The sequence below is a fragment of the Kocuria sp. KH4 genome (genome assembly GCF_053711175.1).
The window spans coordinates 1-55811 of the sequence record NZ_JBSJYX010000004.1; the positions used below are offsets into that span (position 1 = coordinate 1).

A 55811-nucleotide genomic window follows, 5' to 3' on the forward strand; every position below is an offset into this window, starting at 1 on the left:
CGCCCACCCCGTCCACCACCTGCCCGAGCACATCTGGCACTGGTCGTCCTGGCGACGAACATGCCAAGCCCGTACCCGCGCCAGCCACTACAAACGCAGAGGTCACGATCTGTCGTTGCAGTACTAACAGCAGCTCCCCAATGGGCCATGAGCTTCAACGCAGCCTTCGAGCCGCTCAGGATGCCTCTCATGGTCTTCCTATCCGGGCTCCTCATCCCCAGATCTCTGTCCAAAGGAGCCCGGAGCTATGTGTCCGGGAAGCTGAAGAACGTGCTGCATCCCTACTTCGTGTGGTCGGCCATATTCGTGGTCATCATGTTCGGGACCAGGTACATGCAAGGGCGAAACTTCGATGAAACCATGGTCGGACGAGTCTTTTACGAGCCGCTCGTGCACATGTGGTTCCTCGCCTACCTATTTATCTACTACCTCGTCGCGCTACTGACTCGTCAGGTGCATCCGCTGATTCTGGCCTGCGCTGCCATCCTCGTCTCTTCCATGACTGATGACGGGTTTTGGGAGAAGTTCTGGTTCTTGCTTGGCTTTTTCATGATCGGTGTCGGTTTGTCTCGAGAACGCCAGCGGTGGTCGCGAGTGGTCGAGCATCGCACATGGTTGTGGGCCGGTGCGGCGTCCTTCGGTGTTCTTTTCTGGCTCACCTGGAATCTCGGCGGGGTGCGGTACGAGGCAGCCACAGCACCGCTGGTACTTGCCTGCATTTTGGGCGCCTGCCTAGCTATCCAGTCGATTAACTCACCGAAGATGCTGAAGGCCGTGAGGTTCTTGGGCAAGGAGTCGCTGATCTACTACGTCGTGCACTACGCCGGGATCATGGTGTTCTTGGGCGTGCTACGGCAGGTATTCGTGGACATCCCCGAGATGGTGCAGTTCCCGGTGGCCGCCATCGCTGCATTGGTTGGCAGCACCCTCCTGGTTTACCTAACCCGTCTCGTGCCCGGGGTCTCTTGGCTCTTCCGGTTTGGCCAAGTCCATCGTCAACGCCACCCTGTGGGCGGCTAACTCTCCGCCACCAACACAGCAGCGCCTGCACCCCATTGGGTGGGGCGCTGCTGTTCATCCACAAGTTGTCGTCATCAACCAAGAGCCACCCTGCGGGGTGGCTCTTCACATTGGAGGCCCTATGTCGCCCCATCGGAAGCTCGCCCGCTACCTCGGCATCAGGGGGTGGTTGCTGCTGCTGTGCGCGGCGATCTGGGGGCACATCGGGCTGGGCGTGATCCTCGAGCCCAACGGCCGGCCCCCGGTGCTCTTCTACGAGCACTTCCCCGTGTGGGTCCGGGTCGGCGGGTGGTGGTGCACCGCCGTACTCGCCGGATGGGCCGCGGCCCGGAAGACCCATGTCGCGGCCGCCGTGGTTGGGCTGATGCTCATGCCTCTGGAGCGCCTCGGCGCCTATATCCTCGGGGCCTTCACCTATGCCGTGCACGGGGAGCCCGCGGCGCTGGCCAGCGCCTGGTACTCAGCCGGGTTCTACGTCTTCCTCGTCGGCGTCGTGGCGATCACCGCTCACGTGAAGGAGCCAACGAGAGACCTCGGGAGGAGCTAGATGTACTGGGCTACCTACACCCCCCTCCTGTGGTCCCTCCAGACCGGACCGGACTGGCAAACCATCGCCTCCATGGTTGTCGGCGGGCTCAGCCTTGCCGGCTCTATCTACGTCGGGGCCCGATCCCGGAGGTCTTCCAAAGAAGCGAACGACACCGCGAAGGATTCCCAGGCGCTCGCCGAGGCGAAGACCGCCTGGGAGGAGATGCGGAAGATGCGCGAAGAGCATAAGGAAGACCGGAAGTGCTGGGAGCGGGAGCGCGAAGAGGACCGCCAGGAGCGCGAGCATGACCGCCGGGAAAACGAGGACCTGCGGAACAAGTTCGAGACCACCATTCGCCTGTTCACGATGTCCGTGGGCTACATCGAGCAGATCATCCGTCACATCCGATCCGGTGGTGGAGAGCCGCTGCCCGAACCATCCCGGGACCTCCGGGCTTACCTCGCCCACCTCTTCGATCACAAGGAAACTTGATATGGGCATCCGTCCGGTTCCGGAACAGTTCGGGATCACGCAGTTCTTTCGGCAGAACCTCACCAGCTACAACACCGGCGCCGGCCACGGGGCCCTGGACTACGCCACCCCGATCGGCACCGAGGCGGTCGCGATCGCCGACGGCACCGTGGTGTTCTCCGACTGGGTGTGGAACCTCCCCGCCAACTCATGGGAGGCCCGCTGGTATCTGATCCGCCCCGCCGTGGGAGTCCGCAGCGTCGGCGGCGGCATCGTGACCGTGGTCCGGCACGACGACGTGGACGTGGTCTACGCACACCTGTCGGACAACAACATGGTCAAGCCCGGCATGACCGTGAAGCAGGGCCAGGTCGTGGGCCTGACCGGGACCACGGGAAGCAGCACCGGCCCACACCTGCACCTGCAGACCATCCCGCGGCGGGCGAACTGGCTCAACGGCTACTACGGGTCCGTGGACCCCACGCCCTACACCCGGGGCAAGTACTTCAAGCTCAACCCGTTCACCGCCCCGGACTACTCGGGGGCGTCGATGAACGGCATCGACATCAGCAACTGGCAGGCCGGGATCGACCTGGCCGCGGTGCCGGCCGACTTTGTGATCGTGCTTGCCACCGACGGGGCCGGGTTCACCAACCCGCACCTGGCCGCGCAGGTCACCCAGGCGCTGAAGCTGGGCAAGCGGGTCGGGGTCTACCACTTTGCCCGCGTCACCGGGTCCGCGAACTCCGACGTGGAGGCCAAGCACTTCCTCTCCAAGGTGAAGCGGTGGAAGGGCAAGGTGCTCCCGGTCCTGGACTGGGAGCCGCCCGAGCAGGCGCACCGCACGGACTACGCCGATGCGTGGATGCGCCGGGTCGAGGCGGAGTTCGGGCGTGAGTGCCTGATCTACATGAACCTGTCCACCTCCCGGCTCAGTAGCTGGTCGGCGTACGCGAAGTCGCACAGGCTCTGGCTCGCCTCCTACGCCCTCAACGAGCCCGACTTCCTCGGCTACGCCAGCACCTTCAGCACCCCGAGCACCCCGGGGTGGGAGTTGGCGATCTGGCAGTACACGCAGAAGGGCCGCCTGCCCGGCTACTCCGGGTACCTGGATCTCAATGTCGCCTACGGGGACCCGTGGGACCGGCCCACTGGCATCGGCGCAACCGCACAAACGAAGAAGGAGTGGTCAGACATGGCTACCGAGAAGGAAATCGAGGACGCCGCCTACCGCGGTTCTCTCCGGGCGCTGCAGCGCGAGCTCACCTACCCCAGGACCAAGCTCGGCGGCGCCGGCGGGAAGGTCTCCATCCAGGACCAGATCCTGTGGATGGCCGCTGACAACGCCACCGTGCACAAGAAGCTCGACGCCCTGGTGGCTGCGGCCACCGCTCAGCTCGAGCAGCCTGCCGTGGACCCGCAGCAGGTCTACGCAGAGATCGGCCGCCAGGTCGTGGCCGCGTTCAAGGAGGAAGCATGAGCAAGTACACCGCCGCCACCGCCGAGGCAGAGCTCTCCCCGAAGGTGAAGTCCGCCGCGGTATGGTCGGCCGTGATCGTCGTCGTAGGAGGGGCACTGGCCTCCGCCATCGCGGCCATCCCCGACTCCGCCTGGGAATCCCTAGGTGTGTGGGCCGGCCCCGTCGGCGTCTTTGTGGGCGGTCTCGGCGTCGGCCTTGGAGCCGTCGTCGCGGGCTACCAGAAGCGGGACCCGCTACGGGAGGTCGGCGGATCCGCCGTCGCGGCCGGCGGAGTCGTACCCGCCTTCCCTACCACCGGTGTCGGCGCGGGGGAAGCCGTGGGTGAGGAAGCCCAGCCAGTAGCGGATGACGCGCACGTCGAGGCGCTGACCCCGGAAGCCGATGCCCTTGCCGCCCGTGCCGCGCAGCTGCGCCGCACCGGATCCACAGCCGGAAGTGTCTCGTGAAGCGCTAGGCCCTGTACCTCATCCGTGTAGCCGGCCGCATCAGGGCCTGGGTTCGCGGCTGATCCTGCCTCAAGGCATTGTCAGAGGTGGCTGTCAAGTTCCATGAGCCCCCCGGCACAGAAGCGCCCCCTCTCCTGCAACACGGCAGGAGAGGGGGCGTTTTCTGTGTGTGAGGCGTAGCGAGAGCGCCCGCACTCAGGAGGATGAGGGGGGCGCTCTCTACGGCAGCCGGCTCTGATAGCGGCAGGTTCGATGTCCCCCCAGGGATGATGTGCCATCGAACCACTGTGTGCCGCCTCGGCCGCCGCACATTAGACGGTACGGACACGCCTCAACGAAGTCGTGCTGAATCCGTGGTTACTAGTGGGGACGTTCCATCAGTCGATAAGGGTCTCGCGGGCGTGCGCGATGAGCTCGCCCACCATGTCGACCAGCACTTGGCGCTGCAGGTGGGTGAGCGGCTCGGCGCCCTCCGCGACCGCGGTCTGCAACAGGCCATGGAATCGGGCGATGTCCTCGAGTCGGTCAGTGCTGATCACCCGCAGCAGAGTAGTCGCTATGGCCGTCCGCCAAGGAAGAGGAGTGCGCGAACCGGACGTCCCCTCTCTGGGTCGGTGCCTGCTAAGCGGCCACGCCTTCATGCCCTAGCTGTCGTCCAGCCGTAGTTCCCAGCTGTACGGGATCTGGCAGCCCAGCATGGTGTTGGCGGTGAAGACCAGCAGGTCACGTTGTTTGGGTTCCAGATGTACTGCATGGTGGAGGAAGGCGTCGATCTCGAACTCGTCTAAGTGCACGGCGCTTTCAGGGACGTTCCGCCACAGGTCCCCGACACTAAAGCCGGCCTCGCCCAGGAACTCGCGGATCATTCGTGCTTGTGCCCGGGCAATCGTTCGGTCGTCCACGCCACACCCCCCAGGCTTACCTCAGGCTACCTCTGCTTCTCGACGTCGGGCCGGCCGAAGCCAAGACCTCAGCGGGTTCTCCGGAGCGGAGGTCCATGCATGTGAAGAGGAATGTATAACGCTAAATTACCGCCTGGTAGTTTGCTTCTGGCACCGGCCCACACACCGGTGCAGCAACCCCTTCGTGCCGTTCCCCGGCGGCCTGGGGTTGTGCCATGCGCTCCGGCGCAGCGAAGCGCCCCCCACCCTCTCCCGGGCGGGGGCGCTTTGTCATGCCTAACCCCTTACGGCTGCACCGTGGCCGGCGTGGACCTGCTCGCCGCGTTGCTCATGGTCGATTCGAACACCGGGATGAGCACCTGCATGAGCACGTTGTACATCACCACGCAGAACACGGCTATCAGGAGGAGCCGGAGGGTAATCGAGATGAGCCACCGGACGAGTCGTTGGCCGAACGGGCGCTTGGTGCGGGGCGACATGGCGGCCTTTCGATGGAGGAGCTACCTCATCGTAACGAATGCAAATAGCGCGTCCGTGGATGCTGGTATCACTGTCTCCGTGTGGGAAGACCTGGACTATGTGGACGAGGAGACGAACGCCAGCATCCGGCGGGTGTCCGGTTCGCACTGCTACTCCGGCGGCCCGGAGCTCACCGAGGAGATCGCCGCCGCGGTTCGCGGCGTGGGCGCCCCGAGCATGACCCCGGGTGGAGGCGCCCGCCGCTTCCCCTATCGGCAAGAGCCCTACGGCCGGGCCTGGATCCCCACCGACCTCGGCGAGCTTGTCATCGACGGCAAGGTCAACATGACCGAGGAACGCGGCCCGCTGCTGAACTTGTGGCGTCAGTACGCCGGCGGCCGCGTGCTCGACGTCTTCATCCCCCAGGCCTGGGTACGGCCGCTCCCCCGGGACGAGTCCGCGTGGATCGACGTCTACGACATCCTGGACGAATGACAGCGCCCCGCCCTCCACGAATGGAGGGCGGGGCGCTGTTGTGCGTTGCGGGTGCGCTCGCGGCTCAGCCGAAGAGCGGCTGGGAGCAGGAGGCGGAGCCGGCCGAGCCGGTGCCGGTGGCCTCGTCCTTGAGCTCGCCGTCGACGTAGAGCTTGCAGGTGACCTCGGAGTTTTCGTCCATGAAGTCGCCGGTGACCGACAGGGTGTACGTCTCGTTCCCGTCCTTGAGCGGGATCTCCTTGCTCCAGGTTCCGGTGAACTCTTCGGTGTTGCTGGAGCCGTCCAAGTCCATCCAGAGCGCGGTGCCGGTGGTGGATGCGGTCGCCTCTAGCGTCACGGTGCCGGCGTCAGTGACCTCTTCGGTCTGGACGGCCGACGGCTCAGCATCGTCGGCAGCATCGCCGGCGTCGTCGGTGGCGGCGTCGTCAGTGGTGGCGCCAGGGGTGGTGGTGCCTGACTGGCTGGCTGCGCCGATGCCCAGGGCAGCGCACCCGCCGAACAGGAGAATGGCCAGGAGGGTGAGGATGCCGCAGCCGATGGCCCACTTCTTCTTGCCGCTCTTCTTGGGGGGCTGGCCGTAGCCGGGAGGGTACTGGCCGGGCTGACCCTGGTACTGGCCAGGATGGCTCTGGTACTGGCCGGGCTGCCCCTGGTAGGGGCCGGGCTGCTGCCCGTAGTCAGGGCCCTGGTGGCCGGGGTCGCTGGGAGGCTGCGTCACGGGGGTGCTCCTTGGGGATCGTTGGTGCGTTCACTGTAGTAATTGCGATGCATTTGGATGGAACATGACGTGTCAGCAGCCGGACTCGTCCGAGTGGACTGTCCTGGGGGCAGGACAGATAGCGTTGAAACGTCCCGCCCCCCAGGGACACGTACCCGCTCCCCCGGCCGGGTACAGCGGCGCCCCCAACTTGCAGCCCTGTCTGCATGTTGGGGGCGTTCTCGCGGCCCTGCGGCCTGCGCATCCCGATCAGCGCGTCGGGTCGGTGCGCTCGAGTATGGCGTAGACCCTGGAGCGGGCCAGGCCCGTGCGTGCGCGGATCTGCGCGACGCTCTTCCCCGCGGCCACCGTGCGCACCATGAGGTGGTCCCGCACCTGGCTGGCCAGCGTGAGGCAGGCCGTCAGATGCGCAACAACAGCCTGGGCGCGGACGAGCTCCTCCAGCAGCCGGTCCCCCTCGCTGGCCATCTCACCCGTCCAGACCGTCCAGAGCATCGGCGGCCAGCCGGTCGGCGTCGTCGGTGAGGTGCCCGTAGGTGTCCGAGGTGACGGTGATGGACTCATGCCCCAGCCGCCGCTGAATCACCGGCAGCGGCACCCCGGCCTGGATGAGCCATGACGCGTGCGTGTGCCGCAGGTCGTGCACCCGCGGCCGCGCTGGTAGCTGGTCCGCGAGGTCTTTCAAGGTGGGGTTCCACACGTGGGCGAAGAACCAGTAGTTGGTCAACTGCCCGCCGCCGGGACGCTGGAACAGCAGCTCCCCCGGCGCCAGCCCGTCGACGTGCTCACGCACCAGCTTCGTCAGCGCCGGGCCGATGGTCACCGCGCGGCGTCCGCGCCTCGTCTTCGGCGCCCCGAGCACGTCTTGCCCACGGTCTCGCTTCCAGGCCTTGGTGATGGACACGACGCCGCGCTCGCCGATGAGGTCGACGTCGCGGACGTCGAGGGCGGTGACTTCTCCCCAGCGGGCGCCGGTGCCGGCGAGGAAGTGCACGAGCATGGAGTAGGCGTCCGGGACGGTGTCGGCGATGGTCTCGACCTGGGCGCGGGTGAGGAACACTGGCTCGCGTCGGGTCTCGCCGGAGGGCATCCGTATCCCCTTCGCCACGTTGCCGGGGACGACGCCGGCCTTCTCGGCTTCGGTGAGTGCCGCGGAGAGGATCGAGTGCACGTTGCGCTTGGTCTTGCCGGAGATCTCCAGTCCGTTCACCCAGCGGGAGACGTCGGCGCGCTCCAGGGTGTCCACGGGGTAGGCGCCCAGAACGGGCGTGATGTGCTTGGCGGCCATCCGCTGGTACTTGGACCGGGTGCCGGGCAGAACGCCCGTCAGGCCCTCGATGTGGCCCTCCACGATGGCCGCCACAGTCGGCGCCTGGGACCGCATCCTGGAGACGGCCTTGGCGGCCAGGGCGAAGGAGTTGCCGTTGGCGTCCAGGAAGTCCTTGAGCAGCCGCGCTTCGTGCTGGTCCTCGAAGGTGCGGGAGGTTTGTTTGCCGTCGCTGGCGTCGCGCCACAGCACGGCCCAGGTGGTGCTCCCGTCCTTGCGGGGGCGCTCTCGAATGCTTGCCATGAGCAAACAGTAAACCCCCGCTGTCAACAGGTTTTGCGCTCCTGTCAACGGCGGGGGTGCCGTGGCCCCTCTGACTAGGCCATTTGTCGTGCCCCAGGAGGGAGTCGAACCCCCGACCAAGAGATTAGAAGGCTCCTGCTCTATCCACTGAGCTACTGAGGCGGAGCGCCCGGGTCCGACCGGGCGCCGCGGACGAGTTTACCAACTCGCGGCCTCCCGCACGGATCCTCAGATGACGCCGCTCCGCATCGGGGGCTCGGTGCGGCCGCGCAGCCGGCGTCCGGTGGCGGGGTCGAGGAACCACAGGTACACCCCGTAGGACAGCGCCACGACGGCCGCGATGAGCCGGCCGGAGCTCAGGTCCAGGTCCAGGTAGGGGAAGACGTCGAGCTGGTCCGAGACCGCATAGACCATGAAGAAGACCGTGAGGAAGAACAGGACGTCCACCTGCCAGTCGCTGCGGATGCCCGTGACCGCGAAGAGCGGAATGAGCCAGACCACGTACCAGGCCTGGATCATCGGGGAGAACAGCACGATGGCCGCGAACGCCCAGGTCAGGCGTCGGACGATCCGCTCGTCCCGGCCCGTGAACATCAGCCACAGGATGACCGGCACGGCCAGGGCCTGCCCGATTGAGTGCACCGTGTCGCGCCACGGCGCGGCGTCGGCCCCCACCACCGCGGCCAGGCCCGAGGCCAGTCCGCCCAGGAGGCCCACGGGGGCGTACCAGATGGACACCGAGCCGGGGGTGGCCATCGCGGCGACCCAGCCGAAGCCGAATCCGTTGAGCAGGCCCATCAGCCCGAGCAGGGCGAGCGCGTACACGAGGGTGAGGAACCACACCACGAAGCGGCGTGTCCAGGAGGCGTTCTTCCCGGCCCAGAGCAGGCCGACGAAGGGCAGGACGACGAGCGTGATGGGCTTGACGGCCACGGAGAGGGTGACGAGCGCCGTGCCGGCCAGCCCGCCCTTCCAGTTCCGGTGCACCGCGGCCACGTAGATGCCGGCCAGGGCCAGGGCCATCATGATCGCGTCGTTGTGCACGGAGACGATGAAGTTGGTGAGGAACAGGGGGTTGGCCACGCTGAGCCACAGGGCCCGGGCGGGGTTGATCCCGTGCAGCCGTGCCAGCCGCGGGATCAACCACATGCAGGCGATCACGGCCAGCACGCACATCGCCCGGAACCACAGCACGGCCGCGTCCGGGTTCGCCCCGGTCACGGCCACCACGAGCTGCTCCAGCCACAGGAACAGGGGCCCGTAGGGCGGCGGGGACTCGGACCACATCTGGTCGGCGCCGAGCTGGAAGAAGTTGTCGATCGTGGAGACCCCGTGCTCGTAGGGGTTGAGCCCGCTGGCCATCACCCGTCCCTGGCCGATGTAGGAGTACACGTCCCGGCTGAACAGGGGGATCGTCACCAGCATGGGCGCCGACCAGGCGGCGATGGCGATGAGCACCCACCGCCCGCTGCCGGGACCCCACCGGCTGAGCTTCTGTCCCAGCCGCAGCCACTCCCGGACCAGCAGCATCCCGCCCACCGCCAGCAGGAGGATCGACACGATCGCGCCCGTGGTGGTGAAGCGCATGGCGATGATGAGGGGCACCTGGCGCAGCGGGGAGACGGAGGCGAGCCACCCGACGCCGAGGGAGCCGACGAAGAGCATGAGCGAGCCGGCGGCGCCCATGAGCACGGTGCGCCACAGGGAGCCGGAGACGGAGGGGGAGCCGCCGGGGCCCGCCAGCGGCTCGGCGCCCTCGCCCGGCGCCGGCGTCCTGGAAGTGGTCTGCACTGCTCTCCCGATGCGCCCGTCCGGTGGCTGCGGGCGGCCGCGGCTGGGCGCAGCGCGGACCCGTGGTCGCCCCCGATCCTATCGGCCCCGCCGGGGAGGCCTCCGGCGGGGCCGTGGGCGCGATGCGGCGTCGGGCCGGCACGGTAGATTGTCGGGGTGGCTACTTCCAACGGACGCATTGTGTGGATCGACTGCGAGATGACGGGGCTGTCCCTCCAGGAGGACGCCCTCATCGAGGTCGCGGCCCTCGTGACCGACGACGAGCTCAACGTCCTCGGCGAGGGCGTCGACGTGGTGATCCGCCCGAGTGACGAGGCCCTGGCGCAGATGGGCGACTTCGTGCGGAACATGCACACGGCGTCCAAGCTGCTCGACGAGCTGCCCTCCGGCCTGACCATGGAGGAGGCCCAGGAGCAGGTCCTCGCCTACATCCGGCAGTGGGTGCCGGAACCGGGCAAGGCCCCGCTGGGCGGCAACTCCGTCGGCACGGACCGCACCTTCCTGGTCCGGGACATGCCGCAGGTCGTGGAGCACCTGCACTACCGGGTGATCGACGTCTCCACCATCAAGGAGCTCTCCCGCCGCTGGTTCCCGCGCGCCTACTTCCAGGCGCCGCCGAAGACCGGCAACCACCGTGCGCTGGGCGACATCCGCGACTCCATCGACGAGCTGCGCTACTACCGCCGGGCCGTGTTCGCCCCCGAGCCCGGGCCCGACTCGGAGACCGCGCGGGCCATCGCCGCGGAGATCGCCGGGTCCCGCACCGGCGCCTGAGCGCCCGGCCCGGGGCCCGTCCCGCCGCGGCCGTGACGGACGTGGTCGGGCGCGGCCCGGGAATGCGGTACACTCGTATGCGTTGCCCAGCGGAAGCACGGTCTTCCGGCGGGCGTTCATGGTGGGCGTAGCTCAGTTCGGCAGAGCGCCTGGTTGTGGTCCAGGAGGTCGCGGGTTCAACCCCCGTCGCTCACCCACTGTGAAAGGCCGTCCCGAGGACTCGGGGCGGCCTTTCGTCGTTCCCGCCCCGGCCCGTGCCGGGGCGGACCCCCGGCAAGTCGAAGGAAGTGCGTCATGGCCATCCGCCCCGTGGTGATCACCGGCAACCCCGTCCTGCACCGCCCCGCCGCCAAGGTGACGGTGTTCGACGACGAGCTGCGCGCCCTCGTCGAGGACATGTACGAGACCATGGACGCCGCCCACGGCGTGGGGCTGGCCGCTCCGCAGATCGGCGTGGGCCTGCGGATCTTCACCTACGCGTTCCGCAACGACGACGGGGTCCCGCCGCGCGGGGTGCTCGTGAACCCCGTGCTGACCCTCGGCAAGGTCTCCCAGGACGCCCCGGACCCGGACGAGGAGTCCGAGGGCTGCCTCTCCGTGCCGGGCCACAGCTGGCCGCTCAAGCGGGCGGACTGGGTCCGGGTGGCCGGGGTCGACACCGCGGGAGAGCCGGTGGCCTTCGAGGCCAACGGCTGGTTCGCCCGGGTGATGCAGCACGAGTACGACCACCTGGACGGCAAGCTCTACGTGGACCGGCTCAACGACAAGTGGACTCGCAGGGCCCGCAAGGCGGTCAAGGCGGAGGGCTGGGGCCGGGACGGCCTCAGCTGGACGCCGGGGGTCGACGAGGACCCGTTCGGCCACTGAGCCGGCGGCGCCTCAGTCCCCCGGCAGCACCAGCACGAGCTCCCCGGCCGAGCGGGCCGTGGGCTCCCGCAGCTCCGCCCGCCACCGCTCCCCCGCCGCGGCGAGCAGCTCCCCCGGCGTCGTGAGGCGCTCGCCGCCGGCGGCCCGCTGCACCAGGTGGCGGGCGAGCAGCCCCCGGGTGTGCTTGGCCATGTGCGAGACGACCGTGCGCCTCCCGCCCTGCTCCCGGACGACCTTGACCCCGACCGTCCGCTCCCGGGGAGCATGCCACGCGGCCGCGTAGGCGGCCGAGCGGCAGTCCACCACGAGGCGGTCCTCCGCCGCGGGTCCCAGCGCGGCGGGCAGGTGCCGCTTCCAGTGGGCCGCGAGCCGGCCCAGCCGGGGCAGCTCGGCCCCCATGGACAGCCGGTACGCCGGGATCCGGTCCGTGGGCCGGACCGCGCCCCACAGGGCGGAGACGACGACGAGGGAGGCCGCCGCCGCCTCCCGCTGCGCGGGTGTGAGCCCGGCCGGGTCCAGGGCGTCGTAGAGCACCCCGGTGTAGACGTGCAGCGCCGGCGCCGCGGGCTCGGCGGCGAGGCGGGTGTTGCGCTCCACCTCCCCGCGCAGCCGCTCCCCCACGCCCAGCACCTCCAGAGCGTCCGCGCGGGCGCTCGCGCTGGCCAGCTCGGCGAGGACCTCCTCCCGGGCGGGCGTCAGCTCGGGGAACGCCAGGGTTCCGGTGTCGACGGGCTCGCCGGAGCCGGGGGCGGTCTTGGTCTCGGAGGGGGGCAGCAGGATCAGCACCCGCAGCAGTCTAGTGACCCGCGCGGCCGGGCAGTGTCCCGGGCGGGTAGGATGGGCGGCGGACAGGCCGGCCGGGTGACCGCGGGCCGCGGCCTCCGGGCCGGCGGCGCGAGGAAAGTCCGGGCTCCGCAGAGCAGGATGGTGGGCAACGCCCACTCGGGGGAACCCGCAGGAAAGTGCCACAGAAAACAGACCGCCCGCCCCGGTCCGTCCGGGCAGCGGGTGAGGGTGAAAAGGTGGTGTAAGAGACCACCAGCGCACCGGGTGACCGGTGCGGCTCGGTAAACCCCATCCGGAGCAAGGCCAGACAGGGTGCGCCCGAGGGCTGCTCGCCCGAGCACCCGGGTAGGCCGCTGGAGCCCGCCGGCAACGGCGGGCGTAGATGGATGGTCACCAGCACGGCCCGGGCGACCGGCCGTGTGCACAGAACCCGGCTTACAGGCCGGCCTGTCCCCCGTTCCGCCCCGGTCCGCCGGGGCTTCAGCCGCGGACCAGGATCACCCCGCACTCCGGGCAGGTGAGCACCTCGTCCGGGGCCGCCGCCCGGAACGTCGCGGCGTCCGTGGGGCTCAGCGCCGTCCCGCAGGACCCGCACACGGTGCCGCGCAGCTCCGCGGCGGCCGGGCGCTCCGTGCCGCGGCCGGTGCGGATCCTCTCGTACCGGGCGACCAGCGGCGGCGCCCCCACGGCCTGCGCCGCGTCCGCGCGGGCGGCCGCGAGCTGCTCGCGCTCCGCGGTGAGGGCCTGGCCCTCCTCGTCCCGGGCGGCCACCCGCCGCCGGGCGTCGGCGTCCGCCGCCCGGAGCCGCGGCGTGACCCGGGCCCGGTGCTCCGCGGCGTCGTCCAGCTCCTGCATGAGCTCCAGCTCCGCCTCCTCCGCCGCGGCCAGCTGGCGGGTGCGGGTATCGATCTCGTGCTGCAGCCCCATGAGGTCCTTCGCGGTCCCGCCCTGCTCCAGGCGGCGGCGGTCCTTCTCGATGGAGGCCTGGACGCGGGCCACCTTCTCCTCCGCCGCCGCCAGCCGCTGCCGGATCTCGTGCTCGCCGGCGTCGAGCTCCTTGGCCGCGGCGACCGCCCGGGCCCGCAGCTGCAGCGCGGCGGCGACCTCGGGGTCCGTCCTCAGCTCCGCGATCCGGGCCGCGATGCGGCGCAGCCGGGCGTCGACGCGCTCGAGCTCCAGGAGGGCTCGCTGCTGCTCGGGCGTGGCGGTGCTCATGCTGGTCCTCCTGCGGTCGGGGCGGGGCGGTCGTCGGCGGGGCGGCCCTCGGCGGCGCGGGCGGGCCGGCCGACCGGCCCGCGCTCGTGGGCACTCAGGTACTCGTGGTCGGGGTGGTCGACGCGGAAGTCCCACGGGTCGGAGCGCCGCACCGAGACCTCGACCGCCACCTCGTGCCCGCGCGCGGCGAGCGCCGCGCGCAGCGCCGCCGCGCCCACGGGCAGCCACAGCCACTCGCTGGCGAAGTGGGAGAGGTCCACGAGACAGGGCGTGCCGCCCCCGCCCGGTCCGAGGGCCGCCTCGCGGGCCTCGGAGGCGGGGTGGTGGCGCAGGTCCGCGGTGACGTAGACGTCGGCGCCGCTGGCCCGCACGGCGTCGAACAGGGAGTCCCCCGCCCCGCCGCACACCGCGACGCGGCGCACCGGGGTGTCCGGGTCCCCCGCCACGCGGACCCCGTGGGCGGTGGCCGGGACGGCGGCGGCCAGGCGCCGCGCCAGCTGCCCCAGCGACACCGGCTCGGGCAGCTCGCCCACCCGGCCGATGCCCACGGCGGGATCGGCGGGGTGCGGGGTCAGCGGCGTCGTCGTCGTGAGCCCGGCGGCGCGGGCCACGGCGTCCGAGACGCCGTCCGGGGCGGAGTCCGCGTTGGTGTGGCAGGCGAGCAGGGCGCACCGGTGCTCGATGAGCTCGTGCACCACCGCGCCCTTGGCGCCGTCCGCGGCCACGGAGGTGACGCCGCGCAGCAGCAGCGGGTGGTGGGTGAGGAGCAGGTCGGTGCCGGTGGACACGGCCTCGGCCACCACGTCGGCCACCGGGTCCACGGCGAGGAGGATCCGGCGCACGGGCTGCTCCGGGCGCCCGGTGACGAGCCCGCTGGCGTCCCAGGGCTCCTGCAGGTGCAGCGGCCAGAGCTCCTCGACGACCTCGAGCACCTCCGACAGCGTGGGGGCGGGCCCGGGCGGGGACGTGCTCAGCTGGCTCATGGGCCCAGTCTAGGAGGCCGTGCGTCGGCGGCCCGGGCGGGTCGGGGCGGGGGCGCGGGAATGTTGCGCGCGGCGCGGTGTTGTACGGGGCATGGCCTTCCCCGAGTTCGACGACGCACGCCCCGTCCCCGACGACCGTCCCGCCTCCGTGACCTTCGTGCTCGCGGGCGGGTGCTTCTGGTGCCTCGACGCGGTGTACCGGATCACGCGGGGTGTCACCTCCGTGGTCTCCGGCTACACCGGCGGCGCCACGGACCGTCCCACCTACTACGAGGTCTGCTCCGGCAGCACCGGGCACGCCGAGGCGGTCGCCGTGACCTTCGACCCCTCCGTGGTGCCGGCGGACGTGATCCTCGACCTCTTCTTCACGGGCCACGACCCCACGACCCTCAACCGGCAGGGCTACGACGTCGGCACCCAGTACCGCTCCGCGATGTTCTGGGCCGACGAGGCCCAGCGGGAGCTGTTCGCGGCCGCCGTGGAGCGCACGCAGCCGCTGTGGGACCGCCCGATCGTCACCACCCTCGAGCCCCTGGGCACGTTCTGGGAGGCCGAGCCCGAGCACCAGGACTTCTACGCCGAGCAGCCCTGGAACGGGTACTGCCAGGTGATCATCAATCCCAAGCTGGCCAAGGTCCGGCAACGTTACTCCTCGTGGCTTACCGCGTAGTAGCAGTTGCACCGCCTGGCTAGGCTGAGCTAGGACCGCGCCGCCGCGGGCACCCCCAGCGCCCCGGCCGCCCAGGAGAACGTCCTGATCCGACAGAGAACCGACCACGCAGAAACCGAGGTACGCACATGGCGAAGATCTACAACGACGTCACCGAGATCGTGGGCCGCACCCCGCTCGTCCACCTGAACCGCCTCGACGAGGGCCTGCCCGGCAACGTCGCCGTGAAGCTGGAGTTCTACAACCCGGCCAACTCGGTCAAGGACCGGATCGGCGTGGCGATCATCGACGCCGCGGAGAAGTCCGGCCAGCTCAAGCCGGGCGGCACGATCGTGGAGGGCACCTCCGGGAACACGGGCATCGCCCTGGCCATGGTCGGCGCGGCCCGCGGCTACAAGGTCATCCTGACCATGCCCGAGACCATGTCCACGGAGCGCCGGGTCATGCTGCGCGCCTACGGCGCCCAGATCGTGCTCACCCCGGGCGCGGAGGGCATGCGCGGCGCCGTGGAGAAGGCCCAGGAGATCGTCGACTCCACGGACAACGCCGTGCTGGCCAAGCAGTTCGCCAACGAGGCCAACCCGGCGGTGCACTACGCGACCACCGGCCCCGAGGTCTGGGAGGACACCGACGGCGAGGTCGACGTCTTCGTCTCCGGCGTGGGCACCGGCGGCACCATCACGGGCGCGGGCCGGTACCTGCGCGAGCAGAAGCCGGACATCCGCCTCGTCGTGGTCGAGCCGGCCGACTCCCCGCTGCTGACCCAGGGCAAGGCCGGCCCCCACAAGATCCAGGGCCTGGGCGCGAACTTCGTCCCGGACAACCTCGACCGGGAGATCTACGACGACGTCTACGACGTGACCGTCGAGGACTCCGTGCGCGTGGCCCGTGAGCTGGGCACCCAGGAGGGCATCCTCGGCGGCATCTCCTCGGGCGCCATCGTGTGGGCCGCCCTGCAGGAGGCCGCCAAGGAGGAGAACCGGGACAAGCTGATCGTGGCGATCGTGTGCGACTTCGGCGAGCGCTACATCTCGACGCTGCTCTACGAGGACATCCGCGGCTGACCCGCCCCGGGCCTACCGCGCCCACGACCCGCCCATCCCCGGGAATAGCGCCGCCGCCCGGCGGCGTTGCCCCGGAGGTGGGCGGGTCGTTCCGGTTCGCACCCCGCAGCCGGTCCCCTCGGTCCACGGGCCGACGGGACCGCCCCCGGAAGAACCGACCCCCGGAAGAACAGAGGTAGACCTTGAGTTTCTGGAGCAGACTCGCCGAGGACCTGCAGACGGCCCGCACGCACGATCCCGCCGCCCGCTCCCGGCTGGAGATCGCCCTCAACTACTCGGGTCTGCACGCCATCTGGATCCACCGCCTCTCGCACCTGCTGTGGCAGCACCCGGAACGGCGGCTGCTCGCCCGGACGGTCTCCCAGCTCGGCCGGTTCCTCACGGGCGTCGAGATCCACCCCGGCGCCGTCATCGGCCGTCGCTTCTTCATCGACCACGGCATGGGCGTGGTCATCGGGGAGACCGCCGAGATCGGTGAGGACGTGATGATCTACCACGGGGTCACCCTCGGCGGCCGGTCCCTGGAGAAGGTCAAGCGCCACCCCACCGTGGGCGACCGCGTGGTGATCGGCGCCGGGGCGAAGATCCTCGGGCCCGTGGAGATCGGGGCGGACTCCGCGGTCGGCGCCAACGCCGTGGTGGTCAAGGACGTGCCCGAGGACGCGATCGTGACCGGGATCCCCGGCAAGGTCCGCCCGCGCACCCCGGAGAAGCAGCAGCCACTGGTGGACCCCTCCGCCTACATCGACCCCGCGATGTGGATCTAGGCGGTACCAGTCCGGGCCGCGTCGGACACGGCGACGCAGGAGGGCCGCGCACCCGACGGTGCGCGGCCCTCCCGTGTGCCGGCCGGGCGCCGGCGTGCGGCCGTGGCTAGGCGACGACCTCGGAGCGGTCCCCGGACCACAGGGTGTGGTAGACGCCCTCGGCGTCGTCGGTGCGCCGGTAGGTGTGCGCCCCGAAGTAGTCGCGCAGCCCCTGGGTCAGGGCCGCGTTGAGCCGCGGGCGGCGCAGGGAGTCGTAGTAGTTCAGGGTGGAGGCGAACACCGGCGCCGGGATCCCGCGCTCCACCGCCCGCGCCACCACCCGGCGCCAGGACGGCAGGGCGTCCTCGACCGCGGCGACGAACTGGGGGGCGAACAGCAGGTTCGCGGGCGCCGCGTCCCCCTGGTAGGCCTCCATGATGACCTCCAGCAGCTGCGCCCGGATGATGCAGCCCTCCCGCCACAGCGACGCGATGGTCGCCAGGTCGAGGTCCCAGCCGTACTCCGCCCCGGCCATCGTGAGCATGTCCAGGCCCTGGGCGTAGGAGACCAGCTTGGAGGCGTAGAGGGCCTTGCGCACGTCCTCGACGAACTCGGGGTCGTGCACGACGTCCTCGGTAGTCCCGCCGATGCCGGCCGGCAGCACCTGCTGGGCCTCCAGGCGCATCGCGGGCTCGGCGGAGGACAGTGCGCGGGCGAAGACGGACTCGGCGATCGCGGTGACCGGCGAGCCGAGCTCGAGGGCCTCCTGGACGGTCCAGCGGCCGGTGCCCTTCTGGCCCGCGGCGTCGACGATCACGTCCACCAGCGGCCGGCCGGTGCGGGCGTCGACCTGGCGCAGCACGTGAGCGGTGATCTCGATGAGGTAGGAGGCCAGCTCCGTGGTGTTCCACTGCTCGAAGACCTCGGACTGCTCACCCGGCTCGAGCCCTGCGACGGCGCGCAGCAGCTCGTGCGCCTCGCCGATGACCTGCATGTCGGCGTACTCGATGCCGTTGTGCACCATCTTCACGAAGTGGCCGGCGCCGTCCGTGTCGATCCAGGCGCAGCACGGCTTGCCGTCCTCCGCCTTGGCGGCGATGTCCTCCAGCAGCGGCCCCAGCGCGTCGTAGGACTTGCGCGGGCCGCCGGGCATGATGGACGGCCCGAGCAGGGCGCCCTCCTCCCCGCCCGAGACGCCGACGCCGACGAAGTCGATGCCCTGCGCGGCCAGCTCCCGCTCACGGCGCCGGGTGTCCTGGAAGTAGGAGTTGCCGCCGTCGATGATGATGTCGTCCTTCTCCAGCAGCGGCACGAGCTGCTCGATCACCGCGTCCACCGGCGCCCCGGCCTTGACCATCACCAGGATCCGGCGGGGGGTCTCGAGGGAGTCGACGAGCTCCTGGAGGGTCTCGGTGCGGATGAAGTTCCCCTCGGACCCGTGGGCCTCGAGGAGGGCGTCGGTCTTGCCGACGGAACGGTTGTGGAGGGCGACGGTGTACCCGTGCCGGGCGAAGTTGCGGGCGAGGTTGGCGCCCATGACCGCGAGGCCGGTCACGCCGATCTGAGCTTTCTGTTCTGCTGCCATGCCCCCAGCCTACAAACCCTGGCGGGCGGCTCCGTCCGGGCCCCTCCCCGCGCCCCGCGCGCGGGCCCCGGCGGACCGCCCGCCGGACACCCGGTGTCACAAACCCCGCGCAGCGGCTCCCAGGCCCTACGGTGGTGCCACCGCAGCGGAGCCCAGGGGGTAGGGATGCAGGGGTGGAGGAGAACGGCGATCGGGGCCGTGGTGGGTGCCGCCCTGTGGGCGGGCACCGGGGTCGCACCGGCCGCCGCCGCCGACGGCAGGGTGGACGTGGTCGTGGGCGGCACGGCGGTGCTCGACGAGGCCACGGTCGATCGCGCCAGCGAGCGGGCGGCGCGGCTGTGCGGCGGAAAGGCCTCCGCCTACGTCAAGAAGGCCCGGAAGGCGGACCGCGGAGGAAGCCTCGTGGTCGTGTGCAGGCTGCCGGGGGGCAAGCACGTGTACTTCCGCTAGCCGCGGCCGGCTCCCGCGACCCGTGCGGCACGTGGGTCCTACCGGGATCGAACCGATGACATCTACGGTGTAAACGTAGCGCTCTACCAGCTGAGCTAAAGACCCTGACAACCGGGTGGACGGTTTGCGCAACCGCCAGCACCCGGTTCCCGAACAGGCTACCCTTTGCTACCAGCCGGTAACCATGTCGGGTGCCCCTCGGCGATGTGGCGTTCACCACATCCGGGCACCATTCTACGGGTGGGCGAGTCGCGCTTCGAGCCGGAGCAGGAACTCGGTGGCGGAGGCGTCGACCTTCACCCGGGCCGCGGCGTCGCCGCGGGTCCGGCCGTGGTTGACGATCAGCACGGGCACCCCGGCGCGCCCGGCGTGCCGGACGAACCGGCGGCCCGAGTTCACGGTCAGGGAGGAGCCGACCACCAGGAGCGCGTCGGCGGTGTCCACCATCCGCAGCGCCCGCAGGACACGGTGCCGCGGGGCGTTCTCGCCGAAGAAGACGACGTCGGGCTTGAGGATCCCGCCGCAGACGGGGCAGTCCGGCACCCGGAAGCCCGCCGTGCGCGGCAGCACCGCATCGGCGTCCGGGGCGAACTCGATGTCCTCGGGGGAGCCGATCGAGTCGTAGAAGCCGGGGTTGAGCCCGTCGAAGAGGTCGGAGAGCACCGCCCGCGGGATCCGTGTGCCGCACCGCATGCACAGCACGCGGGTGAAGCGCCCGTGCAGGTCCACCACGTTGAGGGAGCCCGCCGCCTGGTGCAGGCGGTCGATGTTCTGCGTGACCACGCCGGCGACCGCCCCGGCGCCCTCCAGCCGGGCGAGGACCCGGTGGCCGGGGTTGGGGTCGGCCCGCTCGAGGTGCCGCCAGCCGTACTGGTTGCGCGCCCAGTAGTGGCTGCGCATCGCCGGGCTGCCCATGAACTCCTGGAAGGTCATCGGGGTGCGCGGGGCCGAACCGGGGCCGCGGTAGTCCGGGATCCCGGAGTCGGTGCTGATCCCCGCGCCCGTGAGCACCGCGGTCCGGCGCCCGGCCAGCAGGGGGACGGCGGCGTCGAGCCCCTCGTCCAGGCCCGTGGCGTCGGGGTCGGGGAATTGGCCGGGATCGACGGGGGCGCCGTAGCCGGCGCGCACGGTGGGCATCGGTGCTCGCTCGGACGGTGCCTCAGGCCGGCAGCTTGGCCAGGGCGGCGCGGTAGGCCTCGAGCTCACGCGGCGTGCCGGGCTCGGCCCGGAAGGCGTCCACGACGACGCCCTGGGCGTCGAGCACGAACGTCGCCCGCTCCGCCTGCCCCGCCACGGGGTCGAAGACGCCGTAGCGCTCGGCCACGGCCCCGTGCGGCCAGAAGTCCGAGAGCAGGTCGAACTCGAAGGACTCCTCGCGCGCGAACGCCCGCAGGGCGTACTTGGAGTCCACGGACACCGCCAGCAGCCGCACGCCGGCGTCGTCGAACACCGCCAGGTTGTCCTGGAGCCGGCACAGCTCGCCGGTGCAGGTCCCGGAGAAGGCGAACGGGTAGAAGACGATGCTCACGGGCCCGCCCCGCAGTCCGCTCAGGGTGATCGGCTCGCCGTACTGGTTCGGCAGCGTGAAGTCCGGGGCGGTGTCGCCGATCTCGGGCATGGAGGCTCTCCTGTGGTGGGCGCGCCGGGGCGCGTGCTCAGACGTTGCGCTTGGGCATGAGGCGGGTCGCGGCCCAGTCCGCGCTGACCCGCGCGGTCGTGGTGACGTGCAGCCCCGCCGTGGGCGCCGCCTCCTGGACCTCGGCGGGCGGCACGTAGCCGTCCCGCCCGGCCTTCGGGGTGAGCACCCACACCACGCCGCCGTCGTCGAGCGTGGTCTGGACGTCCACCAGGGTGTCCACGAGGTCGCCGTCGCCCTCGCGGAACCACAGCAGCACGCCGTCGACGACCTCCTGGTCCTCCTCGTCGAGCAGATCGGCACCGATCAGTTCCTCGATGCCCTCCCTCAGGTCGAGGTCGACGTCCTCGTCGTATCCGAACTCCTGGATGTAGTCGCCATCCTTGAAACCGAGCTGGACTACCGCGTCGCCCGCGGTGGTCTTGGCCTCGCTCACTGTTCTTGCTCCTTCTGGGATCGGGCCGACGAGCGACCGCGCACTGCCGACCGGTGCGGGGCTCCGCCTGCCCGTCGGCGGACCGCGGGGGCACGGTGGCGGGCCGGATACCGGCTTCATCCCCCAGACAACACCGGATCAGGGTCGCTTTCAAGCTCCCGCACGGTGACGGCCCCCCGAATCGTGGGCCGCGCCCGCGTGTGACGGTCCGTCCCGGGTGTGGAAACATGGTGCCAACAGACACCCCGTACGCCTGGAAGACCCCGCCGGCGCGATCCGCGCGGCGGGCCGGTCCCCGGACGCCCCACCCCTCGGGTGGCGCCCGGGAAGCGGAACGGTCGGCGGGTATTTTGAGACTGTCGGAAACAGCCCGGCCGCGCTCGCGCGTGCGCTCGCCCGGGTCCGCCCGGCAACTCGACGAAGAGAGGTTCAACGTGCCTTCATCCAGCAACCACCACATCCTCAGTGGCTTGACCAACAACTTCAAGGACTCCGACACCGAGGAGACCCGGGAGTGGATCGAGTCCTTCGAGGGCCTGATCGAGACGCAGGGCACGGAACGGGCGCAGTACATCATGCGCGCCCTGCTCCAGCACGCCGGCGCCAAGAGCGTGGGCGTGCCGATGGTGACCACCACCGACTACGTCAACTCGATCCCCGTGGACCAGGAGCCGGAGTTCCCCGGCGACGAGGAGGTCGAGCGGCGCTACCGGGCGTACCTGCGCTGGAACGCGGCCGTGATGGTGCACCGCGCCCAGCGGCCCGAGATCGGGGTGGGCGGGCACATCTCCTCCTACGCCGGCGTGGCCACCCTCTACGAGGTGGGGCTCAACCACTTCTTCCGCGGCCCCGAGCACCCCGGCGGCGGCGACCAGGTGTTCTGGCAGGGCCACTCGGCCCCGGGCAACTACGCGCGCGCCTACCTGGAGGGCCGGCTCACCGAGGAGCAGCTGGACGCGTTCCGCCAGGAGAAGACGAAGGCGCCCCACGGGCTGTCCTCCTACCCCCACCCGCGGTCGATGCCGGACTTCTGGCAGTTCCCCACCGTCTCGATGGGCATCGGTCCCCTCAACGCGATCTACCAGGCCCAGTTCAACCGCTACCTGCACAACCGCGGCGTCAAGGACACCTCCGACCAGCGCGTCTGGGCCTTCCTGGGCGACGGTGAGATGGACGAGGTGGAGAGCCGCGGCGCGCTGCAGCTGGCCGCCAACGACAAGCTGGACAACCTCACCTTCGTGGTCAACTGCAACCTGCAGCGCCTGGACGGGCCGGTGCGCGGCAACGGCAAGATCGTCCAGGAGCTGGAGGCCTTCTTCCGCGGCGCCGGCTGGAACGTCATCAAGGTCCTCTGGGGCCGGGAGTGGGACCAGCTGCTCGCCAAGGACCGGGACGGCGAGCTGGTGCGGGTTATGAACGAGACCCTCGACGGCGACTACCAGACCTACAAGGCGGAGTCCGGCGGGTTCATCCGCGACCACTTCTTCGGCAAGTCCCCGGCCACCAAGGAGCTCGTGGCGGACATGAGCGACGACGAGATCTGGGAGCTCAAGCGCGGCGCGCACGACTACCACAAGGTCTACGCCGCCTACAAGGCCGCCGTGGAGCACAAGGGCCAGCCCACCGTCATCCTGGCCCAGGGCGTCAAGGGCTACGGGCTGGGCAGCCACTTCGAGGCCCGCAACGCCACCCACCAGATGAAGAAGCTGACCCTGGAGGACCTCAAGGCCTTCCGCGACCACCTGCGCATCCCGGTCTCCGACGCGCAGATCGAGGACGACCTCTACAACGCCCCCTACTACCACCCGGGCCCCGACGCCCCGGAGATCAAGTACCTCCTGGAGCGGCGCCGGGAGCTGGGCGGGTTCGTCCCGGACCGCCCGCACCAGCAGCAGGAGATCACGCTGCCCACCGACGCGGCCTACAAGTCCGCCAAGAAGGGCTCGGGCAAGCAGATGGCCGCCACCACCATGGCCTTCGTGCGCATCCTCAAGGACCTCCTGCGGGAGAAGGACTTCGGCCACCGGATCGTGCCGATCATCCCGGACGAGGCCCGCACCTTCGGAATGGACTCGTTCTTCCCCACGGCGAAGATCTACAACCCCAACGGGCAGAACTACCTCTCCGTGGACCGCGAGCTCATGCTCGCCTACAAGGAGTCCGAGCAGGGCGTCATCCTGCACCCCGGGATCAACGAGGCCGGTGCGAGCGCGGCGTTCACCGCCGCCGGCACCTCCTACGCCACCCACGGCGAGCCGATGATCCCGGTCTACATCTACTACTCGATGTTCGGCTTCCAGCGCACGGCCGACGAGTTCTGGGCGGCCGCCGACCAGCTGACCCGCGGCTTCCTCATCGGCGCGACCGCCGGGCGCACCACGCTCACCGGCGAGGGGCTCCAGCACGCCGACGGCCACTCCCCGATCCTGGCCTCGACCAACCCCGCGGTGGTCCACTACGACCCGGCCTACGGCTACGAGATCGCCCACATCGTCCGGCGCGGGATCGAGCACATGTACGGGACCCGGGACGAGGACCACGACGTCATGTACTACCTGACGGTCTACAACGAGCCCTACCAGCAGCCGGCCGAGCCGGAGGACGTGGACGTGGAGGGCATCCTCAAGGGCATCTACCTGCTCAAGCCCGCCGAGAAGGACGGGCCCCGGGCGCAGCTGCTCGCCTCCGGCGTGGCCGTGCCCTGGGCCCTGGACGCCCAGCGGATGCTCGCCGAGGACTGGGGCGTCTCCGCGGACGTGTGGTCGGTCACCTCGTGGGTGCAGCTGCGCCGCGACGGGCTCGCCGCCGAGAAGGAGTCCTTCCTCGACCCGGGCGAGGGGACGCGGACGCCGTTCGTGGCCCAGCAGCTCGCCGGGGCGACCGGGCCGATCGTGGCGTCGTCGGACTTCAGCTCGGACCTGCCGGACATGATCCGCCAGTTCGTGCCCAACGACTTCGCCACCCTCGGCACCGACGGCTTCGGCTTCGCCGACACCCGGCAGGGCGCGCGCCGCTTCTTCCACGTGGACTCGCACTCCATGGTGGTGCGCGCGCTGGAGATGCTCGCCAAGCGGGGCGAGGTCGACTGGCGCACCCCGGGCGAGGCGATCGAGAAGTACCGCCTGCACGACGTCAACGCCGGGACCTCGGGCAACGCCGGCGGCGACGCCTGAGCCGAGCCCACCGGCGCCCGACGGCGCCCCGGCCCCCCGTGCGGGTGGGCGGGGCGCCGTCGTCGTCACGGTCGGGGGCGGGCGGAGGCGTGCTCTAAGCTCGGGGGCATGGCAGGACAGGACGGGAACACCACCACGCGCTGGCTGCGCCCCTCGCGCAAGCGGCCCACCGACAGGTCCCGTCCGGTCACCCCGCCGCACCCGAAGACCCTCGAGAACCTCAAGGCGAACCTGGGGGCGATCTCGACGGTCGCCACCCGGCGCCTCGAGACGGACCTCGGCTGGTTCGAGGAGCTGCGCGCCGACGAGCGCTCCGAGCTGGGGCTCGTGGCCCAGCGCGGCATCACCTCCTTCGTGCGCTGGTACGAGGACCCGGAGGAGCCCCTGTGGGTGCTCACGCAGGTCTTCCGCAGCGCCCCGACCGAGCTGACCCGGTCCATCTCGCTGCAGCACGCGCTGCAGCTGCTGCGAATCGTGGTCGACGTGGTCGAGGAGAAGGTCCCCGAGCTCGCCAAGCACCACGACGAGGCCGCGCTGCGCGAGGCCGTGCTGCGGTACTCGAGGGAGATCGCCTTCGCCGCCGCCGACGTCTACGCGCGGGCCGCCGAGAACCGGGGGTCCTGGGACGCCCGCCTGGAGTCCCTGGTGGTCGACGGGATCCTGCGGGGTGAGCACTCCGACTCCCTGCGCTCCCGGGTCGCGGCCCTGGGCTGGGCCTCGACCGGGCCGGTGACCGTGCTCACCGGTTCCGCGCCGGAGGCCACCGGCCCCGCCACGGTGGCCCGGCTGCGGCGGCTGGCGGCCCGCCACGCCCAGGACTCCCTCGTCTCCATCCAGGGCGACCGGCTGGTGCTCATCCTCGGCGGTCTGCTCGAGCGCGAGACCGCCCTGGAGAAGCTCACCGCCGCGTTCGGGCCCGGCCCGGTCGCCTACGGCCCGGAGTCCCCCACGATCTTCGAGGCGGGCCGCTCCGCCCGGCTCGCCCACGCGGCCCTGTCCGTGGCCCCGGCCTGGCCGGCCGCGCCGCGCCCGGTGCACTCCGAGGACCTGTGGCCCGAGCGGGCCATGGCCGGGGACGAGGCCGCGCGCGCGGCGATGATCGAGTCGGTGTACCGCCCGCTGACCCGCTCGGCCACCGGGCTGGCCGAGACCCTGTCCGCCTACGTCTCCGTGGGCCACTCCCTGGAGGCCACCGCCCGGGAGCTGTTCGTCCACGCGAACACGGTCCGCTACCGGCTGCGCCGGATCTGCGACCTCACCGGCTGGGACCCGCTGGTGCCCCGGGACGCGTTCGTGCTGCACTGCGCCCTGCTCGCCGGGCGGCTGGCCGACTCCTGCGCCCCGCTCGACACCTCCGCACCCGCCGCGGCGCCGGTCTTGTAGCTTCCCTACAAACAGCACCGCGCGGGTTGGTGGTCTCCGCGCCCGCGCCGGGCGCGGCTTCCTTGCCAAGCTGTGAGGGTGATCGCGATCGTCTGCCCCGGACAGGGCTCCCAGAAACCCGGCTTCCTCACCGAGTGGCTCGCCCTCGACGGCGTGCGCCCCCACCTCGAGCGGCTGGGTGAGGCCGCCGGCCTGGACCTCGTGCACTACGGGACCGAGGCGGACGAGGAGACCATCAAGGACACCGCCGTGGCCCAGCCGCTCATCGTGGCCGCCGGGCTCGTGGCCGGCCGGCTGCTGGCCGACCGGATCGGCGCCGGACGGGAGGACCTGGTCCTCGCGGGGCACTCCGTCGGGGAGATCACCGCCGCCGCCCTGGCCGGCGTGCTCACCGAGGAGGACGCGATGGCGTTCGTCCGGACCCGCGCCAACGCCATGGCCGAGGCCGCCGCCGCCGTGCCCACCGGCATGAGCGCCGTCCTGGGCGGGAAGGAGGACGAGGTCCGCGACGCCATCGGTGCGGCCGGGCTCACCGCCGCCAACGCCAACGGCGGCGGGCAGATCGTCGCCGCCGGCACGCTCGAGCAGCTCGCCGCCCTCGCCGAGCACCCGCCCGCCCGGGCGCGCGTCGTGCCCCTGAAGGTCGCCGGGGCGTTCCACACCGAGCACATGGCCCCGGCCCTGGAGCCCCTGCGCGAGCTCGTGGCGGGCCTGTCCCCCGCCGACCCCGTGCACCCCCTGCTCTCCAACGCCGACGGCGCCCCCGTCGCCTCCGGCGCGGCGGCCCTCGACGCGCTCGTGGCCCAGGTCTGCCGCCCGGTCCGCTGGGACCTGTGCATGCAGACGCTGCTGGAGCGCGGCGTCGGGCAGCTCGTCGAGCTGCCGCCGGCCGGCACCCTGGTCGGCCTGGCCAAGCGGGGCATGAAGGGCGTCCCGGCGCTGGCCGTGAACTCCGCGGAGGACCTGGAGCAGGCCCGGAGTATTCTTGTCTGACGTCCGCCCGCGCACCCGGTGCGCAGCACGTCCCGAGGCCGGAGCAGCCGCCCCGCCCCGCCCAGCAGGCCCGACCGCCGCGCCCGGCCGCACGAAGGAGCAACGACCCCTGTGGTGACCCTGAAGCAGCAGCAGACCAACGCGCACTCCCGCATCCTCGGCCTCGGGGTCTACCGCCCGGACGTGGTCGTGACCAACGACGACGTGTGCCAGTGGATCGAGTCCTCGGACGAGTGGATCCAGCAGCGCACCGGCATCAGGACCCGGCACCGCGCCGCCGAGGAGGTGAGCGTGCTCGACATGTCCGAGCTCGCCGCCCGCGAGGCACTGGCCGCCGCCGGGATCGAGGCCGGGCAGCTGGGCGGGGTGATCGTCTCCACGATCTCCTTCCCCTACCTGACCCCCTCGGCGGCCGCGGCCCTCGCCGACCGGCTGGGAGCCACCCCGGCCCCCGCCTTCGACATCTCCGCGGCCTGCGCCGGGTACTGCTACGGCATCGCCCAGGCCGACGCCCTGGTGCGCTCCGGGGCGGCCGACTACGTGCTGGTCATCGGCGTGGAGAAGCTCTCCGACGTCATCGACAACGGCGAGCGCTCCATCTCGTTCCTGCTCGGCGACGGCGCCGGCGCCGCGGTGGTCGGCCGCTCCGAGACCCCCGGCATCGGCCCGTCCGTGTGGGGCTCGGACGGCTCCAAGTGGGACGCCATCCGGATGACCCACCCGCTCACCGACATCCGCGCCGTGGAGCAGGGCCGGGAGCGCACCCCCGCCCCCGACCTGCTCGACCCGGAGACCGGTGAGATGCGCGAGGACGCGACCCTGTGGCCCACCCTGCGCCAGGACGGCCAGACGGTCTTCCGCTGGGCCTCGTGGGAGGTCGCCAAGCGGGCCCAGGAGGCCATGGACGTGGCCGGGGTGGGCCCCGAGGACCTCAGCGCCTTCATCCCGCACCAGGCGAACATGCGCATCATCGACCAGATGGCCAAGACCCTCAAGCTACCGGACTCCGTGGTCATCGCCCGGGACATCGCCGACGCCGGCAACACCTCCGCCGCGTCCGTCCCGCTGGCCACGCACCGGCTGCTCGCCGAGCACCCGGAGCTGTCCGGCAAGCTGGCCCTGCAGATCGGCTTCGGCGCCGGGCTGGTCTACGGGGCGCAGGTCGTCGTCCTCCCCTGATCCCCGGCGGCGCGGGGCCGCTGCGACTCGTCGTAGGGTTGAACCGCACACCCGATGTCCCCCGGCCCGGCCGCACGGCCTGACCGGGACAGACGCGCCCGGCACCCGTCCGGGAGCGCCCGTCACCACCGGCTGCCCCGGCAGCCGCAGAGAAAGGAAGCCACCATGGCGAGCAAAGAGGAAATCCTGACCGGCCTGGCGGAGATCGTCAACGAGGAGACCGGTCTGGAGACCGAGGCGGTCCAGCTCGAGAAGTCCTTCACCGAGGACCTGGACATCGACTCCATCTCGATGATGACCATCGTCGTCAACGCCGAGGAGAAGTTCGACGTGACCATCCCCGACGAGGAGGTCAAGAACCTCAAGACCGTCGAGGACGCCGTCAACTTCATCGACAACGCCCAGGCCTGATCCGGCCGGTCGTCAGCGGGACGCGGCGGGGCGCAGGAACCGCCGCGTCCCGCCGACCCGCACCCGGGCGGGCCGCCCACCGCTTCATCCCAGGACACGAGGAAGTGCAGTCATGACCCGCAAAGTAGTCGTCACCGGCCTCGGTGCCACCACCCCGATCGGTGGCACCGTCCCCGAGCTGTGGCGCAGCGCCACCACCGGCGTCTCCGGTGTCCGCGCCATCGAGCACGACTGGGTGGACACCTACGATCTCAGCGTGCGGATCGCCGCGCCCGTCTCGACCCCCGCCGGGGAGGTGCTCTCCCGGGTGGAGGCCAAGCGCCTGGACCCCTCGGGTCAGCTGTCGGTCATCGCCGCCCGCGAGGCCTGGGCGGACGCCGGGTTCTCCGGCTCCAACGCCGAGGACTCCGAGGAGGTCGACCCCGACCGTTTCGCGGTCGCCTTCGGCACCGGCATCGGCGGCGTCTGGACCCTGCTCGACGCCTACGACACCCTGCAGAAGCGCGGGGCCCGCCGCGTCATGCCGCTGACCGTGCCCATGCTCATGCCCAACGGCAACGCCGCGGCCGTCGGCATGGACCTCAAGGCCCGCGCCGCCTCGATCACCCCCGTCTCGGCCTGCGCCTCCGGCACGGAGGCGTTCTACCAGGGCATGAACCTCATCCGCTCCGGCAAGGCGGACCTCGTGGTGGTCGGCGGGGCCGAGTCCGCGATCCACCCCGTGACCATCGCCGCGTTCTCCTCCATGCAGGCGCTGTCCAAGCGCAACGACGAGCCCCAGCGCGCGTCCCGGCCCTACGACACGGCCCGCGACGGCTTCGTGATGGGCGAGGGCGCCGGCGCCGTGGTGCTCGAGTCCGAGGAGCACGCCGCGGCCCGCGGCGCCCGCGTCTACGCGGAGCTGGCCGGAGCCGGCCTGACCTCCGACGCCTACCACATCACCGCGCCCGACGACGAGGGCCGCGGCGCGGCCCGCGCCCTCGACGAGGCCATGCAGACCGGCGGCTTCGCCCCGGCCGACATCCGGCACGTCAACGCCCACGCCACCTCCACCCCCCGGGGCGACGCCCCCGAGGCCGGTGCCCTGCGGCGGGCCTTCGGCTCGGCCGTGGACGATATGTGCGTCTCCGCCACCAAGTCCATGACCGGGCACCTGCTGGGCGGCTCCGGCGCCGTGGAGGCCGTGCTGACCGTCCTCGCCGTGCACCACCGCACCGCGCCGTGCACCATCAACCTGGAGAACCAGGACCCGGAGATCGACCTCGACGTCGTCACGGACGCCCGGGAGCTGCCGGCCGGGGACTTCGTCGCCGTGTCCAACTCCTTCGGCTTCGGCGGGCACAACGCCGTCGCCGCGTTCCGCACGGTCTGACCGGTTCGACCGATCCATCCGGCACACGCCACGAGGGTCGCCCCGCAGCGCGGGGCGACCCTCATGGCGTGTCCGGCTCCCGGAGGCGGAGCCGGACCGGACGGGCTCAGCCGACCCGGTGCAGCCAGCGCACCGGGGCGCCCTCCGCGGCGTGCCGGAACGGCTCCAGCTCCTCGTCCCAGGCCTCGCCGAGGGCCAGCGAGAGCTCGTTGATCACCAGCAGCGGATTGCCGGCCGCGGTCTCGTAGGCGTAGCGGATCCGGTCCTCGGAGACCATGATGTTGCCGGCGGCGTCCGTGGTGGCGTGGAAGATCCCGAGCTCGGGGGTGAAGGACCAGCGCGCGCCGTCGTGGCCGCGGGAGGGGTTCTCCGTCACCTCGAACCGCAGCCGGCCCATCGTGCGCAGGGCCGAGGCCAGCAGCGCGCCGGTGCCGGCGGGGCCCGACCACTCCAGCTCGGCGCGCACCGCGCCCGGTTCGGCGTTCTGCTGGGTCCACTCGAGCTCCGTGCGCTGGCGCGCGACCGACTCCAGCGCCCACTGGATGTGCGGGCACAGCGCCTGTGGCGCGGAGTGCACGTAGAGCACTCCGCGCGTGGTGGGTGAAGACATGACCTGCTCCTCCGTCGTGTAGGTACGTCTTCCCCAACGTCCTGCACAGCGACGGCCCCACCTGCCCGGCCGCGGCGTGCGGGCCGTTCCCGGGCGATGCGATTGTGCGGCCGGCCGGTGTCCCGCGGGGATTCGAGGCCCGCACGGCGTCCGGTCCGCCCGGTGCCGCATCCGCCGCCCCGGTCCGGGACGGTGGATACACCACACATCTCATTCAACTGCACGGTTTCCGGGGTCGTCAACCTGCGCGGCGTCGTGCGGGCGCCCGCGCACGGACGGCACGGGCTCAGGCGCGGGGATGCGCCTGGCGGTACACGGCGCCGAGCCGGTCCACGGAGACGTGCGTGTAGATCTGCGTGGTGGCCACGGAGGCGTGGCCCAGCAGCTCCTGCACGGTGCGCAGGTCCGCGCCGCCGTCCACGAGGTGGGTGGCCGCGGAGTGGCGCAGCGCGTGGGGCCCGCGCGCCGCGGTGTCCGGGACCGTGCCGAGCTCGCGCTCCACGACGCGGCGGACCTGCCGGACATCGATCCGTCCGCCCCGGGAGCCGAGGAAGAGCGCCGGACCGCTGCCGGCCGTGGCCAGCCGCGGTCTGCGGTCCAGCCAGGTCTGCAGCGCCTCGTCGGCGGGACGGCCGAACGGCACGGTGCGCTGCTTGTCGCCCTTGCCGATCACGGTGAGGACCCGCCGGCTGCGGTCGAGGTCGTCGACGTCGGCGCCCGCAAGCTCGCTCACCCGGGCCCCGGTGGCGTAGAGCAGCTCCAGGAGGGCCCGGTCGCGGGCCCTCAGTGCGGCCTCCACCCCGGAGGCGGCCGGGTCGGCGGCGCGCCCGGCGAGGTCGTCGAGCAGGGCCCGCATCCCGTCGGCGGGCACGACGTCCGGGAGGTGGCGCTGCCGCCGGGGCGCCACGAGCCGCAGGCTCGGGTCGGCGCCCACGAGTCCGGTGGCGGCGGCCCAGCCGAAGAAGCCGCGCACCGAGGCCGTCCAGCGGGCCATCGAGGAGCGTCCCGCCCCGTCCGCGTGCCGGGTGGCGAGCCACGCCCGGAGCATGTCCAGGTCCACGGCCGCGGGCGTGGCGACGGCGTACCGCTCGTGCAGCCAGGCGAACAAGGCCCGCAGGTCCGAGGTGTAGGCGCCGACGGTGCGGGGACTGCGGGCCCGCTCGTGCCTCAGGTGCTCCGCGTACCGCTCCAGGGCGCGGATCACGGCCGTCGGCAGCGGGGCGGGGGCGGTGCTCATGGGGCGAGTCTAGCGACGGCGGCGCCAGCCCTCCTCCGACTCCTCGGCCAGCCCGCGCTCCTCGAGCCGGCGCAGTCCGCCGAGCACCTCGCGCGCGGACAGGCCGGCGACCCGCACGAGCCGGTCCGGTCGGCTGCGCGCCGACAGCGGCAGCGCGTCCAGCAGCACGCGGTCGGGCTGCGAGAGCCCGTCCACCACCGCGGCCCGCTCCTGCCCGGCGTCGGCGGGCTCCGCGGCCGCCGCGACGGTGCCCAGCGGCTGGAGCAGCTCCAGCACCTCCTCGACGTCGGTGACCAGCACGGCGCTGCCCTCCCGGACGAGGCGGTGGCACCCGGCGGAGGTCCCCGCGAGGACGCTGCCGGGGACGGCGCCGACCGGTCGGCTGAGGGCGTCCGCGTGGTGGGCGGTGTTCTGGGCGCCCGAGCGCCACCGGGCCTCGACGACCACGGTCCCCGCCGAGAGGGCGGCGATGATCCGGTTGCGCTGCAGGAAGCGGTAGCGGCTGGGCGTGCACCCCGGCGACGCCTCGCTCAGCAGCAGCCCGGAGGCCTCGACGCCGCGGAGCAGCTCGTCGTTGCCGCGCGGATAGAGCCGGTCGATGCCGCCGGCCATGACCGAGACCGTGGGCGGGGTGCCCGTGCCGGCGGCCAGGGCCGCGGTGTGGGCGGCCTGGTCGATCCCGTAGGCGCCCCCGGAGACCACGGTCCAGCCGCGCGCGGCCAGGGCGCCGGCAAGGTCCAGGGCGATCCCGCGGCCGTAGCCGGAGCAGTCGCGGGAGCCGACCACGGCCACCGCGCGGCCGGCGGGGAACCGCAGCAGCCGGCGCCGGCCCCGGCCCCACAGCCCGACCGGCTGGAACAGCCCCAGGTCGGCCAGTGCCGCCGGCCAGTCCGGGTCCTCCGGCACCGCGAACCACGCCCCGGCCCGGGCCGCCGCGGCGAGGTCCGCGGCGGGGTCCAGCCCGGCGGCGCGGCCGGACCAGCGCTCCAGGGCGCGGCGCAGGTCGACCTGCCGGGGGGCGTACCCGGCCTCCGCCCCGGCCCGGACGAGGGCGGCGTGCTCGGCCGCGCCGACGACCCGCCGCCCGGCCGCGACCTCGAGGGCCGCGACCGGTCCGAGTGCGGCCAGCAGGAGCATGGCGGTGGGGTCCGTGGGCTCCACGAGGCGGCAGAGCCCGGCGCGGGCGAGCCGCACGCCGTCGTCGGCGGGGCGGGGTGCGGACGGGTCGGGGTGCATGGTCGGTCCTCTTCTCGGTCCTCTGCTCGGCGGTCGGGTCGCTGCCGCGCTCAGGCCGGCACGAGCGAGCGGAAGTACAGGGCGGTGTCGACGTCGTCGGGCGCCGGCGCGCCGCGGCCGTCGAGGTCCGCGAGCGTCCAGGCCACGCGCAGCACCCGCTGGTGCCCCCGAGCCGTCAGGGCCCCGCGGTCCATGGCCCGCTCCAGCGGCGCGGTGACGGCCCGCGGCGGGCGCAGGGGCCCGTGCAGGATGCCGGTCCCGAGCTCGGCGTTGGTGCGCAGGCCCAGCCGGCGAAGGCGGTCGGCCTGCGCGCCGCGGGCGGCGGCGACCCGGACGGCGACGGCGGAGGTCGGCTCCGCGCCGCCCGCCCCGGAGGCGAGCTCCCCGTAGGAGACCCTGGGCACGGAGATCTGCAGGTCCACCCGGTCCAGCAGCGGGCCGCTGAGCCTGCCGAAGTACGACCGGCGCACGCGCGGGGTGCAGGTGCAGTCCGCCCCGCGGCCTCCGGACTGCCCGCACGGGCACGGGTTCGCGGCGAGCACCAGCTGGAACCGGGCGGGATAGACGGCCGAGGCCACCGCCCGGTCGATCGTCACCCGCCCGCTCTCCAGCGGCTGGCGCAGGGCGTCGATCACGCCCCGGTCGAACTCCGGCGCCTCGTCGAGGAACAGCACGCCGTGGTGGGCGCGCGAGGCGGCGCCCGGCCGCGGGATCCCCGTCCCGCCCCCGAACAGGGCCGCCGAGGACACGGTGTGGTGCGGCGCCTCGAAGGGCGGGCGCCGGATCAGCGCGGTGCGCCGCTGCGCAGGGCCGCCGAGGGAGTGGATCGCGGTGACCTCCATGGCGGCGTCGTCCTCGAGGTCGGGCAGCAGCCCGGGCAGCCGTTCGGCCAGCATCGTCTTGCCGGAGCCGGGCGGGCCGACCATGAGCAGGTGGTGCCCGCCCGCGGCGGCGATCTCCAGGGCCAGCCGGCCGTCCTCCTGACCGGCGACGTCGGCCAGGTCGGGACCCGCCTGGCCCGCCGGTCCCCCGGCCGTCCCCTCCGGCGCCGTCCCGCCGGTCCCGGAGGGACCGGCCGCGGAGGGGTCGTCGCCGGCCGGTGCGGGGCGGCGTAGCCCCTGTGGATCCGCGCCGGCGGCGGCGAGCACCTCGGCGAGACAGCCGTAGCCCGCCACCCGGGCGCCGGGGACCAGGGCGGCCTCGGCCGCGTTGGCCTCGCAGACGACGATCCGCTCGTGCCCGGCCCGCACCGCCGCCATGACCGCCGGCAGGATCCCGCGCACCGGGCGCAGCGCCCCGTCCAGGCCGAGCTCGGCCAGGAAGACCGTGCGGCCGGTGCCGGGCACGGAGCCGGCGGCCTGCAGCGCGCTCAGGACGATGGCGAGGTCGAAGAGCGAGCCGCGCTTGGGCAGGGTCGCGGGGGTCAGGTTGACCGTGAGCTTGCGCGGGCTCAGCGGCATGCCGCTGTTGCGCGCCGCGGCCCGCAGCCGCTCGCGCGCCTCGTTGAGGGCCGCGTCCGGCAGGCCGACGATCGAGAAGGCGGGCAGGGTCTGGCCGATGTCGGCCTCCACCTCCACCATCGCCCCGTCCAGGCCCACGAGTGCCACCGCCCAGGTGCGCGCGAAGCCCATCACCGGTCCCCCGTGCGCACCGGGTGCATCGGGGCGACGCACCGGCTCCCGGCGGGGCCGGGAACGGTGTGCGCTCGGCGGCGGTGCGGGACGGCGGCCCGGTATCGGGCGGGGTCGAGGTCGTCGGCGCGGTGCGGTCGGCTCGGGTGCATGCCGGCCATGCTCCCCCGTGCGGCACGGACCCCGGTGGACCGGCAGGCCCCGCTGTGGAGGCGCCCGGCGGGTCAGGCGGGATAGCCCCAGCTGGGGAGCGAGGACGAGGGCGTGGGCGTGGGCTCGGCGGTGGGCGTGGGGGTAGCGGGAGACGTGGGTCCAGCCGGGGCCGGGGAGGCCCGGGTGACCGGCTCCGGGGGCCAGAGTCGGCGCCCGGTGGGGCTCGAGGACGCCGACGGGGTGGGACCGGGCGTCGCCCCCGGCGCCCCGGCGGCTGGGGCGAGTTCCCCGGTGGGAGACGGTGAGGGGGCAGGCACCGGAGCGGGCGGCGCGGTCGGCTCCGGCGACGGTGTGGGCACCGGGGCGGGCGGTGCCGTCGGCACGGGCAGCGGTTCGGCCACGGGCGCGCAGGCGGCGTTCCAGGCGGTCTGCTGCACCGGCCCGGACGGATCGGCGGCGTCGCTGCAGTCGGGCACGTACACGGGAGCGGGCTCGGCAACGGGTTCCGGAGCGGGCGCGGGAGCCGGCTCGGGCGCGGTCGTGGGCGCGGCGGGCGGCGCGGCAGGAGGCTGCGCCGGCCGGGCCGCCGGCTGGGCCGGCTCGGCCGGGGCCGGCTGCGCCTCGACGCGTTCCCGCGGGGCCGGCTCCGGGGCCCCCGCGCGGTACTGGCGCTGGACGGGTCCGTGGCCGACCGGCTCCGGTAACAGGGCGCGCTCGTTCGGGTACGGGGAGAGCTCGATGTCGTCGAAGCTGACCGGCAGGCGCTCGAAGTCCCCGATCATCAGCTCGCGGCCTTCGGCGCCGGCCGGGACGGAACCGGTGTACTGCCCGATGAGCTCGTGGGTGCGGGCGTCCAGCTCCGCGCCCCTCGCCGCGTCCAGCGGCGTGCCGTCGGCCCGCCAGTAGCCGCCTTCGGGGGACCGGTTGGGATCCCACTCGGCGAGCACCTCGGCGGCGGGCTCGAAGGGGAACTGGCCGCCCTCGTGGCTGATCACCTTCAGGTCGTCGATCTCCACGGCCCGCGTGCCCTCGGTGTTGTCGATGTGCAGCTCGACGTAGGTCACGGGTTCGACGTGGAGGTCCTGGCGCAGGCGCTCCACCCCGTCGTCGGGGGCGGGCACGGTCGGCAGGTCGAAGGAGATCACGGCGCCCTCCTCCGTGGTGAGGGCGTAAGGACCCGGGGTCAGTCCGCTGGGGGCGGTCGTCACGGTCCCCGGCTGGGCGACCATCTCGGGCTCGGGCTCCGTCGCCGCGCGGCAGCCCGTGGCGGACAGCGCGACGGCCGCGGCGAGCACCGCGGCACGACGCGCGGGAGTGACGGGTCCCGCAGCGACCACAGCGCACCTCCGACGTTCTCCCGGTTGTCGACGGTTCCACAGTGGCACGTCGCGGGGGGACTGTCACGCCGGGCCCGGGCGCGTCGCGTCTTATTGGACCTGCTGCAGCACCTCGATCTCCGGCGCTCCGTCCTGTGCGAAAGTGATTGCAACGGCATCGACCCTGATCATCCGGGGGTCCCGGCCGTGGACCCTGGCCCAGGCCGCCGCGAGGCGGTGCAGGCGCACCGTCTTGGCCCGCGTAATGGACTCGAAAGGATGTCCGTAACGGACGCTGGAGCGGGTCTTGACCTCCACGGCCACGACCCACTCCCCGTGCTCGGCGACGACGTCCACCTCGCCGCGGAGGCCGTCCCGGGCGGGCACGGCCCGCCAGTTGCGGTCCAGGACGCGGTAGCCCAGCGTCCTCAGGTGCGCGGCCGCGAGCTGCTCGCCGTGCGCTCCCAGCTCCCCGGCCACGGGGCCTCCTCCCCGGTCCGGGACGTCGCGGACCGGGGTCCAGCATGGCCGCCGTCGGCCCGCGCCGCGGCCGGACCCGGGGAGGTGTGCAGAGCGGGGCGGTGTGCAGGGCGGGTCAGGGAGACGCGGGGTCTCCGGCCGCGGGCCCGGCGGCGCCGGGCACGGCGAAGGGGTCCGCATGGGCGAGCTCCTCCACGTTGACATCCTTGAAGCTCATCACGCGCACGTGCTTGACGAACCGCGCCGAGCGGTAGACGTCCCACACCCAGGCGTCCTTGAGCTCCACGTCGAAGTAGAGCCCGTTGCGCGTCTCCACCGGGTCGATCCGCACCGAGTTGGCCAGGTAGAAGCGGCGGTCGGTCTCCACCACGAACCGGAACAGCCCGGCCACGTCCCGGTACTCGCGGTAGAGCTGCAGCTCCAGGTCCGTCTCGAAGTTCTCGAGTTCTTCGGCGCTCATCTCGTCTCGTCTCCGCTCGTGCTCGGCCCGGCGGCCGGCGGCCGGGTCAGCCGCCAGCTCAGCCGGTGGTGGGGCGTGGGGCCGCCCGCTTCGAGGGCCGCGCGGTGCCCCGCGGCACCGTAGCCCTTGTTCTGCTCCCAACCGTACTGCGGCCAGGACCCGGAGAGCTCCCGCATGATCCCGTCCCGCTCCACCTTGGCGAGCACGCTGGCCGCGGCCACGCTCGCGCAGGTCAGGTCGGCCTTCACCCGGGTCACGACCGTTCCGCCCCAGACGGGCCCGTCCGCGGCGGCGGGGGCGTCGAAGAGGGACGGCGCCGCGGCCGCGCTCAGCCAGTCGTGCCGGCCGTCCAGGAGCACGACGTCCGGGGCCGCACCGCCGCGGGCCGCCGCGGCGAGGGCGCGCTGCCCGGCCAGGCGCAGCGCCGCCGTGAGGCCCAGGGCGTCGATCTCCTGCGGGGAGGCGTGGCCCACACCGCTGGTGGCGCACCAGGAGCGGATGCGCGGCACGAGGGCCTCGCGGCGGGCGGGGCTCAGCAGCTTGCTGTCCCGCAGACCGGGGATCCCCCGTGCCGTCCCGGGGCGCAGGACCACCACCCCCGCCGTGACCGGGCCGGCGAGGGCGCCGCGGCCGACCTCGTCCATGCCGCCCACCCGGTGGGCGCCGGACTCCAGGAGGGAGCGCTCGACGGCGAGCCCGGGGGCCCGTCCCGGGGGCGCGGCCGGTGTCCGTGCCGTGCGGGGCTCAGGAGCCACCGGCGGACCCGGCCGGGATGTCGGCGAAGATGTCGTCCGGGTTCTGCAGCCACTGGAAGCGGTCGAGCGGCCACGCGATGACGAACGCGGTGCCCACCACGTCGTCGTGGCTGATGAACGCGCTGTTCTCCACCACCTCCGAGAAGTGGACCCGCGAGTCGGCGGACGCGTCGCGGTGGTCGCCCAGCACGAAGTAGTGGTCCTGCGGGACGACGATGTCGAAGGGGATGTCCGAGGGGGCGGACCCGGGGTACAGGTAGCCCTCCTCCTCGAGGGCCTGGCCGTTGACGGTGACCTGCCCCGAGCCGTTGCAGCACGCCACCCGGTCGCCGCCGACGCCGATGACGCGCTTGATGAGGTGCTGGTCGGTGCGGTCGGGCAGCACGCCGACGAAGGCGAGGGCGTCGTAGACGGCGTCCCCCGGTCCGCCGCCGCTGTCCGGCTGGGCGGGCAGCCACCCCTTCGCGTCCTCGAAGACCACGATGTCCCCCCGCTCGAGCGGGCCGAAGGTAGGTTCGACGACGTTGACGAAGATCCGGTCGTTGAGCTGGAGGGTGTTCTCCATGGAGCCGGACGGGATGTAGAAGCCCCGCACCAGCAGGGTCTTGACCACGAAGGCGATGAGCACGGCCCAGACCAGCACGAGCACGATCTCGCGGACCGAGCCCCAGAACGTGTCGGGGCGCTGCTTGCGCGGCCGGCCCCCGCGCAGGCGGCCGCGCCGCGACGCGGACCCCTGGTCGAGGTCGGCGCCCGCGGCGGGGTCCCGCGGCACGGTGGGGGCCGCCGGAGGCGTGCCGGCGGCCTCGGCGGCGGGAAGGGCGGCGTCGCCGGTGGCGCCCCGGCTCTCGCGGGGCGCGCCGTCACCGGCGGTCGGGGTCCTGTCGGCCAATGCTCTCGTCCTTCCTGGGCGGGCGCCGACGGGCGCCCGGTTCCGGATCCGTGCGGATCGCGTCAGAGCTGCCCGGCCCGGTCCAGGGGCCAGAGGACAGCAACAGGTTCTCCGATGACCTTATCCGCTCGCACCAGCCCGCCGCCGGGCGCGCCGAGCAGACTGCGCGAGTCGACCGACACCGAGCGGTGGTCGCCCATGAGCCAGAGCCGGCCCTCGGGGACCACGGCGGTGAACTCGGTCTCGCTCGGGCGGTCCCCCTCCAGGAGGTAGTCCTCCGTGAGCTCCTCGCCGTTGACGAGCAGCCGGCCGGAGGGCCCGCAGCAGGCGACCGTGTCCCCGGGCGCGCCCAGCACGCGCTTGAGGTAGACGCTGTCGGAGCCGGCCAGCCCGGTCCACCGGCCGACGGTCTGCAGGGCCTGGAGCGGCCAGGGGTCGTCGCTGCGCAGCGGGGCGAAGCTGCCGCGGCCGTCGAAGACCACGAGGTCCCCGCGCTCGGGCTCCCGCCCGTGGCCGAGCTTGCTCACCAGCACCCGGTCCCCCGGCTCCACGGTGGGCTGCATCGAGTCCGAGCCGATCCAGTACACGTCCACGACGAAGGCGCGCAGCACGCCGGCGACGAACGCCGCCACGAGCAGGGCGAGGACGACGGAACGCCAGCCCCGAGTGCGGGGCTGGCGTTCTCGCCGTACGGCGTGGGACCCGGTGCTGTGCGGGCCCCGCGCCCGGGCTCCGGTGGGCACGGGAGCGGGCGCTGCCCTACTTGCCGGACTTGCCGGACTTGCCGGCCTTGTTCGACTTGGTGGTGGCGGTGTTGTCCCGCTTCTCGCGGATGCGGGCGGCCTTGCCGTGGCGGTCGCGCATGTAGTACAGCTTCGCGCGACGGACGTCACCGCGGGTGAGGACCTCGATCTTGTCGATGACCGGGGAGTGCACCGGGAAGGTGCGCTCCACGCCCACGCCGAAGGAGACCTTGCGGACGGTGAAGGTCTCGTGCACGCCGGCGCCCTGGCGGCCGAGCACGAAGCCCTTGAAGACCTGGACGCGCGAGCGGTTGCCCTCGACGATGTTCACGTGCACGTTGAGGGTGTCGCCCGGGCGGAAGTCGGGGACGTCGCTGCGCAGGGACTTGGCGTCGAGCTGGTCGAGGATGTTCATGGTGTCTCTCCTGGTGAACGCCGCAGGTCGCTCACGTGGGTCGGCGCGGATCCGTGCTGCGGTCCGGGCGGTGCCCGGGCCGGGTGCGGAATCCGCAAGACGTGGTGGCCGGGCGCCCGACGGAGGGTTCCCGGGTGTCCTGCTGTTGGTCGCTCATCCCCCTGCGGCAGGGGCGTGCCCAGCAGACACAGCTGGCCATTATGCCACAGGTGACCCGGGGTCGTCTCCCCCGCCCGCGCCGTCGTGCACGAGCCGGTCCCCGGAGACGACCCAGCCCGCCGCGGCGAGGACGTCGCGGTCGGCGGAGTCGAGGCCGGACGGGTCCAGGGCGGCGACGAGGTCCGGGCGGCGGGCGGCGGTGCGCTGCAGCTGCCGGTCGCGCCGCCAGCGGGCGATCCGCCCGTGGTGGCCCGAGAGCAGGACCTCCGGCACGGGCCGGTCGCGCCACCGTGCGGGCTTGGTGTAGACGGGGTACTCCAGCAGCCCGTCCGCGTGGGACTCCTCCACGAGCGACTCCGGGTTGCCGATCACGCCCGGCACGAGCCGGCCGATCGCCTCGACCATGGCCAGCACGGCGACCTCCCCGCCGTTGAGCACGTAGTCGCCCAGGCTCATGGGCCGCACCTCGAAGTGCTCCCGGGACCACTCGACGACCCGCTCGTCGATGCCCTCGTAGCGCCCGCAGGCGAAGACGAGGTGCTCCCGGAGGGCGAGCTCGCGGGCGGTGGCCTGGGTGAAGACCTCACCGGCCGGGGAGGGCACCACGAGCACCGGCCGCTGCTCCGCGGCACCGGCCGCCGCGGGCCCGCGCGTGCGCGCGGCGTCGAGGGCCAGCGCCCACGGCTCCGGCTTCATGACCATGCCGGCGCCGCCGCCGTAGGGCGTGTCGTCGACCGTCCGGTGCCGGTCGGTGGTGAACTCGCGCAGGTCGGTCACGCTCAGCTGCAGCAGCCCCTGCTCCCTGGCCTTGCCGATCAGGGAGAGGTCGAGGGCGGAGAGGTACTCCGGGAAGATGCTGACGACGTCGATGCGCATCAGCGTCCGCCCTCCGGGTCGCCGTCCGCGGGGGCGCCGTCCTCCAGGCCGAGCTCGAGCAGCCCGGGCGGCGGGGTGACGACGACGAAGCCGCCCTCGGGGTCGACGACCGGCACGATCTCCTCGACGAAGGGCAGCGCGGCCTCGCGGCCGTCCTCGTCCAGCGTGATCTCGAGCAGGTCCTGGACGGGCATGGTGCGCAGCCCGGTCACGACGCCGATCCGCGGGCCGCTGCCGTCCTCGGGCCCGGTGCGGACCTCGAGGTCGACGAGCTCGTGCTCGTACCACTCCTCGGCCTCCGGGTCCTCGTCCTGGGCCTCGGCGAAGAGCAGGGTGCCGCGCAGCGACTCGGCGCCGTTGCGGTCGGGCACCTCCTCGAGGGCGACGACGAGCACGGCCTTGTTCCAGCGGGCCCCGCGCACGGTGACCGTCCCCTGCGGGGCGAGCGGGGAGGACGGCTCGAGCCGCAGCCGCGCCCCGGGGGCGAAACGCTCCTCGGGGGCGTCCGTGAACAGCTGGACGGTGACCTCCCCACGGATGCCGTGGGGCTTGCCGATGCGGGCGACCTGGACCAACATGTGCGCTCCTGGGGGTTGTGCGGCCGGGGGCCGGGTCGGGGTGCGGACGGCGCGGGGGCCGTCAACGCCGACGGTCCCCGCATCCGGTGCGGATGCGGGGACCGTGCGGGCGGCGGGACCGGTCGCGGGTGCGCCCGGCCCGCCTCAGCGGGTGCGGCGGTCGGTGTCGACGACGTCGATCCGGACCGGGCCGTCCTCGGCGAGCGCACCGACGACGGTGCGCAGCGCCTTGGCGGTGCGGCCCTGGCGTCCGATGACCCGCCCGAGGTCGTCCGGGTGGACCCGGACCTCGAGGGTCTCCGCCCGGCGCCCGCTCTTGAGTCGGACGTCGACGTCATCGGGGCTGTCCACGATCCCGCGGACGAGGTGCTCCAACGCGTCGGCGAGCACGACTACTCGGCCTTCTCGGCGTCAGCCGCGGCGGCGTCGTCGGACTCGGCGGTCTCGGTCTTCTCGGCCTTGGGGGTGATCGCCTCGGGGATGATCACGGAGCCCTTGTCGGGGGCGACGAACTCGCCCTTGCCCTGGGGCTGCTGCAGGGTGCCCTCGGCGCCCTCCTCGCCCTTGAAACGCTGCCAGTCACCGGTCACCCGGAGGATGGCGGCGACGGCCTCGGACGGCTGGGCGCCGACGCCGAGCCAGTACTGGGCCCGCTCCGAGACGACCTCGATGTAGGAGGGGTGCTCGGTCGGGTGGTACTTGCCGATCTCCTCGATGACGCGGCCGTCGCGCTTCTTGCGGGAGTCGACGACGACGAGGCGGTAACGGGGATCGCGCATCTTGCCCATGCGCTTGAGACGGATCTTAACAGCCACTGGTGTGGACTCTCCTGGTTCTTGGATGAGGTGAACGCCCTGGTCTCGCTCCCGTGGGGCGGGCCGGTCGCAGGGGTTCTGTGGACACGAGAAACGTGCGGCGAGAGGGACCGCACGCATCGAGTACCCGTCCAGTATGCCAGACGCGGTCAAGTCCGCCGCCCACCGGCGCGCGGCCCGGGTCGCCGCCGCGGGCGGCGGCCCGGCGTCAGGGCTCCAGGCGCGCCGCCTCCCGCCAGCCCAGGGAGCGACCGCCCTGGAACACGGCGCGCTCGTAGATCCGCACGCCCGCCCGCAGCAGCAGCCAGGCCGCGGCGAGGGCCACGGCGAGGGAGAGCACGGGCTGCCACCAGGCGACGTCCCCGCCGAGCATCCGCACGGGCATGGCCACGGAGGAGACGACGGGCACGTAGGAGGCCGCCGTGAGCCAGGCGCCCTCGGCGTAGAGGCCCCCGAACAGCGCCCCGACGAGCACGGCCATGATCGGCCCGGTGCTGCTCTGCAGGTCCTCCGGGCGGGAGGCGAGGGAGCCGAGCACGGCCCAGACGGAGGCCTGGGCGGCGAAGCCGGCCACGAAGAAGGCCACGAACCAGCCGGAGGCCGCGAGCGCCCAGCCGACGTCGGCCGCGGTGCCGGCGACGTTCACGCCGACGAGGCCCACCACGGCGTAGAGGGCGATCTGCCCGAAGGCCAGCAGGCAGTTGCCCAGCACCTTCCCGTGGAGCAGCTGCCGGACCGGGACGGCCGTGGCGAGGATCTCCACGACCCGGTTCTGCTTCTCTTCGAGCACGGAGTGGGCGATGGCCGTGCCGAAGACGATCGCCGAGAGGTAGAACAGCAGCGCGAAGGCGAAGCCCATGGCCAGGCGCACGGCCCCCCGGTCCGTCCCGCCGGCGAGCAGCTCGGTGCGCACCTCGGCGCCGGCGGTGAGCTCCTCCGCCGTGGTGCCGGCCGCCCGGGCGTTGGCGGCGAGGGTCGCGTCGGCGACCGCCTGCTCCAGGGCCCGGGCGAGACCGGGGTCCACACCGTCCCGGCCGACCACCGTCCAGCCGTCGAGCTCCAGCAGCAGCGCGGCGTCCGCGGACTCCGCGGCCACGGCCGCCCGCGCGGCGTCGGCCGAGCCCGTGCCGTGCACCGTGAGGGTGTCCTCGCCGGCGTCGGCCAGGGCCTGGGCGGCCCGTGAGGTGACGGGTGCCGCCTCCGGGCCGGCCGTGGCCACCACGTGCTCGGCGGCCCGGTCCCCGAGCAGGGCGGAGGCGGCGATCGAGACGGCCACCAGGACCAGCGTGGCGGCCGTCGAGAGCAGGAAGGACCGGTCGCGCAGCTTCACCGCGATCTCGCGGGCCGTGACGATCCACCACGGCCGGTCCGCGCGCCGGCGGACGGTCACCGCGTCACCTCCCGGTAGACGTCGGTCAGGGCGGGGACGACCTCGGCGAACTCCACGAGCCCGTGCCGGACGGCCTGCGCGAGCAGCCGGGCGCGCGCGGCGTCGTCCTCGAGCTCCAGCAGCGCGGCGGGGCCGTCGACGTCGACGACGCGCACCCCGGGCACGTCGCGGACCCACCCGGTGTCCTGCTCGCAGCGCAGCCGGTGCCGGCGGGGACCGGCTCGGCGCAGCTCGTCGGCGGTGCCGGCGGCCAGGACCCGGCCGCCGGAGAGGACGACGAGCGTGTCGCAGAGCCGGTCCACGAGCTCGAGCTGGTGGCTGGAGAAGAGGACGGGCACGCCGCGCGCCGTCCGCTCCCGCAGCAGCTCGACCATGGCGTCCACGGCCACCGGGTCCAGCCCGGAGAAGGGCTCGTCGAGGACCAGGGCGGCGGGCCCGTGCAGCAGCGCCGCCGCGACCTGGACCTTCTGCTGGTTGCCCAGGGACAGCGACTCGAGCCGGTCCTCGGCGCGCCCGGCCAGGCCGAAGCGCTCCAGCAGCCGGGCGGCCTCCACGAGCGCGTCGCGGCGGCTCATCCCGTGCAGCCGGCCGAGGTAGCCGAGCTGGTCGAGGACCCCCTGCTTGGGGTAGAGCCCGCGCTCCTCGGGCATGTAGCCGAAGCGGGCGCGGTCGGCGGCGGTGATCGGGCGGCCGTTCCAGAGGACCTGCCCGGAGGAGGCGTGCAGGACGCCCATCAGCATCCGCATGGTGGTGGTCTTGCCGGCGCCGTTGGCCCCGACGAAGCCGGTCATCCGGCCGGGCGCCACGGTGAAGGAGACGTCGTCGACCACGGTGCGGCCCCCGAAGGTGCGGCTGAGCCCCCGGGCCTCCAGGACGTGCGCGTCGGGGCGGGGCCGGCCGCGGGCGGTGTCCGCCGCGGGCGTCACGGTGGTGCTCATGGGAGGGGGGTCCTCTCGGCCGGGTGCCCGCGCGCGGGGTGCCGGGCGGCTGGGCTCCAGCCTAGGAAGTGCGGCGCGCCCGCGGATCCCCACGGGGGCGGACCCCGGTCCCGGCCCGGGCTCCGCCTGGGGGCGGAGCCGGCTCAGCCGGCGAGGCCGGCCCGGTGGGCGAAGACGACGGCCTGCACCCGGTCGCGGGAGCCCGTCTTGGCGAGGATGTTGGACACGTGGGTCTTGACCGTGGCCGGGCCCAGGAACAGGCGCTGGGCGATCTCCGCGTTGGACAGCCCCTCGGAGACCAGCCGCAGGACCTCGTGCTCGCGCTCGGTGAGGGTCGCCACGATCCGCTGCTGCGCGGGGTCGGGCGGGGCGGGGGCCGGCTCCGGGGCGGCCGGGGAGACGTCGGCGGCGAGGGCGCGGATGACGCGCAGCGTGGCCTCGGGGGCGAGCAGGGCGTGCCCGCCGGCGACGGCGCGCACGGCCTCCACGAGGTCGTCGGGGTCGGCGTTCTTCAGCAGGAAGCCGCTGGCCCCGGCCGCGAGCGCGTCGAAGAGGTAGTCCTCCCGGTCGAAGGTCGTGACGATGACGACCTTCGCGCAGCCCGTGCCCACGATCCGCCGGGTCGCCTCGATCCCGTCCATCACCGGCATCTGCACGTCCAGCAGCGCCACGTCCACGGCCCCGTCCCGGGCCGCGGCGACGGCGGCGGCGCCGTCGGCGGCCTGGGCCACCACCTCGATGTCGTCCTCGACGGAGAGGACCATGGCGAAGCCGGAGCGGACGAGGGCGTGGTCGTCGGCGAGCAGGACGCGGATCATGCTCCCGATCCTCCCACCGGTGCCGGGGACGCGGCGGCGCCGGCACCGTCCGGCGCGCCGTCCGCGGGCAGGGGGCAGCGGGCGCGCACCCGCCACCCGGCACGGCCGGACCGCGGCCCGATCTCCGCCTCGCCGCCGTGCAGCCGGACGCGCTCGCGCAGTCCCTGCAGCCCGAAGCCCGTGCCCGCGGTGCCGGACCGGGCCGAGCCGCCGTCCAGCACCTCCAGCTCGACCCAGGCCCCTGTGGGGCCGCGCCCGGTGCGCAGCACGAGCGAGGCCGTGGTGGCCGTGGAGTGGCGGATCACGTTGGACAGGGACTCCTGGGCGCACCGGAACACGGAGAGGCCGAGACCGGCGGGGACCCGCGCGAGGTCCCCGGGGGCGGCCTCGATCGTGCGCACGTCCACCGTGAGCCCGTTCTCGGCGTGCCGGTGCGCGAGGGCGGCGATGTCCGCGAGCCCCGGATCGGGGCCGCGGCCGGGCGGTGCGTCCCCGTTCTCGTCCTCCGCGCGCAGGACCCCGAGCAGCTGGCGCATCTCCCCCACCGCCGTCCGGCTGGACTCCTCGACGGTGCGCAGGGCCGCCGCCGCGGCCGCGGGGTCCCGGTCCAGGACCTTGCGGGCGGCGCCGGCCTGGATGCCGATCACCGAGACGTGGTGGGCCACGACGTCGTGCAGCTCCCGGGCGATGCGCATCCGCTCGTCGACGACGGCGCGGCGGGCGATCTCCGCGGACTGCTCGCGGATCCGCTCGGCCTGGCCCGCCAGGCGGTGCCGCTGCAGGGCCGAGCGCCAGGACGCCCGGCCGGCGAGCACCGCGCCGCCGAAGTACACGACGTTGACCAGACCGGCGTGCAGCTGGACGGCCAGCAGCTGCGGCAGCGGCCCGTCCACCGGCTCCTGCGCCCGGACGATCTCGGCGTAGGCCTGGGTGATCGTCAGCTCCACGACCAGCCACAGGGCCATGCACCCGATCACCGCGGACAGCGCCGTGAGCATCGCGGCCCGGTCCCGGGCCCAGGCCACCGCGGCGTACAGGGCCGCGAAGTACGCGACCTGGTAGGCCAGCAGGAAGGCCGCCGCGATGCTGATGTAGTAGAACGCGAAGAACAGCACCGAGGAGGCGAGGAGCACGCCGACCGGGAACCGGCGCCGCACCGCGAGCGGGAGGATCAGCGCGCTCACGCCGACGTACATCAGCCACGGCTCCTCCGTCTCCGGCACGCCCACGTAGCTGTGCATCAGCACGGCGCTGAACAGGGCCACCGCCAGGAAGGCGGCGGTGCCGAGGACGTCGTTGCGCCGCTGCGCGGGCGTGGGCGCGGGGCGCTCCCAGAAGGGGTCCTCGGGGTCGTTCAGCCAGGCCGTGAACCGCTCGGGCAGCGGCAGCCGCGGCACCGCGGCCGGACGGCCCCCGGGACGCTGCCGGGCGCCGGGGAGCCCCGCGGCGTCGGCCGCCCGCCGGAGGGGGTCGGCGGGGAGCGGACGGGCGGGAGCGGTCCCGGGGTCGGTGCTCGGTGGAGTGTGCACACCACCACGCTAGCCCGGCCGGGACGCGCCCGGGCTCCGGCCGGCCACGGGGACCGGTTCAGGGGCGGCGGGACGGCGGCCGGTGGGGGCGGCCGCCGTCAGCCGCGGTCGAGCCCGAAGAACCGGCGCCAGCGCGCCCGGCCCCCGGGCGCGGGGCCCGGCCCGGCGAGCAGCTCCGCCGCCGGCGAGTCGTCCGCGGCGACGGCGCCGGGGCGCGTGCCGGCGCGCCGCTGGCGGGCCCCGCGCAGCGCGGCGTAGTAGGCGCTCTCGGCGGCGGCGTCCGCGAGCAGCGCCGCGGAGAGGGTGCCGAGCACGCGCGCACCGGACCCGCCGCGCCGGGCCGCGCCCGCGAGCCCCACCCCGAGGGCGGTCTCGGTGCCGGCCAGGGCCAGCAGCAGCTCGGGCCGGCGCACGAGGGCGCGCTGGTAGCGGGCGAACAGTCCGTCCCCGGTGGGCTCGATGGTGAGCCCCTGCAGGAGCGCGGCGCCCACGGCCGCGGGCTCGTAGTGCTGGGCGCCCTCGAGCTCGGTGATCTCGCGGCTGCCCTCCACGACCTTGGCGGCCAGGGCGGGCAGGCCCAGCAGCTGCAGCACGGACTCCAGGACCAGGTCGGTGGACCCGCCCAGCACGTAGTTGCGCAGCCGGTTCGTCTCGGCCGGGCCGAGGTCGAAGACCGAGGCGACGGACTCGGTCTGCAAATCCGAGGTGCCGCCGGCACAGAGCCGGACCAGGTCGCGTTCGAACCGCCCGGCGGGGGTCTCCTCCGCCGCCGCGCCGGCCCCGCCGGTGGGCCGCCACGGCGGGCCCCACTCCAGGGCGCACACGGCGTCAGCGGCCTCCATGTCGGTGACCGACGCCGGGTCCTCCCCGGCGAGCAGGACCTCGAAGGAGCGGGCGGCCCCGTCCGAGGAGAGCGCGACGGCCGTCTCGGCGAGGCCGGTGCGCACGGTCCAGAAGTCGACCTCGGCGTCGAAGACCACCGCGGACCAGCCGTGCCGGGAGACCGCCGTGAAGCCGGTGCCGGACAGCGCGGCCAGCACGGGCAGGTCCGGGGCGTCCAGGTGGACCAGCAGGACCCGGCGCAGGCCGGGGTGCTCGGGCTGCAGCCGGTGGCCGGTGGCCCGGGCGAGGCTGTCGGCGAGCTCGTCGAGGGTGCCGCCGGCCTCCACCGAGCCGTCCGCGGCGGCGCGGGCCAGGCGGCCCTCGGCGTCGGCGAGGAACATCAGCTGCGTGGCCCGGGGGCCCTCCGCGTAGGCGCTGATCAGACGCTGCCCGGCGATGACCGCGCGCATCTCCTCGCACGTGGGCCGGGGTGCCGGGGCCTGCGCTGCGGTGGTCTCCGCCGCGCAGACCACCGTGGCGGGGACCAGGTCCCACGCGGAGGTGGAGGACGCGACGTCGTCGGCGGGGAGAGAGGTCATGGCGTCCATGCTACGCCGTCGCGGCGGCCGTCCCGGGGCCGGTGCCGGCGCCCGGGAGGGACCCGGAGGGCCTCAGCGGGGGCCGTCGACGAGCTCCGCCACCGTCCCGTCCGCCAGGGCGTCCAGGGCGGTGCGCAGGCGGTGGGCCAGTCCCGGGCGCAGGTACGCGTCCAGCTCCTCCGGGGCCGTCCAGCGGTGGCTGAGCAGCTCCTCCTCCTGCACGGTGATGGGCGTGTCGGCGGCGATCACCCCGCCGTCGTAGACGAAGGAGACCGAGTCCCCCCAGATGCCCATGGCCACCCCGTGGGCCACGACGAGCAGCCGGCCCGGGGCCAGGTGCAGGCCCACCTCCTCGACGACCTCCCGGAAGCACCCGGTGCGGGGGTCCTCCCCCGCCTCCACGGTGCCGCCGGGCACGGTCCAGTCCGCCTTGTAGTTGGGCTCGACGAGCAGCACCCGGCCCTGCGGGTCGCGGATGAGGGCCTCGGCGGCCAGGCGTCGGGTGGGCAGGGAGTCCACGAACTTCTTCAGCTCGGGCTCGGAGAGGTAGGAGCTCATCGGGGCCTCACTTCCCCAGGAACTTCTCGAAGCCCTTGGGCAGGTTCAGGTCCGCCGGGTCCGGCTGGGCCTGGGCGGCGCCGAACGCCGAGCCGGCGGGCGCCTTCTGCCGGCGCTGCTGCTCGAGGGCCGCGTTCTCCTGGGCGCGCTTGGCGGGGTTGCCCGAGCGGGAGCCGCCCTTCTTCGCCGGGCTCTTGCCCTTGCCCTTCTTGGCCCCGCCGCCTCCGGGCATGCCCGGGATGCCGGCGGGCATGCCCGGGACGCCCTTGCCCTGGGCCAGCCGCTTCATCATTTTCTGCGCCTGCGCGAAGCGCTCCATGAGCTGGTTGACCTCCGAGACGGTCACCCCGGAGCCCTTGGCGATGCGGGCCCGCCGGGACCCGTTGATGATCTTCGGGGCGACCCGCTCGTGCGGGGTCATCGAGCGCACGATGGCCTCCACGCGGTCGATCTCGCGCTCGTCGAAGTTCTCCAGCTGCTCGCGCATCCCGGCGGCGCCCGGCATCATCATGAGCATCTTCTTCATCGAGCCCATCTTGCGCAGCTGCTGCATCTGCGCCAGGAAGTCCTCGAAGGTGAAGTCCTCCTGGTCGGTGAACTTCCGGGCCATCTTCTCGGCCTCGGCCCGGTCCCACTGCTTCTCGGCCTGCTCGATCAGGGTGAGGACGTCGCCCATGTCGAGGATCCGGGAGGCCATGCGGTCCGGGTGGAACTGCTCGAAGTCGTCGACGTTCTCACCGGTCGAGGCGAACATGATGGGCTTGCCGGTCACCGACGCCACGGACAGGGCCGCGCCGCCGCGGGCGTCGCCGTCGAGCTTGGAGAGGACCACGCCGGTGAAGTCCACGCCCTCGTTGAAGGCCTGCGCCGTGTTGACGGCGTCCTGGCCGACCATCGCGTCGATGACGAAGAGCACCTCGTCCGGGCGGACGGCGTCGCGGATGTCGCGGGCCTGCGCCATGAGCGCCTCGTCGATGCCCAGGCGCCCGGCGGTGTCCACGATGACCACGTCGTGCAGCCGCGCGCGGGCCTGGGCCACGCCGTCGCGGGCGACCTGGACGGGGTCGCCCGTGGGGTCGTCGAACTCGGAGGTGGTGCCCGGGTGCGGGGCGAAGACCGGGACCCCGGCGCGCTCGCCCACGACCTGCAGCTGCGTGACCGCGTTGGGGCGCTGCAGGTCCGAGGCCACGAGCAGGGGCCGGTGCCCCTGGCCCTTGAGCCACTTGCCGAGCTTGCCGGCCAGGGTGGTCTTGCCGGCGCCCTGGAGGCCGGCGAGCATGATGATCGTGGGGCCGCTCTTGGCCATCCGGATCCGGCGGGTCTGCCCGCCCAGGATGTTCTGCAGCTCCTCGTTGACGATCTTCACGACCTGCTGGCCGGGGTTCAGCGCCTCGGAGACCTCCAGCCCGAGGGCGCGCTCCTTGACCGCGGCGGTGAACTCGCGCACGACCGGGACGGCGACGTCGGCGTCGAGCAGGGCGCGGCGGATCTCCCGCACGGTGGCGTCGACGTCCGCCTCGGTCAGGCGGCCCTTGCCCTTGAGGTTCTTGAAGGTGGCGGTCAACCGGTCGGACAGTGAATTGAACACGGGTCGAAAGCTGCTTTCGTCGAGGGAGGCGGCCGGTGCGCCGCGGTCTGCGCCGCGGGCCGCGGCCCGGCCCGGTGTGGCGGGTCAGTGTCCAAGGTTAGCAACTCCGGGCGGCACCGGGCCCGCCGCCGTCACGCGGAGGGCACCACGGCGGGCACGACCCCGGCCGCGACGGCCGATGCGGCCTCGGGCACGACGGCGGCCGGCCCCTCCCGGCGGGAGGGGCCGGCCGCGGGGACCGGAGGGTCAGAGCGCCGTCTCGTCGCGCTCCCCGGTGCGCACCCGCACGGCCTGCCGGACGTCGGTGACCCACACCTTCCCGTCACCGGCGCGGCCGGTGTTCGCCGAGGAGACGATGACGTCCACGATGTCCGTGGCCTGGTGGTCGTCGACGAGGATCTCCACGCGGACCTTCTCCAGCAGGTCCACCGTGTACTCCGCGCCGCGGTAGACCTCGGTGTGCCCGCGCTGCTGCCCGTAGCCGTGCACGTTCTGGACCGTCATGCCCTGGACGCCGTAGGACTCGAGCGCGGACTTGATGTCCTTGAACTTCTCCGGGCGCACGATCGCGGTGACGAGTTTCATGGAAGAGCTGCCTTTCGTGGGGGTGGGATGCGTCGGGCGCCGTCGCACGGCTCAGCCGCGCACCGGCTGGGAGCGGCCCGGCTCGAAGGCGGCGGCCTCCTCGCCGGCGGCGTGCCGGCCCGGGGTGAACGAGCCCGTGGCGTCGCCGGTCAGGGCGTAGCCGGACTCGGCGTGCTGGGTGATGTCGATGCCGTCGATCTCGTCCCGCTGCGGGATCCGGAAGCCGATGGTCTTGTCGATGACGAAGGCGATGACGAAGGTGAGCACCGCGCAGTAGAGCACCGAGACGAGCACCGCCACGACCTGGGTGAGCAGCAGGCCGAAGCCGCCGCCGTAGAACAGCCCCGCGGTGCCCTCGGACGGCAGCGCCACGAAGCCCAGGGCCACGGTGCCGACCACGCCGGAGACCAGGTGCACGCCGATCACGTCCAGCGAGTCGTCCATGCCCATGCGGTACTTGAGGCCCACGGCCAGCGCCGAGCAGATGCCGGCCACGAAGCCCAGCGCGATCGCCCACACCGGGGAGACGTTGGCGCAGGCGGGGGTGATGGCCACGAGCCCGGCCACGGCGCCGGAGGCGGCGCCCAGGGACGTGGCGTGGCGGTCGCGGATCCGCTCGGTGAGCAGCCAGCCCAGCATCGCCGCGGAGGGCGCCACGAGGGTGTTGATCCAGATCAGCCCGGCCTGCTCGGCCGTGCCGGCCGCGCCGGCGTTGAAGCCGAACCAGCCGAACCACAGGATGGCGGCGCCGAGCATCACGAGCGGCAGGTTGTGCGGGCGCTGGCTCGGGTCCTTGCCGAAGCCCTGGCGGGCCCCGACGATCATGATGAGGATCAGCGCCGCGACGCCGGCGTTGATGTGCACCACGAGCCCGCCGGCGAAGTCGATGGCCTCGCCGAGGGCGGAGCCCACGGCGCCGTCCTCGGTGAGCAGCCCGCCGCCCCAGACCATGTAGGCCAGCGGCGCGTAGACGAGGGTGGCCCAGACGGGCACGAACACGGCCCAGGCGCCGAACCGGGCGCGGTCGGCGATCGCCCCGGAGATCAGGGCGACGGTGATGATGGCGAAGGTCCCGCCGTAGGCGGCGCCGAGGAGGTCCTCGCTCCCGATGAGGTCGGCCAGGGCGAAGGAGGGCACCGGGCTGCCGGTGATCCCGCCCAGGAGCGGGTCCCCGCCGCTCATCGAGTAGCCCCACAGCACCCACACCACCGAGACGAGAGCGATGGAGATGAAGCTCATCATCATCATGTTCAGGACGCCCTTGGCCCGGGTCATCCCGCCGTAGAACAGCGCCAGCCCGGGGGTCATGAAGAAGACCAGGGCTGCCGCGACGATCGTCCACACGTGTCCAGCAGTGATTTCCACGATGTGCACCTCTCTCTGAAGGTTGGTCGGTCACCGGTGCCACTGGCCCGTTCCCCGCGGGGCCGTCCGGTGCTCACCGTTCACCTCGAGTGTCCGAGAGAGATGTTTCGTCCGCTGCCGCGTCCGGTTGCGGGCATGTTTCGGGCCCGCCGCAATGATGACGCGCGTGTTAACTGCGGCGGGCCCGTGGGGCGTTGGGAGGACGGGTCAGTCGAGCAGGGCGTCCACGAACCCCTCCGCCTCGAAGGGGGCCAGGTCGTCCGGGCCCTCGCCCAGGCCGATGAGCTTGACCGGGACCCCGAGGCTCTTCTGGATGGCCACCACGATGCCGCCCTTGGCGGTGCCGTCGAGCTTGGTGAGGACGATGCCGGTGACGTCCACGGCCTCGGAGAACACGCGGGCCTGGGTCATGCCGTTCTGCCCGGTGGTCGCGTCGATGACCAGCAGGACCTCGTCGATGACGGCGGCCTTCTCCACGACCCGCTTGATCTTGCCGAGCTGGTCCATCAGGCCGGCCTTGTTCTGCAGCCGCCCGGCGGTGTCGATCATCACGACGTCGACCTCCTGCTCGATGCCGGCGACCACGGAGTCGTAGGCCACGGAGGCGGGGTCGGCGCCCTCCACGTCGGAGCGCACCGTGGGCACGCCCACCCGCGCCCCCCAGGTGGAGAGCTGGTCGGCGGCCGCGGCGCGGAAGGTGTCGGCCGCGCCCAGCAGCACGTCCTTGTCCTCGGCGACGAGCACGCGGGCGAGCTTGCCCACGGTGGTGGTCTTGCCGACCCCGTTGACGCCCACGACGAGGACGACGGCGGGGAGGGGGCCCTTGCGGGACACGGCCAGCGACCGGTCCAGCGTGGGGTCCACGAGCCGCACGAGCTCCTCCCGCAGCATGGCCTTCACGTGCGCGGGGTCGCTGGTGCCCTCCACCGTGACCCGGCGCCGCAGGGACTCGACGAGCTCCATCGAGGCGTCGGTGCCGAGGTCGGCGAGCAGCAGCGTCTCCTCGATCTCGTCCCACACGTCCTGGTCGATCCGGTCTCGGGAGAGCAGGGCGAGCAGGCCCTTGCCGAGGACGTTGTTGGACCGGGCCAGCCGGCCGCGCAGGCGCGCCATCCGCGACGCCGCCGACTCGGGCCGGTCCAGCGCCGGGCGGGTGTCCGCCGGCGGGGCCGGGGCGCTGCCGGGCACCAGGTCCCCGGGAGCCGCGGTGGAGCCCCCCGCCAGGTCGTCGGCGTCCCGGGTGGAGGGGTAGCCGCCGCGGGGCGCCTTGGGGCCGCGCAGCAGCACGAGGCCGAGCAGACCCAGGACCACGACGGCGATGAGCACGTATACGAGAACGGGTATCGAATCCACGTCCCCCAGCTTCTCACACCGCCCCCGGCGGGACCCGGCGGCGGGGGCGTGCGCGTCCGGGGGTCCTAGACTCGACGGGTGCCCGTCCAGCCCTCCGCCCCCGCGCCCGAGCGCGACCGCGTGCCCCAGCAGATCACGGTGCTCATCGCCGCCGCCTTCGTCATCGCGATCGGCTACGGGATCGTGGCGCCCGTGCTCCCCCAGTTCGCCACGACCTTCGGGGTCGGGGTGGCGGCCGCCTCGGCCGTGGTCAGCGTCTTCGCCGTGGCCCGCCTCCTGTTCGCCCCCGCGGGCGGGCGGATCCTCAACCGGATCGGCGAGCGCCCCACCTACGTGACCGGGGTGCTCATCGTGGCGCTGTCCTCGGCGGCCACCGCGTTCGCCCAGAGCTACTGGCAGCTGCTGCTGTTCCGGGGCCTCGGCGGGATCGGGTCGGTGATGTTCACCATCTCCGCGATGGGCCTGATCGTGCGCCTGGCCCCGCCCCGGATGCGGGGCCGGGTCTCCGGCTACTACGCCTCGGCGTTCCTGGTGGGCGGGGTGCTCGGCCCGGTCGTGGGCGGTCTGCTCGCCGGGCTCGGGATGCAGGCCCCGTTCCTGATCTACGCGCTCGCCCTGGTCGTGGCGGTGGCGGTGGTGCACTTCCGGCTCAAGGACGAGGTGCTCGGCGCCGGCCGGGACCGGCGGGACCAGCCGGTCATGACCGTGGCCGAGGCGCGGCGGGTGGGCGCCTACCGCTCCGCGCTGGTCTCCAGCTTCGCCAACGGCTGGACCGCCCACGGCATCCGGGTGGCCCTGGTGCCGCTGTTCGCGGTCGCCGTCCTGGGGGCGGGCCCGGCGGTGGCCGGGCTGGCGCTGGCGGTCTACGCCGCGGGCAACGCCCTGGCCCTGCCGGTCACCGGCCGGCTGACCGACCGGTTCGGGCGCAGACCGCTGGTGCTCTGCGGCCTGCTGGTCAACGGGGTCGCCACCATGGGCCTGGGCCTGGTGCAGGACGTGCCGTGGTTCGTGGTCCTGTCCCTCGTGGCGGGCATGGGCTCCGGGACGCTGAACCCCGGGCAGCAGGCCACCGTGGCCGACGTCATCGGCCCGGACCGGGCCGGCGGGCCCGTGCTCGCGCGCTTCCAGATGAGCGCCGACGCCGGGCAGATCCTGGGCCCCGTGGTCGCCGGCGCGCTCGCGGACGCGGCGGGCTTCGGCTGGGCCTTCGGCGTCTCCGGGGCGATCATGCTGCTCGCGGCCGGGGCGTGGCTGCCCGTGCGGGACACGATGGAGCGGCCCGGCACCCCGGCGGCGCCCCCGCCCCCGTCGTAGGCCCGCCCGGACGGCGCGAGCTCGGCGGGGGGATCAGCGCAGTTCGGCGAGCCGCTGCCCGATCACGGTGCTGACCCCGTCCCCGCGCATGGCCACCCCGTAGAGGGCGTCGGCGATCTCCATGGTCCGCTTCTGGTGCGTGATGATGATCAGCTGCGAGGTCTCCTGCAGCTGGCGGAAGATGCTCAGCAGCCGCCCGAGGTTGCGGTCGTCCAGGGCCGCCTCGACCTCGTCCATGACGTAGAACGGCGAGGGACGCGCCTTGAAGATCGCCACGAGCAGCGCGATCGCCGTCAGGGAGCGCTCGCCGCCGGAGAGCAGGGACAGCCGCTTGATCTTCTTCCCCGCCGGGCGGGCCTCCACGTCGATGCCGGTGCTCAGCATGTCCGTCGGGTCGGTGAGCCGCAGCCGGCCCTCGCCGCCGGGGAACAGGGTGGCGAAGACGCCCTCGAACTCCCGGGCGGTGTCGGCGTAGGCCTCGGTGAAGACCCGCTCCACGTGCTCGTCCACCTCGCGCAGGATGCTGCGCAGGTCCTGCCGGGAGCGCTTCAGGTCCTCGAGCTGCTCGGCGAGGAAGCGGTGCCGCTCCTCCAGCGCCGCGAACTCCTCCAGCGCCAGGGGGTTCACGCGCCCCAGCGAGGCCAGCTCCTTCTCGGCCCGGCGCAGCCGCCGCTCCTGCTCGGCCCGCACGAAGGGCGCGTCTCCCACGGCCCCGAACAGCACGTCCGGCCCGTCCGCCCCGTCCTGCGGCTCCGCCTCCCCGGTGCCCGCGTCGGGGTCGGGGATCGGCAGGTGCGGCCCGTAGTGCTCCACGAGCGCGTCCGGGGTCAGGCCCAGCTCCTCCAGGGAGCGGGCCTCGAGGGCCTCGATGCGGGTGCGCTGCTGCGTGCGGGCCAGTTCGTCGCGGTGCACGGAGTCCGTGAGCTCGGTGACGCGGGCGGCGAGCCGGTCGTTGGCGGCGCGCAGCTCCGTGAGCTCCGCGTCCAGGCCGG

At 73.2% G+C, this 55811-nt stretch carries 58 protein-coding genes, 3 tRNA genes and 1 other RNA gene (1 of these 62 running past the window's edge); 21 read left to right on the top strand and 41 right to left on the bottom strand.

Going from position 1 to position 55811, the window contains the following annotated elements; genetic code table 11:
• Positions 1–147: 147 nt before the first annotated feature.
• From ACWCOM_RS04335 to ACWCOM_RS04355, 5 genes are all read left to right on the top strand, one after another.
• Positions 148–1020: an acyltransferase family protein gene (locus ACWCOM_RS04335; protein WP_454547515.1), complete on the top strand. Its 873-nt coding sequence runs from the start codon at positions 148–150 to the stop codon at positions 1018–1020.
• Between the two features lie 121 nt (positions 1021–1141).
• Positions 1142–1567 carry a hypothetical protein gene (locus tag ACWCOM_RS04340; protein WP_454547516.1) on the top strand — a complete coding sequence of 142 codons (426 nt, stop codon included), beginning with the start codon at positions 1142–1144 and terminating at the stop codon, positions 1565–1567.
• The gene (locus ACWCOM_RS04345; protein WP_454547517.1) at positions 1568–2041 is read left to right on the top strand and encodes a hypothetical protein; all 474 of its coding nucleotides are present in this window, start codon (positions 1568–1570) and stop codon (positions 2039–2041) included.
• Position 2042: 1 nt separating this feature from the next.
• Positions 2043–3500, top strand: a complete 1458-nt coding sequence (locus tag ACWCOM_RS04350) for a GH25 family lysozyme (RefSeq protein WP_454547518.1) — start codon at positions 2043–2045, stop codon at positions 3498–3500.
• A complete protein-coding gene (locus tag ACWCOM_RS04355; RefSeq protein WP_454547519.1) occupies positions 3497–3946 on the top strand; it encodes a hypothetical protein in 450 nt (149 codons plus the stop codon). The genes ACWCOM_RS04350 and ACWCOM_RS04355 overlap by 4 nt, the downstream gene beginning before the upstream one ends.
• Positions 3947–4323: 377 nt before the next feature.
• Here ACWCOM_RS04355 and ACWCOM_RS04360 read toward each other — a convergent pair whose 3' ends face one another.
• Together ACWCOM_RS04360 and ACWCOM_RS04365 are read right to left on the bottom strand one after the other, a co-directional pair.
• Complete coding sequence (locus ACWCOM_RS04360; protein WP_454547520.1) at positions 4324–4485, bottom strand: hypothetical protein; 162 nt, start codon at positions 4483–4485, stop codon at positions 4324–4326.
• A gap of 105 nt (positions 4486–4590) precedes the next feature.
• Positions 4591–4848, bottom strand: coding sequence for a hypothetical protein (locus tag ACWCOM_RS04365; RefSeq protein WP_454547521.1), 258 nt, complete (start codon positions 4846–4848; stop codon positions 4591–4593).
• A gap of 306 nt (positions 4849–5154) precedes the next feature.
• Here ACWCOM_RS04365 and ACWCOM_RS04370 point away from each other — a divergent pair, with 306 nt between their 5' ends.
• Positions 5155–5802 carry a hypothetical protein gene (locus ACWCOM_RS04370; protein WP_454547522.1) on the top strand — a complete coding sequence of 216 codons (648 nt, stop codon included), beginning with the start codon at positions 5155–5157 and terminating at the stop codon, positions 5800–5802.
• Between the two features lie 64 nt (positions 5803–5866).
• Here ACWCOM_RS04370 and ACWCOM_RS04375 read toward each other — a convergent pair whose 3' ends face one another.
• The 5 genes from ACWCOM_RS04375 to mptB all read right to left on the bottom strand — a co-directional run bounded on the left by ACWCOM_RS04375 (position 5867) and on the right by mptB (position 9881).
• A complete protein-coding gene (locus tag ACWCOM_RS04375) occupies positions 5867–6520 on the bottom strand; it encodes a hypothetical protein (protein ID WP_454547523.1) in 654 nt (217 codons plus the stop codon).
• A 249-nt stretch (positions 6521–6769) separates the two neighbouring features.
• Positions 6770–6988 (bottom strand): hypothetical protein, encoded by a 219-nt coding sequence (locus tag ACWCOM_RS04380; RefSeq protein WP_454547524.1) that lies wholly within the window; start codon positions 6986–6988, stop codon positions 6770–6772.
• Between the two features lies 1 nt (position 6989).
• A complete protein-coding gene (locus ACWCOM_RS04385) occupies positions 6990–8090 on the bottom strand; it encodes a tyrosine-type recombinase/integrase (RefSeq protein ID WP_454547525.1) in 1101 nt (366 codons plus the stop codon).
• An 89-nt stretch (positions 8091–8179) separates the two neighbouring features.
• A tRNA-Arg gene (locus ACWCOM_RS04390) sits at positions 8180–8252 on the bottom strand.
• A 66-nt stretch (positions 8253–8318) separates the two neighbouring features.
• Positions 8319–9881, bottom strand: a complete 1563-nt coding sequence (mptB, locus tag ACWCOM_RS04395; protein WP_454547526.1) for a polyprenol phosphomannose-dependent alpha 1,6 mannosyltransferase MptB — start codon at positions 9879–9881, stop codon at positions 8319–8321.
• A gap of 156 nt (positions 9882–10037) precedes the next feature.
• On the opposite strand from mptB, the gene orn reads away from it, so the two are divergent.
• The 3 genes from orn to def all read left to right on the top strand — a co-directional run bounded on the left by orn (position 10038) and on the right by def (position 11522).
• The gene (gene orn, locus ACWCOM_RS04400) at positions 10038–10655 is read left to right on the top strand and encodes an oligoribonuclease (RefSeq protein ID WP_454547527.1); all 618 of its coding nucleotides are present in this window, start codon (positions 10038–10040) and stop codon (positions 10653–10655) included.
• 121 nt (positions 10656–10776) lie between these two features.
• Positions 10777–10850 (top strand) — tRNA-His (locus ACWCOM_RS04405).
• 99 nt (positions 10851–10949) lie between these two features.
• The gene (def, locus tag ACWCOM_RS04410; protein WP_454547528.1) at positions 10950–11522 is read left to right on the top strand and encodes a peptide deformylase; all 573 of its coding nucleotides are present in this window, start codon (positions 10950–10952) and stop codon (positions 11520–11522) included.
• Between the two features lie 12 nt (positions 11523–11534).
• Here def and ACWCOM_RS04415 read toward each other — a convergent pair whose 3' ends face one another.
• Complete coding sequence (locus tag ACWCOM_RS04415; RefSeq protein ID WP_454547529.1) at positions 11535–12308, bottom strand: YaaA family protein; 774 nt, start codon at positions 12306–12308, stop codon at positions 11535–11537.
• Positions 12309–12371: 63 nt separating this feature from the next.
• Here ACWCOM_RS04415 and rnpB point away from each other — a divergent pair.
• Positions 12372–12762, top strand: an RNA gene (gene rnpB, locus ACWCOM_RS04420) — RNase P RNA component class A.
• Between the two features lie 26 nt (positions 12763–12788).
• On the opposite strand, the gene ACWCOM_RS04425 is transcribed toward rnpB, so the two are convergent.
• Complete coding sequence (locus ACWCOM_RS04425) at positions 12789–13523, bottom strand: zinc ribbon domain-containing protein (protein WP_454547530.1); 735 nt, start codon at positions 13521–13523, stop codon at positions 12789–12791.
• Entirely contained in the window at positions 13520–14506 is a 987-nt protein-coding gene (locus ACWCOM_RS04430) for a Nif3-like dinuclear metal center hexameric protein (protein WP_454547531.1), read from the bottom strand. The genes ACWCOM_RS04425 and ACWCOM_RS04430 overlap by 4 nt, the downstream gene beginning before the upstream one ends.
• A 91-nt stretch (positions 14507–14597) precedes the next feature.
• Between ACWCOM_RS04430 and msrA the strand changes: the two genes are divergently transcribed.
• The 3 genes from msrA to epsC all read left to right on the top strand — a co-directional run bounded on the left by msrA (position 14598) and on the right by epsC (position 17007).
• A complete protein-coding gene (msrA, locus tag ACWCOM_RS04435; protein ID WP_454547532.1) occupies positions 14598–15176 on the top strand; it encodes a peptide-methionine (S)-S-oxide reductase MsrA in 579 nt (192 codons plus the stop codon).
• A 128-nt stretch (positions 15177–15304) separates the two neighbouring features.
• Positions 15305–16240, top strand: coding sequence for a cysteine synthase A (gene cysK, locus ACWCOM_RS04440; RefSeq protein ID WP_454547533.1), 936 nt, complete (start codon positions 15305–15307; stop codon positions 16238–16240).
• 182 nt (positions 16241–16422) lie between these two features.
• On the top strand, positions 16423–17007 hold the full coding sequence (gene epsC, locus ACWCOM_RS04445; protein ID WP_454547534.1) for a serine O-acetyltransferase EpsC: 585 nt from the start codon (positions 16423–16425) through the stop codon (positions 17005–17007).
• Positions 17008–17113: 106 nt separating this feature from the next.
• On the opposite strand, the gene gndA is transcribed toward epsC, so the two are convergent.
• Positions 17114–18571, bottom strand: coding sequence for an NADP-dependent phosphogluconate dehydrogenase (gndA, locus tag ACWCOM_RS04450; RefSeq protein ID WP_454547535.1), 1458 nt, complete (start codon positions 18569–18571; stop codon positions 17114–17116).
• 165 nt (positions 18572–18736) lie between these two features.
• On the opposite strand from gndA, the gene ACWCOM_RS04455 reads away from it, so the two are divergent.
• Positions 18737–19021, top strand: a complete 285-nt coding sequence (locus tag ACWCOM_RS04455; protein WP_454547536.1) for a hypothetical protein — start codon at positions 18737–18739, stop codon at positions 19019–19021.
• 32 nt (positions 19022–19053) lie between these two features.
• On the opposite strand, the gene ACWCOM_RS04460 is transcribed toward ACWCOM_RS04455, so the two are convergent.
• The 4 genes from ACWCOM_RS04460 to ACWCOM_RS04475 all read right to left on the bottom strand — a co-directional run bounded on the left by ACWCOM_RS04460 (position 19054) and on the right by ACWCOM_RS04475 (position 21093).
• Positions 19054–19126, bottom strand: a tRNA-Val gene (locus ACWCOM_RS04460).
• A 129-nt stretch (positions 19127–19255) separates the two neighbouring features.
• On the bottom strand, positions 19256–20158 hold the full coding sequence (locus ACWCOM_RS04465) for a Sir2 family NAD-dependent protein deacetylase (RefSeq protein ID WP_454547537.1): 903 nt from the start codon (positions 20156–20158) through the stop codon (positions 19256–19258).
• 22 nt (positions 20159–20180) lie between these two features.
• Positions 20181–20639, bottom strand: a complete 459-nt coding sequence (locus tag ACWCOM_RS04470) for a peroxiredoxin (RefSeq protein WP_454547538.1) — start codon at positions 20637–20639, stop codon at positions 20181–20183.
• Between the two features lie 37 nt (positions 20640–20676).
• Positions 20677–21093, bottom strand: coding sequence for a DUF3052 domain-containing protein (locus tag ACWCOM_RS04475; RefSeq protein ID WP_454547539.1), 417 nt, complete (start codon positions 21091–21093; stop codon positions 20677–20679).
• A 434-nt stretch (positions 21094–21527) separates the two neighbouring features.
• Between ACWCOM_RS04475 and aceE the strand changes: the two genes are divergently transcribed.
• The 6 genes from aceE to ACWCOM_RS04505 all read left to right on the top strand — a co-directional run bounded on the left by aceE (position 21528) and on the right by ACWCOM_RS04505 (position 29604).
• A complete protein-coding gene (gene aceE, locus ACWCOM_RS04480) occupies positions 21528–24266 on the top strand; it encodes a pyruvate dehydrogenase (acetyl-transferring), homodimeric type (RefSeq protein WP_454547540.1) in 2739 nt (912 codons plus the stop codon).
• 108 nt (positions 24267–24374) lie between these two features.
• On the top strand, positions 24375–25649 hold the full coding sequence (locus tag ACWCOM_RS04485) for a PucR family transcriptional regulator (protein WP_454547541.1): 1275 nt from the start codon (positions 24375–24377) through the stop codon (positions 25647–25649).
• A gap of 78 nt (positions 25650–25727) precedes the next feature.
• The gene (locus ACWCOM_RS04490; RefSeq protein WP_454547542.1) at positions 25728–26642 is read left to right on the top strand and encodes an ACP S-malonyltransferase; all 915 of its coding nucleotides are present in this window, start codon (positions 25728–25730) and stop codon (positions 26640–26642) included.
• A 111-nt stretch (positions 26643–26753) separates the two neighbouring features.
• A complete protein-coding gene (locus ACWCOM_RS04495; RefSeq protein WP_454547543.1) occupies positions 26754–27821 on the top strand; it encodes a beta-ketoacyl-ACP synthase III in 1068 nt (355 codons plus the stop codon).
• Between the two features lie 165 nt (positions 27822–27986).
• Positions 27987–28232, top strand: a complete 246-nt coding sequence (locus tag ACWCOM_RS04500; protein WP_156266516.1) for an acyl carrier protein — start codon at positions 27987–27989, stop codon at positions 28230–28232.
• 112 nt (positions 28233–28344) lie between these two features.
• Positions 28345–29604, top strand: coding sequence for a beta-ketoacyl-[acyl-carrier-protein] synthase family protein (locus ACWCOM_RS04505; RefSeq protein ID WP_454547544.1), 1260 nt, complete (start codon positions 28345–28347; stop codon positions 29602–29604).
• Positions 29605–29710: 106 nt separating this feature from the next.
• On the opposite strand, the gene ACWCOM_RS04510 is transcribed toward ACWCOM_RS04505, so the two are convergent.
• From ACWCOM_RS04510 to ftsY, 25 genes are all read right to left on the bottom strand, one after another.
• Complete coding sequence (locus ACWCOM_RS04510; protein ID WP_454547545.1) at positions 29711–30214, bottom strand: DUF3145 domain-containing protein; 504 nt, start codon at positions 30212–30214, stop codon at positions 29711–29713.
• Positions 30215–30500: 286 nt separating this feature from the next.
• The gene (locus tag ACWCOM_RS04515) at positions 30501–31451 is read right to left on the bottom strand and encodes a tyrosine-type recombinase/integrase (RefSeq protein ID WP_454547546.1); all 951 of its coding nucleotides are present in this window, start codon (positions 31449–31451) and stop codon (positions 30501–30503) included.
• A 9-nt stretch (positions 31452–31460) separates the two neighbouring features.
• On the bottom strand, positions 31461–32687 hold the full coding sequence (locus ACWCOM_RS04520) for a DNA-processing protein DprA (protein WP_454547547.1): 1227 nt from the start codon (positions 32685–32687) through the stop codon (positions 31461–31463).
• Between the two features lie 50 nt (positions 32688–32737).
• The gene (locus ACWCOM_RS04525) at positions 32738–34318 is read right to left on the bottom strand and encodes a YifB family Mg chelatase-like AAA ATPase (RefSeq protein ID WP_454547548.1); all 1581 of its coding nucleotides are present in this window, start codon (positions 34316–34318) and stop codon (positions 32738–32740) included.
• 224 nt (positions 34319–34542) lie between these two features.
• Positions 34543–35808, bottom strand: a complete 1266-nt coding sequence (locus ACWCOM_RS04530) for a hypothetical protein (protein WP_454547549.1) — start codon at positions 35806–35808, stop codon at positions 34543–34545.
• A 90-nt stretch (positions 35809–35898) separates the two neighbouring features.
• Positions 35899–36267, bottom strand: coding sequence for a YraN family protein (locus ACWCOM_RS04535; protein ID WP_454547550.1), 369 nt, complete (start codon positions 36265–36267; stop codon positions 35899–35901).
• A 115-nt stretch (positions 36268–36382) separates the two neighbouring features.
• Positions 36383–36727: a DUF2469 family protein gene (locus ACWCOM_RS04540; protein ID WP_454547551.1), complete on the bottom strand. Its 345-nt coding sequence runs from the start codon at positions 36725–36727 to the stop codon at positions 36383–36385.
• A complete protein-coding gene (locus ACWCOM_RS04545; RefSeq protein WP_454547552.1) occupies positions 36724–37482 on the bottom strand; it encodes a ribonuclease HII in 759 nt (252 codons plus the stop codon). Before ACWCOM_RS04545 ends, ACWCOM_RS04540 begins: the two co-directional genes overlap by 4 nt.
• The gene (gene lepB, locus ACWCOM_RS04550; RefSeq protein WP_454547553.1) at positions 37472–38374 is read right to left on the bottom strand and encodes a signal peptidase I; all 903 of its coding nucleotides are present in this window, start codon (positions 38372–38374) and stop codon (positions 37472–37474) included. The genes ACWCOM_RS04545 and lepB (ACWCOM_RS04550) overlap by 11 nt, the downstream gene beginning before the upstream one ends.
• 62 nt (positions 38375–38436) lie before the next feature.
• Positions 38437–39117: a signal peptidase I gene (gene lepB, locus ACWCOM_RS04555; RefSeq protein ID WP_454547554.1), complete on the bottom strand. Its 681-nt coding sequence runs from the start codon at positions 39115–39117 to the stop codon at positions 38437–38439.
• 16 nt (positions 39118–39133) lie between these two features.
• Positions 39134–39532: a 50S ribosomal protein L19 gene (rplS, locus tag ACWCOM_RS04560; RefSeq protein ID WP_454547555.1), complete on the bottom strand. Its 399-nt coding sequence runs from the start codon at positions 39530–39532 to the stop codon at positions 39134–39136.
• A 198-nt stretch (positions 39533–39730) separates the two neighbouring features.
• Positions 39731–40567 (bottom strand): tRNA (guanosine(37)-N1)-methyltransferase TrmD, encoded by an 837-nt coding sequence (gene trmD, locus ACWCOM_RS04565; RefSeq protein WP_454547556.1) that lies wholly within the window; start codon positions 40565–40567, stop codon positions 39731–39733.
• A complete protein-coding gene (gene rimM / locus ACWCOM_RS04570) occupies positions 40567–41145 on the bottom strand; it encodes a ribosome maturation factor RimM (RefSeq protein WP_454547557.1) in 579 nt (192 codons plus the stop codon). Before rimM ends, trmD begins: the two co-directional genes overlap by 1 nt.
• A 144-nt stretch (positions 41146–41289) precedes the next feature.
• Complete coding sequence (locus ACWCOM_RS04575) at positions 41290–41535, bottom strand: RNA-binding protein (protein WP_454547558.1); 246 nt, start codon at positions 41533–41535, stop codon at positions 41290–41292.
• 2 nt (positions 41536–41537) lie between these two features.
• On the bottom strand, positions 41538–41960 hold the full coding sequence (rpsP, locus tag ACWCOM_RS04580; protein WP_454547559.1) for a 30S ribosomal protein S16: 423 nt from the start codon (positions 41958–41960) through the stop codon (positions 41538–41540).
• Between the two features lie 208 nt (positions 41961–42168).
• Entirely contained in the window at positions 42169–43350 is a 1182-nt protein-coding gene (locus tag ACWCOM_RS04585) for an ABC transporter permease (protein ID WP_454547560.1), read from the bottom strand.
• Positions 43347–44288, bottom strand: coding sequence for an ABC transporter ATP-binding protein (locus ACWCOM_RS04590; RefSeq protein WP_454547561.1), 942 nt, complete (start codon positions 44286–44288; stop codon positions 43347–43349). The genes ACWCOM_RS04585 and ACWCOM_RS04590 overlap by 4 nt, the downstream gene beginning before the upstream one ends.
• A gap of 143 nt (positions 44289–44431) precedes the next feature.
• Positions 44432–45106, bottom strand: coding sequence for a response regulator (locus ACWCOM_RS04595; RefSeq protein WP_454547562.1), 675 nt, complete (start codon positions 45104–45106; stop codon positions 44432–44434).
• Positions 45103–46635, bottom strand: a complete 1533-nt coding sequence (locus ACWCOM_RS04600; protein WP_454547563.1) for a sensor histidine kinase — start codon at positions 46633–46635, stop codon at positions 45103–45105. The genes ACWCOM_RS04595 and ACWCOM_RS04600 overlap by 4 nt, the downstream gene beginning before the upstream one ends.
• A gap of 98 nt (positions 46636–46733) precedes the next feature.
• Positions 46734–48056 (bottom strand): hypothetical protein, encoded by a 1323-nt coding sequence (locus ACWCOM_RS04605; protein WP_454547564.1) that lies wholly within the window; start codon positions 48054–48056, stop codon positions 46734–46736.
• Positions 48057–48128: 72 nt separating this feature from the next.
• Positions 48129–48614, bottom strand: a complete 486-nt coding sequence (locus ACWCOM_RS04610) for an NUDIX domain-containing protein (protein ID WP_454547565.1) — start codon at positions 48612–48614, stop codon at positions 48129–48131.
• A 7-nt stretch (positions 48615–48621) separates the two neighbouring features.
• Positions 48622–50202, bottom strand: coding sequence for a signal recognition particle protein (gene ffh / locus ACWCOM_RS04615; RefSeq protein WP_454547566.1), 1581 nt, complete (start codon positions 50200–50202; stop codon positions 48622–48624).
• 246 nt (positions 50203–50448) lie between these two features.
• Entirely contained in the window at positions 50449–50787 is a 339-nt protein-coding gene (locus ACWCOM_RS04620) for a P-II family nitrogen regulator (protein WP_047805187.1), read from the bottom strand.
• 51 nt (positions 50788–50838) lie between these two features.
• Complete coding sequence (locus ACWCOM_RS04625; RefSeq protein ID WP_454547567.1) at positions 50839–52152, bottom strand: ammonium transporter; 1314 nt, start codon at positions 52150–52152, stop codon at positions 50839–50841.
• Between the two features lie 207 nt (positions 52153–52359).
• On the bottom strand, positions 52360–53505 hold the full coding sequence (gene ftsY, locus ACWCOM_RS04630; protein WP_454547568.1) for a signal recognition particle-docking protein FtsY: 1146 nt from the start codon (positions 53503–53505) through the stop codon (positions 52360–52362).
• 78 nt (positions 53506–53583) lie between these two features.
• Here ftsY and ACWCOM_RS04635 point away from each other — a divergent pair, with 78 nt between their 5' ends.
• The gene (locus ACWCOM_RS04635; RefSeq protein WP_454547569.1) at positions 53584–54819 is read left to right on the top strand and encodes an MFS transporter; all 1236 of its coding nucleotides are present in this window, start codon (positions 53584–53586) and stop codon (positions 54817–54819) included.
• 33 nt (positions 54820–54852) lie between these two features.
• Here ACWCOM_RS04635 and smc read toward each other — a convergent pair whose 3' ends face one another.
• Positions 54853–55811 carry the 3' end of a chromosome segregation protein SMC gene (gene smc, locus ACWCOM_RS04640; RefSeq protein ID WP_454547570.1) on the bottom strand. It continues 2662 nt past the right edge of the window, so 959 of the gene's 3621 nt are visible here — the last part of the coding sequence; the start codon falls outside the window, past its right edge; it ends in the stop codon at positions 54853–54855.

Bases quoted from the DNA above. Each gene is read 5' to 3' on its own strand.
- ACWCOM_RS04335 (WP_454547515.1), top strand. From the start codon at position 148: ATGAGCTTCAACGCAGCCTTCGAGCCGCTCAGGATGCCTCTCATGGTC.
- ACWCOM_RS04340 (WP_454547516.1), top strand. From the start codon at position 1,142: ATGTCGCCCCATCGGAAGCTCGCCCGCTACCTCGGCATCAGGGGGTGG.
- ACWCOM_RS04345 (WP_454547517.1), top strand. From the start codon at position 1,568: ATGTACTGGGCTACCTACACCCCCCTCCTGTGGTCCCTCCAGACCGGA.
- ACWCOM_RS04350 (WP_454547518.1), top strand. From the start codon at position 2,043: ATGGGCATCCGTCCGGTTCCGGAACAGTTCGGGATCACGCAGTTCTTT.
- ACWCOM_RS04355 (WP_454547519.1), top strand. From the start codon at position 3,497: ATGAGCAAGTACACCGCCGCCACCGCCGAGGCAGAGCTCTCCCCGAAG.
- ACWCOM_RS04380 (WP_454547524.1), bottom strand. From the start codon at position 6,988: ATGGCCAGCGAGGGGGACCGGCTGCTGGAGGAGCTCGTCCGCGCCCAG.
- ACWCOM_RS04385 (WP_454547525.1), bottom strand. From the start codon at position 8,090: ATGGCAAGCATTCGAGAGCGCCCCCGCAAGGACGGGAGCACCACCTGG.
- def (WP_454547528.1), top strand. From the start codon at position 10,950: ATGGCCATCCGCCCCGTGGTGATCACCGGCAACCCCGTCCTGCACCGC.
- ACWCOM_RS04425 (WP_454547530.1), bottom strand. From the start codon at position 13,523: ATGAGCACCGCCACGCCCGAGCAGCAGCGAGCCCTCCTGGAGCTCGAG.
- ACWCOM_RS04430 (WP_454547531.1), bottom strand. From the start codon at position 14,506: ATGAGCCAGCTGAGCACGTCCCCGCCCGGGCCCGCCCCCACGCTGTCG.
- msrA (WP_454547532.1), top strand. From the start codon at position 14,598: ATGGCCTTCCCCGAGTTCGACGACGCACGCCCCGTCCCCGACGACCGT.
- cysK (WP_454547533.1), top strand. From the start codon at position 15,305: ATGGCGAAGATCTACAACGACGTCACCGAGATCGTGGGCCGCACCCCG.
- gndA (WP_454547535.1), bottom strand. From the start codon at position 18,571: ATGGCAGCAGAACAGAAAGCTCAGATCGGCGTGACCGGCCTCGCGGTC.
- ACWCOM_RS04455 (WP_454547536.1), top strand. From the start codon at position 18,737: ATGCAGGGGTGGAGGAGAACGGCGATCGGGGCCGTGGTGGGTGCCGCC.
- ACWCOM_RS04465 (WP_454547537.1), bottom strand. From the start codon at position 20,158: ATGCCCACCGTGCGCGCCGGCTACGGCGCCCCCGTCGATCCCGGCCAA.
- ACWCOM_RS04470 (WP_454547538.1), bottom strand. From the start codon at position 20,639: ATGCCCGAGATCGGCGACACCGCCCCGGACTTCACGCTGCCGAACCAG.
- ACWCOM_RS04485 (WP_454547541.1), top strand. From the start codon at position 24,375: ATGGCAGGACAGGACGGGAACACCACCACGCGCTGGCTGCGCCCCTCG.
- ACWCOM_RS04500 (WP_156266516.1), top strand. From the start codon at position 27,987: ATGGCGAGCAAAGAGGAAATCCTGACCGGCCTGGCGGAGATCGTCAAC.
- ACWCOM_RS04505 (WP_454547544.1), top strand. From the start codon at position 28,345: ATGACCCGCAAAGTAGTCGTCACCGGCCTCGGTGCCACCACCCCGATC.
- ACWCOM_RS04510 (WP_454547545.1), bottom strand. From the start codon at position 30,214: ATGTCTTCACCCACCACGCGCGGAGTGCTCTACGTGCACTCCGCGCCA.
- ACWCOM_RS04515 (WP_454547546.1), bottom strand. From the start codon at position 31,451: ATGAGCACCGCCCCCGCCCCGCTGCCGACGGCCGTGATCCGCGCCCTG.
- ACWCOM_RS04520 (WP_454547547.1), bottom strand. From the start codon at position 32,687: ATGCACCCCGACCCGTCCGCACCCCGCCCCGCCGACGACGGCGTGCGG.
- ACWCOM_RS04525 (WP_454547548.1), bottom strand. From the start codon at position 34,318: ATGGGCTTCGCGCGCACCTGGGCGGTGGCACTCGTGGGCCTGGACGGG.
- ACWCOM_RS04540 (WP_454547551.1), bottom strand. From the start codon at position 36,727: ATGAGCGCCGAAGAACTCGAGAACTTCGAGACGGACCTGGAGCTGCAG.
- rplS (WP_454547555.1), bottom strand. From the start codon at position 39,532: ATGAACATCCTCGACCAGCTCGACGCCAAGTCCCTGCGCAGCGACGTC.
- trmD (WP_454547556.1), bottom strand. From the start codon at position 40,567: ATGCGCATCGACGTCGTCAGCATCTTCCCGGAGTACCTCTCCGCCCTC.
- rimM (WP_454547557.1), bottom strand. From the start codon at position 41,145: ATGTTGGTCCAGGTCGCCCGCATCGGCAAGCCCCACGGCATCCGTGGG.
- ACWCOM_RS04590 (WP_454547561.1), bottom strand. From the start codon at position 44,288: ATGAGCACCACCGTGACGCCCGCGGCGGACACCGCCCGCGGCCGGCCC.
- ACWCOM_RS04595 (WP_454547562.1), bottom strand. From the start codon at position 45,106: ATGATCCGCGTCCTGCTCGCCGACGACCACGCCCTCGTCCGCTCCGGC.
- ACWCOM_RS04605 (WP_454547564.1), bottom strand. From the start codon at position 48,056: ATGACCTCTCTCCCCGCCGACGACGTCGCGTCCTCCACCTCCGCGTGG.
- ACWCOM_RS04610 (WP_454547565.1), bottom strand. From the start codon at position 48,614: ATGAGCTCCTACCTCTCCGAGCCCGAGCTGAAGAAGTTCGTGGACTCC.
- ACWCOM_RS04620 (WP_047805187.1), bottom strand. From the start codon at position 50,787: ATGAAACTCGTCACCGCGATCGTGCGCCCGGAGAAGTTCAAGGACATC.